The sequence below is a fragment of the Croceibacterium atlanticum genome (genome assembly GCF_001008165.2).
Taxonomy (GTDB): Bacteria; Pseudomonadota; Alphaproteobacteria; order Sphingomonadales; family Sphingomonadaceae; genus Croceibacterium_C; species Croceibacterium_C atlanticum.
Genome location: NZ_CP011452.2, coordinates 166934 through 222863, shown reverse-complemented (window position 1 = coordinate 222863; position 55930 = coordinate 166934). Strand labels below are relative to the sequence as shown.

The 55930-nt window shown below is 62.6% G+C and carries 56 protein-coding genes and 1 tRNA gene (1 of these 57 only partly in view); 26 read left to right on the top strand and 31 right to left on the bottom strand.

What is annotated here, in order from left to right; all coding sequences use genetic code 11:
- From WYH_RS01150 to WYH_RS01130, 5 genes are all read left to right on the top strand, one after another.
- Positions 1-693, top strand: partial view of a glutamate ligase domain-containing protein gene (locus WYH_RS01150; RefSeq protein ID WP_046902365.1) — the 3' end only. The gene continues 726 nt to the left of window position 1, outside the view; only the last 693 of its 1419 coding nucleotides appear in the window; its start codon lies off the left edge, out of view; the stop codon is at positions 691-693.
- A 203-nt stretch (positions 694-896) separates the two neighbouring features.
- On the top strand, positions 897-1253 hold the full coding sequence (gene rpsF / locus WYH_RS01145; RefSeq protein WP_046902364.1) for a 30S ribosomal protein S6: 357 nt from the start codon (positions 897-899) through the stop codon (positions 1251-1253).
- Positions 1253-1477 carry a 30S ribosomal protein S18 gene (rpsR, locus tag WYH_RS01140; protein ID WP_046902363.1) on the top strand — a complete coding sequence of 75 codons (225 nt, stop codon included), beginning with the start codon at positions 1253-1255 and terminating at the stop codon, positions 1475-1477. Before rpsF ends, rpsR begins: the two co-directional genes overlap by 1 nt.
- A 13-nt stretch (positions 1478-1490) precedes the next feature.
- Entirely contained in the window at positions 1491-2114 is a 624-nt protein-coding gene (gene rplI / locus WYH_RS01135) for a 50S ribosomal protein L9 (RefSeq protein WP_046902362.1), read from the top strand.
- A 182-nt stretch (positions 2115-2296) separates the two neighbouring features.
- Positions 2297-3730 (top strand): AMP nucleosidase, encoded by a 1434-nt coding sequence (locus WYH_RS01130; RefSeq protein WP_046902361.1) that lies wholly within the window; start codon positions 2297-2299, stop codon positions 3728-3730.
- A gap of 3 nt (positions 3731-3733) precedes the next feature.
- On the opposite strand, the gene rimK is transcribed toward WYH_RS01130, so the two are convergent.
- The 19 genes from rimK to WYH_RS01035 all read right to left on the bottom strand — a co-directional run bounded on the left by rimK (position 3734) and on the right by WYH_RS01035 (position 20263).
- Positions 3734-4639 (bottom strand): 30S ribosomal protein S6--L-glutamate ligase, encoded by a 906-nt coding sequence (gene rimK, locus WYH_RS01125; RefSeq protein ID WP_046902360.1) that lies wholly within the window; start codon positions 4637-4639, stop codon positions 3734-3736.
- A complete protein-coding gene (locus WYH_RS01120; RefSeq protein WP_082347712.1) occupies positions 4572-5108 on the bottom strand; it encodes an ATP-dependent zinc protease family protein in 537 nt (178 codons plus the stop codon). Before WYH_RS01120 ends, rimK begins: the two co-directional genes overlap by 68 nt.
- Positions 5109-5123: 15 nt before the next feature.
- The gene (locus tag WYH_RS01115) at positions 5124-6971 is read right to left on the bottom strand and encodes a M2 family metallopeptidase (protein ID WP_046902359.1); all 1848 of its coding nucleotides are present in this window, start codon (positions 6969-6971) and stop codon (positions 5124-5126) included.
- Positions 6972-7036: 65 nt separating this feature from the next.
- On the bottom strand, positions 7037-7786 hold the full coding sequence (locus tag WYH_RS01110) for an alpha/beta fold hydrolase (protein ID WP_046902358.1): 750 nt from the start codon (positions 7784-7786) through the stop codon (positions 7037-7039).
- A 95-nt stretch (positions 7787-7881) separates the two neighbouring features.
- Entirely contained in the window at positions 7882-8469 is a 588-nt protein-coding gene (locus WYH_RS01105) for a hypothetical protein (RefSeq protein WP_053833321.1), read from the bottom strand.
- Between the two features lie 8 nt (positions 8470-8477).
- A complete protein-coding gene (locus tag WYH_RS01100; RefSeq protein ID WP_046902357.1) occupies positions 8478-9503 on the bottom strand; it encodes an aspartate-semialdehyde dehydrogenase in 1026 nt (341 codons plus the stop codon).
- A 157-nt stretch (positions 9504-9660) separates the two neighbouring features.
- Positions 9661-10857, bottom strand: coding sequence for an APC family permease (locus WYH_RS01095; protein WP_046904683.1), 1197 nt, complete (start codon positions 10855-10857; stop codon positions 9661-9663).
- Positions 10858-10864: 7 nt separating this feature from the next.
- Entirely contained in the window at positions 10865-13114 is a 2250-nt protein-coding gene (locus WYH_RS01090) for a S9 family peptidase (protein WP_046902356.1), read from the bottom strand.
- Between the two features lie 92 nt (positions 13115-13206).
- Positions 13207-13578, bottom strand: a complete 372-nt coding sequence (gene rplS, locus WYH_RS01085; RefSeq protein ID WP_046902355.1) for a 50S ribosomal protein L19 — start codon at positions 13576-13578, stop codon at positions 13207-13209.
- Between the two features lie 12 nt (positions 13579-13590).
- Entirely contained in the window at positions 13591-14322 is a 732-nt protein-coding gene (gene trmD, locus WYH_RS01080) for a tRNA (guanosine(37)-N1)-methyltransferase TrmD (protein WP_046902354.1), read from the bottom strand.
- Positions 14323-14331: 9 nt separating this feature from the next.
- A complete protein-coding gene (locus WYH_RS01075; RefSeq protein ID WP_156320030.1) occupies positions 14332-14622 on the bottom strand; it encodes a hypothetical protein in 291 nt (96 codons plus the stop codon).
- Positions 14623-14893: 271 nt separating this feature from the next.
- The gene (locus tag WYH_RS01070; protein ID WP_046904682.1) at positions 14894-15718 is read right to left on the bottom strand and encodes a methyltransferase domain-containing protein; all 825 of its coding nucleotides are present in this window, start codon (positions 15716-15718) and stop codon (positions 14894-14896) included.
- Positions 15711-16538, bottom strand: coding sequence for a glycine/sarcosine N-methyltransferase (locus WYH_RS01065; protein WP_046902352.1), 828 nt, complete (start codon positions 16536-16538; stop codon positions 15711-15713). Before WYH_RS01065 ends, WYH_RS01070 begins: the two co-directional genes overlap by 8 nt.
- Before the next feature lie 224 nt (positions 16539-16762).
- Complete coding sequence (locus WYH_RS01060; protein ID WP_046902351.1) at positions 16763-17116, bottom strand: hypothetical protein; 354 nt, start codon at positions 17114-17116, stop codon at positions 16763-16765.
- A 9-nt stretch (positions 17117-17125) separates the two neighbouring features.
- On the bottom strand, positions 17126-17629 hold the full coding sequence (gene rimM, locus WYH_RS01055) for a ribosome maturation factor RimM (RefSeq protein WP_046902350.1): 504 nt from the start codon (positions 17627-17629) through the stop codon (positions 17126-17128).
- Between the two features lie 6 nt (positions 17630-17635).
- Positions 17636-18094 (bottom strand): 30S ribosomal protein S16, encoded by a 459-nt coding sequence (gene rpsP / locus WYH_RS01050; protein WP_046902349.1) that lies wholly within the window; start codon positions 18092-18094, stop codon positions 17636-17638.
- Between the two features lie 32 nt (positions 18095-18126).
- Entirely contained in the window at positions 18127-19587 is a 1461-nt protein-coding gene (gene ffh, locus WYH_RS01045) for a signal recognition particle protein (protein ID WP_046902348.1), read from the bottom strand.
- Between the two features lie 140 nt (positions 19588-19727).
- Positions 19728-19803, bottom strand: a tRNA-Ala gene (locus tag WYH_RS01040).
- A 142-nt stretch (positions 19804-19945) separates the two neighbouring features.
- Positions 19946-20263, bottom strand: a complete 318-nt coding sequence (locus WYH_RS01035; RefSeq protein ID WP_046904681.1) for an FYDLN acid domain-containing protein — start codon at positions 20261-20263, stop codon at positions 19946-19948.
- 208 nt (positions 20264-20471) lie between these two features.
- On the opposite strand from WYH_RS01035, the gene aroA reads away from it, so the two are divergent.
- From aroA to gloB, 6 genes are all read left to right on the top strand, one after another.
- Entirely contained in the window at positions 20472-21788 is a 1317-nt protein-coding gene (aroA, locus tag WYH_RS01030) for a 3-phosphoshikimate 1-carboxyvinyltransferase (protein WP_046904680.1), read from the top strand.
- On the top strand, positions 21785-22054 hold the full coding sequence (locus WYH_RS01025; protein ID WP_413226738.1) for a CBU_0592 family membrane protein: 270 nt from the start codon (positions 21785-21787) through the stop codon (positions 22052-22054). Before aroA ends, WYH_RS01025 begins: the two co-directional genes overlap by 4 nt.
- A 20-nt stretch (positions 22055-22074) precedes the next feature.
- Positions 22075-22704, top strand: coding sequence for a (d)CMP kinase (locus tag WYH_RS01020; protein ID WP_046904678.1), 630 nt, complete (start codon positions 22075-22077; stop codon positions 22702-22704).
- Positions 22705-23085: 381 nt separating this feature from the next.
- Positions 23086-24783 carry a 30S ribosomal protein S1 gene (gene rpsA, locus WYH_RS01015; RefSeq protein ID WP_046902347.1) on the top strand — a complete coding sequence of 566 codons (1698 nt, stop codon included), beginning with the start codon at positions 23086-23088 and terminating at the stop codon, positions 24781-24783.
- 67 nt (positions 24784-24850) lie between these two features.
- Positions 24851-25285 carry a GFA family protein gene (locus WYH_RS01010; RefSeq protein ID WP_218917150.1) on the top strand — a complete coding sequence of 145 codons (435 nt, stop codon included), beginning with the start codon at positions 24851-24853 and terminating at the stop codon, positions 25283-25285.
- Positions 25285-26046 (top strand): hydroxyacylglutathione hydrolase, encoded by a 762-nt coding sequence (gene gloB, locus WYH_RS01005; RefSeq protein WP_046902345.1) that lies wholly within the window; start codon positions 25285-25287, stop codon positions 26044-26046. Before WYH_RS01010 ends, gloB begins: the two co-directional genes overlap by 1 nt.
- Before the next feature lie 85 nt (positions 26047-26131).
- Here the strand turns inward: gloB and WYH_RS01000 are convergent, their stop codons facing one another.
- From WYH_RS01000 to WYH_RS17425, 8 genes are all read right to left on the bottom strand, one after another.
- The gene (locus WYH_RS01000; protein WP_046902344.1) at positions 26132-26707 is read right to left on the bottom strand and encodes a F0F1 ATP synthase subunit B family protein; all 576 of its coding nucleotides are present in this window, start codon (positions 26705-26707) and stop codon (positions 26132-26134) included.
- Positions 26700-27194 (bottom strand): F0F1 ATP synthase subunit B family protein, encoded by a 495-nt coding sequence (locus tag WYH_RS00995; protein WP_046902343.1) that lies wholly within the window; start codon positions 27192-27194, stop codon positions 26700-26702. The genes WYH_RS01000 and WYH_RS00995 overlap by 8 nt, the downstream gene beginning before the upstream one ends.
- A gap of 93 nt (positions 27195-27287) precedes the next feature.
- Positions 27288-27515 (bottom strand): F0F1 ATP synthase subunit C, encoded by a 228-nt coding sequence (locus tag WYH_RS00990; protein ID WP_046902342.1) that lies wholly within the window; start codon positions 27513-27515, stop codon positions 27288-27290.
- Between the two features lie 40 nt (positions 27516-27555).
- Positions 27556-28350, bottom strand: a complete 795-nt coding sequence (locus tag WYH_RS00985) for a F0F1 ATP synthase subunit A (RefSeq protein ID WP_046902341.1) — start codon at positions 28348-28350, stop codon at positions 27556-27558.
- A gap of 57 nt (positions 28351-28407) precedes the next feature.
- Positions 28408-28725, bottom strand: a complete 318-nt coding sequence (locus WYH_RS00980) for an AtpZ/AtpI family protein (RefSeq protein ID WP_046902340.1) — start codon at positions 28723-28725, stop codon at positions 28408-28410.
- A 134-nt stretch (positions 28726-28859) separates the two neighbouring features.
- Positions 28860-29249, bottom strand: coding sequence for a YdbL family probable chaperone protein (locus WYH_RS00975; protein ID WP_413226737.1), 390 nt, complete (start codon positions 29247-29249; stop codon positions 28860-28862).
- 18 nt (positions 29250-29267) lie between these two features.
- Positions 29268-29513 carry a YnbE family lipoprotein gene (locus WYH_RS00970; protein ID WP_244877940.1) on the bottom strand — a complete coding sequence of 82 codons (246 nt, stop codon included), beginning with the start codon at positions 29511-29513 and terminating at the stop codon, positions 29268-29270.
- Positions 29510-32728, bottom strand: a complete 3219-nt coding sequence (locus WYH_RS17425; protein WP_053833320.1) for an intermembrane phospholipid transport protein YdbH family protein — start codon at positions 32726-32728, stop codon at positions 29510-29512. Before WYH_RS17425 ends, WYH_RS00970 begins: the two co-directional genes overlap by 4 nt.
- 64 nt (positions 32729-32792) lie before the next feature.
- On the opposite strand from WYH_RS17425, the gene radC reads away from it, so the two are divergent.
- On the top strand, positions 32793-33497 hold the full coding sequence (gene radC / locus WYH_RS00960; RefSeq protein WP_046904675.1) for a RadC family protein: 705 nt from the start codon (positions 32793-32795) through the stop codon (positions 33495-33497).
- A 12-nt stretch (positions 33498-33509) separates the two neighbouring features.
- Here the strand turns inward: radC and WYH_RS00955 are convergent, their stop codons facing one another.
- Positions 33510-36287 (bottom strand): DUF3857 domain-containing transglutaminase family protein, encoded by a 2778-nt coding sequence (locus tag WYH_RS00955; protein ID WP_046902338.1) that lies wholly within the window; start codon positions 36285-36287, stop codon positions 33510-33512.
- A gap of 150 nt (positions 36288-36437) precedes the next feature.
- On the opposite strand from WYH_RS00955, the gene WYH_RS00950 reads away from it, so the two are divergent.
- The 10 genes from WYH_RS00950 (at position 36438) to WYH_RS00905 (ending at position 46617) form a co-directional block, all read left to right on the top strand.
- Entirely contained in the window at positions 36438-36911 is a 474-nt protein-coding gene (locus WYH_RS00950; protein WP_046902337.1) for a hypothetical protein, read from the top strand.
- A gap of 188 nt (positions 36912-37099) precedes the next feature.
- Positions 37100-39247 carry a TonB-dependent receptor plug domain-containing protein gene (locus WYH_RS00945; RefSeq protein ID WP_046902336.1) on the top strand — a complete coding sequence of 716 codons (2148 nt, stop codon included), beginning with the start codon at positions 37100-37102 and terminating at the stop codon, positions 39245-39247.
- A 116-nt stretch (positions 39248-39363) separates the two neighbouring features.
- Positions 39364-40674, top strand: coding sequence for an adenylosuccinate lyase (gene purB / locus WYH_RS00940; RefSeq protein ID WP_046902335.1), 1311 nt, complete (start codon positions 39364-39366; stop codon positions 40672-40674).
- 63 nt (positions 40675-40737) lie between these two features.
- Positions 40738-41085, top strand: a complete 348-nt coding sequence (locus tag WYH_RS00935) for a LapA family protein (protein WP_046902334.1) — start codon at positions 40738-40740, stop codon at positions 41083-41085.
- A complete protein-coding gene (gene pyrF / locus WYH_RS00930) occupies positions 41082-41756 on the top strand; it encodes an orotidine-5'-phosphate decarboxylase (protein ID WP_046902333.1) in 675 nt (224 codons plus the stop codon). The genes WYH_RS00935 and pyrF overlap by 4 nt, the downstream gene beginning before the upstream one ends.
- Positions 41757-41794: 38 nt before the next feature.
- Entirely contained in the window at positions 41795-42430 is a 636-nt protein-coding gene (locus WYH_RS00925) for a phosphoribosylanthranilate isomerase (RefSeq protein ID WP_082347706.1), read from the top strand.
- Positions 42431-42437: 7 nt separating this feature from the next.
- Positions 42438-43655 (top strand): tryptophan synthase subunit beta, encoded by a 1218-nt coding sequence (gene trpB, locus WYH_RS00920; protein ID WP_046902332.1) that lies wholly within the window; start codon positions 42438-42440, stop codon positions 43653-43655.
- Positions 43652-44443 carry a tryptophan synthase subunit alpha gene (trpA, locus tag WYH_RS00915; protein ID WP_046902331.1) on the top strand — a complete coding sequence of 264 codons (792 nt, stop codon included), beginning with the start codon at positions 43652-43654 and terminating at the stop codon, positions 44441-44443. Before trpB ends, trpA begins: the two co-directional genes overlap by 4 nt.
- On the top strand, positions 44440-45288 hold the full coding sequence (gene accD, locus WYH_RS00910; protein WP_046902330.1) for an acetyl-CoA carboxylase, carboxyltransferase subunit beta: 849 nt from the start codon (positions 44440-44442) through the stop codon (positions 45286-45288). Before trpA ends, accD begins: the two co-directional genes overlap by 4 nt.
- 18 nt (positions 45289-45306) lie before the next feature.
- Complete coding sequence (locus WYH_RS00905) at positions 45307-46617, top strand: bifunctional folylpolyglutamate synthase/dihydrofolate synthase (RefSeq protein WP_046902329.1); 1311 nt, start codon at positions 45307-45309, stop codon at positions 46615-46617.
- A 21-nt stretch (positions 46618-46638) separates the two neighbouring features.
- Here WYH_RS00905 and WYH_RS00900 read toward each other — a convergent pair whose 3' ends face one another.
- Entirely contained in the window at positions 46639-47985 is a 1347-nt protein-coding gene (locus tag WYH_RS00900; protein ID WP_046902328.1) for an AmpG family muropeptide MFS transporter, read from the bottom strand.
- A gap of 184 nt (positions 47986-48169) precedes the next feature.
- Here WYH_RS00900 and WYH_RS00895 point away from each other — a divergent pair, with 184 nt between their 5' ends.
- Together WYH_RS00895 and rsmD are read left to right on the top strand one after the other, a co-directional pair.
- A complete protein-coding gene (locus WYH_RS00895; RefSeq protein WP_046902327.1) occupies positions 48170-48934 on the top strand; it encodes a pseudouridine synthase in 765 nt (254 codons plus the stop codon).
- Positions 48931-49485, top strand: a complete 555-nt coding sequence (gene rsmD / locus WYH_RS00890) for a 16S rRNA (guanine(966)-N(2))-methyltransferase RsmD (RefSeq protein ID WP_046902326.1) — start codon at positions 48931-48933, stop codon at positions 49483-49485. Before WYH_RS00895 ends, rsmD begins: the two co-directional genes overlap by 4 nt.
- A 21-nt stretch (positions 49486-49506) precedes the next feature.
- Here rsmD and WYH_RS00885 read toward each other — a convergent pair whose 3' ends face one another.
- Positions 49507-49995, bottom strand: a complete 489-nt coding sequence (locus WYH_RS00885; RefSeq protein ID WP_046902325.1) for a hypothetical protein — start codon at positions 49993-49995, stop codon at positions 49507-49509.
- A 144-nt stretch (positions 49996-50139) separates the two neighbouring features.
- Here WYH_RS00885 and WYH_RS00880 point away from each other — a divergent pair, with 144 nt between their 5' ends.
- Positions 50140-52419 carry an ATP-dependent helicase gene (locus WYH_RS00880; protein WP_046904673.1) on the top strand — a complete coding sequence of 760 codons (2280 nt, stop codon included), beginning with the start codon at positions 50140-50142 and terminating at the stop codon, positions 52417-52419.
- A 120-nt stretch (positions 52420-52539) separates the two neighbouring features.
- On the top strand, positions 52540-54243 hold the full coding sequence (locus tag WYH_RS00875; RefSeq protein ID WP_046902324.1) for a monovalent cation:proton antiporter-2 (CPA2) family protein: 1704 nt from the start codon (positions 52540-52542) through the stop codon (positions 54241-54243).
- A gap of 256 nt (positions 54244-54499) precedes the next feature.
- On the opposite strand, the gene WYH_RS00870 is transcribed toward WYH_RS00875, so the two are convergent.
- Positions 54500-55894 (bottom strand): DEAD/DEAH box helicase, encoded by a 1395-nt coding sequence (locus WYH_RS00870; protein WP_046902323.1) that lies wholly within the window; start codon positions 55892-55894, stop codon positions 54500-54502.
- Positions 55895-55930: the final 36 nt, after the last annotated feature.

Here is a 55930-nt window from a genome sequence, read left to right as displayed (position 1 = left end):
TATGGCATAGACAATCCGCAGGCGCAGATCGGCGTAGTCTCCGATACGGTGGAATATTCCCCCACCGGCCTGCGTGCCGCAGTGGTGGACCGGCGGGAATCCACCGTGCACCCGCTGGTGCTGAACATGCCGGGAAGGCACAATCTCTCCAATGCGCTCGCAGCCATAGCCTGCGCGGCGGAAGCCGGGGTGCCGGTCGAACATGCCGTCATCGCCCTACGCGGTTTCAAGGGGCTGGCCCGGCGTTTCGATATTATCGGCACCAGCCCTTCCGGCATCGTGGTGATCGATGATTTCGGCCACAATCCGGAAAAATGCCGCGCCACCTTGCGCACACTGAAGGCGCATGAAGGGCGCGTGATCGCCTTCTTCCAGCCTCATGGCTATGGCCCGCTGCGCCAGATGGGGCACGAACTGGCCCGCACATTCGCGAAAGAACTTGGACCGGATGATGTCACGCTGCTGTGCGACCCGGTCTATTTCGGCGGCACGGTGGATCGCAGCGAAGGCAGCGAACGGATCGTGCAGATGATCCGCGAGGCGGGCGGCAATGCCGAACATATCCCCGCGCGGGAGGATTGCGGCAGGCGCATCCTCGAACTGGCCCGCCCGGGCGACCGGATCGTGGTAATGGGCGCGCGTGACGATACGCTGACCGATTTCGCGCAAAACCTGCTGGGCGGGCTGGCCTGACGGCTGAGGCGGCGCGGCGGCTCTGGCCAATGCGATCCTTCCCTTGCATTCCGGCCAGATTGCGGTATGTGCGCGCCTTCCGCGAATATTGGCCCGCGTTTTTGACGGGTCGTTGGGGGCGGAAATCGTCAAGAAAGCCGGAGGGGCCCCGCGCATTCGGTGCGGCAAGCCAGCGATCGGCATGAAGTGAAAGGAAGCGCAGCATGGCTCTTTACGAGCACGTGTTTCTCGCGCGTCAGGACCTGAGCCAGAGCCAGGTTGACGCGCTTGCCGCAGCCGCCACGGAAATCGTGGAAGCGAATGAAGGCAAGGTCACCAAGACCGAGACCTGGGGCCTGAAGAGCCTCGCCTACAAGATTGACCGCAACCGCAAGGCGCATTTCGTCCTCCTCAATATCGAGGGTCCGGGCAGCATCGTCGCCGAGCTGGAGCGCCAGAACCGCATCAACGAAGACATCATCCGCTGGCTCACCATCGCTGTGGAAGAGCATGAGGAAGGTCCGTCCGTGCAGATGCGCAAGAACGATCGTGAACGTAAGCGTCGCGGAGGAGATAGCTAATGGCTCGCCCGTTTTTCCGTCGCCGCAAGTCCTGCCCGTTTTCGGCCAAGGACGCTCCGAAGATCGATTACAAGGATGTGCGCCTGCTGCAGGGCTTCATGTCCGAACGTGGCAAGATCGTCCCCAGCCGCATCACCGCCGTTTCCGCCAAGAAGCAGCGTGAACTGGCCCGGGCCATCAAGCGCGCCCGTCATCTGGGCCTGCTGCCCTACATCGTGAAGTAAGGAGGGCCGCATCATGGATATCATCCTGCTCGAACGTATCGAAAAGCTCGGCACGATTGGCGATGTCGTCAATGTGCGTGACGGATACGCTCGCAATTTCCTGCTCCCGCAGAAAAAGGCCCTGCGCGCCAACGAAGCCAACAAGAAGGTTTTCGAAGCGAATCGCGATCGCCTGGAGAAGGAAAACGCCGAACGCCGCACCGACGCCGAAAAGGCCGGTGAGAAGATCAGCGGAACCGAGATCGTCCTGATCCGCGCTTCGTCGAACTCCGGTCAGCTTTACGGCTCCGTCAATGTCCGCGACATCGTGTCTGGCCTGGCCGCCAAGGGCCACCAGATCGACAAGAAGCAGGTCATCATGGGCAGCCCGATCAAGACGCTCGGCATGTTCGACGTGACCGTTGCCCTGCATCCGGAAGTCCACATCACGGTGAAGGCGAATGTCGCCCGTTCCGATGATGAGGCCGAACTGCAGAGCCAGGGCGTCGACGTGATCGCCGCCATGAACGAGGAAGAGCGTTCGGAGAGCGAAGGCTTCACCGAAGCGCAGGACCCGACCCTTGAGCCCGGCGAAATTCCCGCCGAGCTGATGGGGGATGGCGAGGCAGCCGAAGGTGAGGAAACCACCGAAGGCTGATCCTGCTTCCCGGGAAATCAGAAAAGGCGCGGTCCGGCTTCGGATCGCGCCTTTTTCTTTACGGGCGATCTCCGGGGCAAGAATCGCATGGCATGGCGACGGGAAGACGGTCGCTGGCGGCCTTTCACCGCCAGCCGATCAGGCAAGCTTGAATTAACTCCCCGGACTGGCAAGTGGCAGATATGGAATCGCAAAAGATCATCTCGGAACTGACCGCAATTTACGATGCGGCGGTTGAACGACTGCGCAACGATATCGCGGAATATGCGCGGACGGGCGCGCTCCCTTCTTCCGAACGCCGGCGCGACGGCAGCTATTGCTACCCCGAATTGCGGGTGCATTATTCCGGCGTCGGCGATCGGCAGGACCGCACACGGTCATTCGGGCGGCTGCAGATGCCCGGCACTTATGCCACCACTGTCACGCGGCCTGCGCTGTTTGCGGGATATCTGACCGAGCAGCTGGATCTCCTTTCCGCCGATTACGAAATCGAGATCGAGGTTGCCCGCTCGCGCCAGGAAATCCCCTTTCCCTATGTGCTGGACGGGCAGCAGGGGGCAGCCATGGCCGGCATTCGGCCGACAGAACTCGCCCGCTATTTCCCGACCACGGATCTGGCGCTGATCGGAGACGAGCTGGCCGATAATGTCGAGCTGGACCCGCACCAGCCCATGCCGCTTTCCCTGTTCGATGCCCTGCGCACCGATTTCAGTCTCGCTCGCCTCGCCCATTATACCGGAACAGGGCCAGGTGATTTCCAGCGCTTCATCCTGTTCACGAACTATCACCGCTATATCGATGAATTCGTGGACTGGGCAGGTACGCAAGTCGGCAATGGCTTCTACACCGCCCTGTCCGGCACGGGCGGCCTCCGGATCGAAAGCCCGACGGAAAATGCGAAGGCCCAGCTTTCCGAAACAAGCTGGCGCCGGCACCAGATGCCCGCATATCACCTGATGGCCGGATCGCGGCTTGGCATCACGCTGGTCAATATCGGCGTCGGCCCGTCCAATGCCAAGACCATCACCGATCACCTGGCCGTGTTGCGGCCGGAAGCATGGATGATGATCGGCCATTGCGGCGGCTTGCGGCCCAGCCAGAAGATCGGCGATTTCGTGCTCGCCCACGCCTATCTGCGGGATGACCACGTGCTCGATTCCGTGCTGCCGCCGGAAATCCCCATCCCGGCCATCGCCGAAGTGCAGGTGGCGATGGCATCCGCCGCAGAAGAAGTCAGCGGGGCGCAGGGGCTGGACCTGAAGCAGCGTATGCGCACCGGCACCGTCGTCACCACCGATGACCGGAACTGGGAACTGCGCTACACCCACACGGCCCGCCGCCTGTCACAAAGCCGCGCCGTTGCCATTGAAATGGAAAGCGCCACACTGGCCGCGCAGGGATACCGCTTCCGCGTCCCCTATGGCACGCTGCTATGCGTTTCGGACAAGCCGCTGCATGGCGAGATCAAGCTGCCCGGACAGGCGAATGTCTTTTATGAAGAGGCAATCGCCGCCCATCTGCGGATCGGTATCGTCTCCTGCGACAAGTTGCGCGCGGAAGGCGCCCGCCTGCACAGCCGCAAGCTGCGCGCCTTCAACGAACCGCCTTTCCGCTAAGGCCTAGCCCTTTCCGCGCGTCTTGGTTTTGCCCGCGATGGCCGTTTCCTCGATGAAACGGATCATCAGCGTGGCAATATCCTTGCCGGTCGCGTGCTCGATACCTTCCAGGCCGGGCGAGCTGTTGACTTCCATGATCACCGGCCCGTGATTGGACCGCAGCATGTCGACGCCGGCAACATTGAGGCCCAGCCGCTTGGCTGCGCGGACGGCGGTGGAGCGTTCTTCGGGTGTGATGCGGATGGATTTCGCCTCCCCTCCGCGATGGAGGTTGGACCGGAAATCCCCCTCCCCGCCCTTGCGCATCATGGAGGCGACGACTTTCCCGCCGATCACCAGCGCGCGAATATCGGTGGCATCGGCCTCCTTGATGAATTCCTGCACCAGGATATTCACATTGGCCCCGCGAAAGGCCTCGATCACGGAGCGGGCCGAATTCTCCGTCTCGCCCAGCATCACGCCTATGCCCTGCGTGCCTTCCAGCAGCTTGATCACCACCGGCGCGCCGCCAACCATGCGGATGACTTCGCTCGCCTGTTTCGGATCATGCGCGAAGGCCGTTACCGGCAGGCCAAGGCCCGCGCGGGCAAGGATCTGCATGGAGCGCAGCTTGTCCCGGCTGCGGCCGATGGCCACGCTTTCATTCAGCGGCCAGATGCCCATCATCTCGAACTGGCGCAGCACGGCCAGCCCGTAAAAGGTGATGGATGCGCCGATCCGCGGGATCACCGCGTCATAGCCGGTCAGCTTTTCTCCATTGTAGAAGGCTTCGGGGCGATGCGAGGTGATGTTCATCGTCACCCGCAATGTGTTCAGAATATCAATAGTATGCCCGCGAGCCTCAGCCGCCTCGACGATCCGGCGGTGTGAATAGAGGTTCGGATTGCGGGCGAGCATCGCGATTCTCATCGCATGAGTTCCTTGCGCCGGATTTGTCCGATTGAAGGTAGGAATGCGCCGGATCGACCACGAATCGATTACGGAGAGCAGACCTCCCGATAAGAATGGGAAATACCATGTCCGAACGATCCGCGAGACTGAATTCGGCGCGGAAATTCTGATCGCCGATCTGCAGACGGGTTTTTACGATCAGCCGTTTCTCGCCCAGACCGTTGGAGCTGGTGATGGTGCGCCTGGCGACACTGCGTATCTCGCATGTGGAGGTGGCGTGGCCACCGCCCAGATCGATACGGAAACGGGCCCAATCGGCCCCGTCCCGTTCAAAAAGCTCGATATTGACGGCGTGGAGCGACGATGTCCGCGCTCCAGTGTCGATCTTGGCCTGAATGCCGGAAAGGCCCAGCTCCGGCAGGCCGACATGCTCCCGCCACCCGAGCAGGCGGGGGGAAAGGATCGGCGCTGCCTCTGCTGAACCCATTCGCGGCGGTCCGGTTTACCAGCCTTGCGGCTTGCCCTTGTTCTGTTCGTCCAGCCATGCCTTCAGCGGCGCAAAATATTCGAGCATCGGCTTGGCACTGATCTCGCGCGTGCCGGTGAAGGCTTCCAGCGCTTCCGGCCAGGGCTTGCTGGCGCCCATTTCCAGCATGTCGTTCAGCTTCTGCCCGACTTCCTCATTGCCATAGAAGCTGCAGCGGTGAAGCGGGCCTTCCCATCCCGCCTGATCGCAAGCGGCCTTGAAGAACTGGAACTGCAGGATGCGGGCCAGGAAATAGCGCATATAGGGCGTGTTACCCGGGATATGGTATTTCCCGCCCGGATCGAAGGCATCGGCCGGCCGTTCGACCGGCGGCACGATGCCCTGATAATCCTGCTTCAGCCCGACCCATGCCTGGTTGTATTCCTGCGGCGGGATCGAACCGTCAAAAACGCCCCAGCGCCATTTATCGATCAGCAGGCCGAAAGGCAGGAAGGCCACCTTGTCCATCGCCTGGCGCAGCAACAGGCCGGTATCCTTTTCCGGGCCCGGCACATCGGCGCGGTCGAGCAGGCCGATCTGGACCAGATATTCCGGTGTGATCGACAGGGCGATGAAATCGCCAATGGCTTCGTGGAAGCCGTCATTCGCGCCGTTCAGATAGAGATAGGGCTGTTCGTTATAGGCGCGCTGGTAATAATTGTGGCCCAGCTCGTGGTGGATGGTGACGAAATCATCCGCATTCACCTTGATGCACATCTTGATGCGGATATCGTCCTTGTTATCCACGTCCCAGGCGCTGGCGTGGCAGACGACTTCACGATCCGCCGGCTTGGTGAACTGGCTCCGTTCCCAGAAAGTCTCCGGCAAGGGCTTGAAGCCGAGCGAGGAATAGAACCCCTCGCCAATCTTCACCATGTCGAGCGGGCCCTTGCCCTTCTCTTCCAGCAGGTCCCCAATGTCATAGCCGAGATCGCCCGAACCTTCGGGCGCGACGAGCGGATAGATATTGCCCCATTCCTGCGCCCACATATTGCCGAGCAGGTCGGCGCGGATCGGGCCGGTGGCAGGCTGCACCGCATCGCCATATTTCTGGTTCAGCTTGCTGCGGACATAAGTGTGCAGCGCCAGATAAAGCGGCCTCGTTTCCTGCCACAACCGCTCTGTCATGGCGGTAAATTCGGTCGGGTCCATATCGTAATTGGCGCGCCACATGGCGCCGACATCGGCGAAGCCAAGCTCCTTCGCGCCTTCATTGGCGATTTCCACCATGCGGGCGTAATCGTCCTTCATCGGCGCGCCCACATTGTCATGCCAGCTTGCCCACATTTCCGCATATTCCTGCGGAGTGTGATCCAGATTGCCCATCTCCGCCTCGATATCGGATCCGGCAATCGGTTCGCCATTCAGCGTGCCCTTGCCCTTGCCATATTGGGAATTGAGCGCGGTCGCGATCGTGTTCAGCTCGTCCGCGGCGCCGGGCGTGGTCGGCGCGGGGAGGACGATGCCGGTGCGCAGAATGTCCAGCTTGCGCCGGACGTCGGGATCGAGCCCGTCGATGCGCGCGAATTTCGCGGCTTCAAGCGCATATTTGACGCTCTTTTCCGTGCCCTCTGCACCGACCTTCGCCGCCAGTGCATCCGTATCCGGCGTGATATAGGTGGCGTTCACCCAATAGACGCGGCTGGCATCCACGGAATAATCGAACAGATCCCGCTCCACGGCAGCGACGAATTGCGCCGCGCCTGCCGGTGTCATGGGATAGCTTTCCTCGCTTGCGGAGGTGCTCGTTTCGCCTTGCGCCAATGTAGGGGCGGAAATGCCTGCCGCCAGGGCGAACAGGGCAACCGATGCCAGGATCTTCATGGGGAAATGTCCTTCGGAGAATTCCGTTACAGATGTGACTAGTCTGGACCGGGCGGCCTCTGGAATCAAGCCGACAGGAAGCGAACCAGTTCCTCGCCCATGGCGCGTTCCGCAACCGAACTCATATGCGTTCCGGGCACATAGGCGAGCTGGGCATCGGGCAGGATTTCAGCCAGTTTTTCGGGCGAACCATTATCCCGGTCCTTGTCCCCGCAAAGGACCAGGGTGGGCATGGTCAGGGCGGCGAGATCTTCCGCCGTCGTATCATCCACCGTGCCCAGCAATTGCCGCACGGCCACCCGGTCCACCTTCATCGTCTTCATGAACTGAACGGCGAAGAACGCCGGATCGCCGCGCCTTACCTCGTCGAATCGATCGATTGCATCGATGAAGAAGGCAGCGCGCCTGTCCCATCCGGCCAGGCCTTCCAGCCCCATGCCCGTCAGCACCAGCTTGCGGGGCGACAGGCCCTGCACGACGCAACGCGCCGCCGTCCGGGCACCGAGAGAAAAGCCGACCAGATCATAATCTGCCAGGTCCAGCTTTTCGACCAGCGTCTCCACGTCGCGAACCAGCACGTCTTCGGGATAGAAGGACGCGTCATGCGGCGCATCGCTGGCACCATGGGCGCGCAGATCGGGCATGATCACTTCAAAGCCGGCATCGGCCAGTTGCTGTGCATGGCCAAAACGGATCCAGTTCATTTCCGCGCTGGAGAAGAGGCCGTGCAGCAACAGCACCTTTCGCCCTTCGCCCATGCTGTGAACGGCCAGTTCCACTCCGTCAAAACTGGTAATGCGTCGGGTTTCAGTCATGCCTTGGACCCGCTCGGCGTGTCATTGTGGATGAAGCTGTGCAGCATTGATCCTCCGGGTAATGGTCAGGCAGGCAGAATCGCCGCATTTCCCATCTAGCGGAAAAAACAGTTCGTGCCCGCATAGAGAGCGGTGACGATGGCCCCATCGCCCTCCCCTTCCAGGAAGCCGTCAATCGTCCCGCCATCGGGCGTCATATAGGTGAATTCGCCGCCCAGCGTGCTGTTAGGCAGCAGTTCGACACTGCGCTGTTCACGCAATTCGGCCAGGGTCATGCCGGGGCGAATGCCGTCCGCGGTCTGCATGCCCGGCCCTTTTTCCATGAACCAGCCAACCAGCCGGTCTTCCTGGAAGTTCAGCGTCAGTGGCCCGAACGAAGTGAACTCCATCGGACCGGCCCCGCATTCGGGATTATGATCGATTTCAAAAGTGAGGTCGGGAAAAACCACCCGCGCTTCTTTTTCGATCACGCGCCGCGCGGTGCGAAAGGGCATGCGGCGCGTGCCGAAGGAAACGCCCTTGGCATAGACCACGGCCATGGGCTCGCGCGCCGTGGCGTTGGCTGTTGGCTCCGGGCTTTCGACCGCTTCCGGTTCCTGCCCCGCGGATTGTTCGCCATCCGCCTGCCCGGCGCCCCCGCAGCCTGCCAGCATCGCCAGCCCGGCCAGTGCGAAGGCGCGCATGGCAGCGATCAGCCCTTCTTCAGGTGCCGCCGCCCGAGCAGTTCGGCGATCTGCACGGCGTTGAGCGCGGCCCCCTTGCGGAGATTGTCGGAAACGCACCACAGGACCAGGCCGTTATCCACGGTCGGATCTTCGCGCACGCGGCTGATATAGGTGGCGCTGTCGCCCGCGCTTTCGACCGGGGTGACGTAACCACCATCCTCACGCTTGTCGACGAGCATGCAGCCCGGCGCCTCGCGCAGAATGTCCTGCGCTTCCTTGGCCGAGATTTCCTTCTCGAATTCGATATTCACCGCTTCGGAATGGCCGACAAACACCGGCACGCGCACGCAAGTGGCGCTGAGCTTGATCTTCGGGTCGAGGATCTTCTTGGTTTCGACCACCATCTTCCACTCTTCCTTGGTGGAACCGTCATCCATGAACACGTCGATATGCGGGATGACGTTGAAGGCGATCTGCTTGGTGAACTTTGCCGGTTCGACCGGATCGCCCACAAAGATGGCGCGGCTCTGTTCGAACAGTTCGTCCATGCCTGCCTTGCCGGCGCCGGAGACCGATTGATACGTGCTCACCACCACGCGCTTGATCGTCGCCGCGTCATGCAGCGGCTTCAGCGCCACGACCAGCTGCGCGGTGGAGCAGTTGGGGTTCGCGATGATGTTCTTCTTCGTATAGCCGTCGATCGCGTCCGGGTTCACTTCCGGCACGATCAGCGGCACGTCCGGGTCCATGCGATAGAGCGAACTGTTGTCGATCACCACGCAGCCGGCGGCAGCGGCCTTGGGCGCATATTCCTTGGTCGGGCCGGAGCCTGCGGCAAACAGGGCGATATCCCAGCCGGAAAAATCGAAATGTTCCAGATTCCGGCATTTGAGCATCTTGCCGGTGTCGCCGAGTTCAACTTCCGTGCCCTGCGAGCGCGAGGAAGCAACGGCCGCAACCTCGTCCATCGGGAACTCACGCTCCGCCAGGATCGCCAGCATCTCGCGTCCGACATTGCCCGTCGCGCCGACTACCGCAACCCGATAACCCATCTTACTGCCTTACCTTTCGCATTGCCGGCCCATACGACCGGGTCGCGGGGCGTTACCGCCCGCGCAATTTGCTTTCAACCCTTGGTCTGGAAACCGCAGGTTTCGCAAATGGTGCCCCGCCTCCACGCATACAAGGGGAAAGCCGGTGATGACCGGCTCAGACCCATCCGGCCAGATGCAGGACAAGCATGACAGCACCGGCCCCGGAACCCGTCAGCCCGACCAGCGCAATCGCCCGCGAACCGACCCCGCGATGGATCGCGATCCAGTTCACCAGCGCAAATACGCCCAGGAAAACGAAGCTCGCCCCTTCGACCAGCTGAGCAATTCCGCCAACCAGCACCAGCACTATGGCGACGCCGGAGATCACCACCGTACCGAACCAGGGCACGTTCCGCCTGTCGCGCGCGGCGAACAGGGCCGGCATTTCGCCATCGCTGGCGGCCCGGTCCGCCAGGCGGGCAGTAGCGAAAACGGTGGCGTTGATGGCTGAACCGGCGGAGAAGGTCGCGGCAATGGATACGGCGATGAAACCGGCAAGGCCGATCGCTTCCCGTCCCGCAATCGCAAGCGACACTTCCTCGTTCGCGACGATGGCCGGCGCACCGGCCAGCATTCCCGCCCCCAGCGCCACGACGATATAGGTCGCCGTCGTCACCAATATGGCCAGCGGCATGGCGATACGGATCGTGCGGGAGGGATGGATCATCTCGTCATAATCATAGCTGAGGAGCTGGAAGCCCTCATAAGCCATGAAGACGACACCCATCCCGATCAGCGCCCCGGTCAGGCCCACCGGCTGGCCGGGGTCGAGCACCAGCTTTTCAGGCGCCCAGTGCCACAGGCCCAGCCCGGCCAGGCCGAGCAGGATGATCAGCTTGCCCCATACGGCCAGCTTTTCCAGCATGTTCGCCTGCGCAGCCCCGGCAAGATTGATCCCCGCCAGGAAAATGATTGCGCCGATTGCCGCTGCCAGTTTCACCCATTCCGGCGCGTGAAAAACATTGGCGGCATAGGCCCCGAAAGTGACCGCATAGACCGAAACTGTCAGCGTATAGCCGATCACCAGCACCCAGGCGGTAATCCGGGCGGCCGTATTCCAGCCCATCGCCCGCAGATAGGCATAGGAACCGCCCGGTTCCCCGATCTGGCGGGTCAGCGCGGAATAGGAATGGCCGGAGGCAAGCGCGATAACGCCGCCGATCAGGAAGCTGAGCCAGGCCCATTGGCCGGCGACGGTGATAACCACGCCCAACGTGGAGAATATCCCGCCGCCGATCATTCCCCCCACGGCCATGGCCCAGGCGCCGCTGACGCCAAGGACGGGCCGGGAAGCGCTGGCGCCGCCTTTCATCGCGCCGTTAATCCGCCGGGCCGACACCGTGGCGATCGAGGAAGTCGAAAATCGTGTTCCACAGATGCACGCTGATCTTCGGCCCGCCCACGCTATGCGTATAGCCGGGATAGAACATCATTTCGAACGGCACTGCTTCGCCCTGCAGCTTCGCAGCCAGTTCGGTCGAGTTTTCAAACACGACATTGTCGTCCGCCATGCCGTGCACCAGCAGCAGCGGATCGCTGATCTTCGCCGCGTCCTCGATCGCCTCGCTCCGGGCGTAAGCGTCCGCGTCGTCCTGCGGCGTGCCCATATAGCGTTCCGTATAGGCGGTATCGTAGAGTTCCCACCGCGTAACCGGCGCACCCGATATGCCCGCGGCATAGAGGCCGGGATCGGCTTCCAGCATTTTCAGCGTCATGTAACCGCCATAGGACCAGCCATAGGTGGCGATCCTGTCCGGATCGACGAAGTCCAGCGTCTTCAGATATTCGGCGCCTCGCTTCTGATCCTCGACCTCTACCGTGCCCATGGCGCGATAGATCGCCTTCTCGAAATCGACACCGCGATTATTGCTGCCGCGATTGTCGATCTCGAAGAAGATATAGCCCCGGTCGACGATATATTGTTCCAGCGCGCCGCCCCAACCCTTCGTCACGGTCTGCGCATGGGGGCCGCCATAATGCTGGAAAAACACCGGATAACGCTTGCCCGGTTCCAGTTCCGGCGTGGTCATCCGCCAATAGAGCGGCTGCCCGTCCGCACCGGGGATCGAGCCATAAGTGGCCGGGCGGTGGCTGGGAAGGAAGGGCGCGTAGGGATGGCTGCCATCCAGCTCGTTCTGTTCGATCCAGGTCAGCCGTTCGCCCGAATGGTCGGCGAGATAGATCTGGCTCGGCTGCGTATCGGAAGACCGGCGCATGACGAGCAATTGGCCTGATTTGTCCATGCTGGCGGAGTTGGCGAAAGCCGGATCGCTCAACCTGTCGATTGCGGAAGGATCGGCAAGATCCAGCGCATAGACCTGCGTGGCGAGCGGATCGTCCTTCGTGCCGGTGAAATAGATACGGCCCGCATCCTGATCCACGCCTGTCAGCCCGGTCACCACCCAGTCGCCACTGGTCAGCTGCTGCCAGTCGCCATCGGCGAAGCGATAGAGATGGCCAAAACCGCTGCGTTCCGACCACCAGATCAGGCTGCCATCGCGCAGGAACTTGTAATTGTTCGTCAGGTTGATCCAGTGCCCGTCCGCCGCCTTCTCGGTGAAGAGGACGCTGCTTTCGCCCGTGGCGGGATCGACCCTGAGCATGTCCAGCGTGAACTGCTTGCGATCAAGCCGCTGGACATAGAGCGCGCTCCCATCGGGTGCCCAGTCGACCCGCGCGAGATAGATGTCCTTGTCCGGCCCGAGATCGACCTGCACCCGGCCTGTGCCGTCAGGGTCCATGACAAACAGCGAGACATCCGCATTGGGCGTGCCCGCCGCCGGATAGCGCTGGTCATAAGTGCGCGTGCCCTTGGCGCCGATCGCGGCGCGGGTGACGACGCCGACCGGACTTTCATCCACGCGGGCCACGGCGATCCGGCGGTCATCGGGGGACCACCAGAAGCCGGTGCTGCGATCGAGTTCTTCCTGGGCGACGAATTCCGCCACGCCCCAGCTGATCAGATCGCCTTCCTTCGGCGTGACCGGCGCGGCATCCTCGCCCGGTTTCCCGGTCCAGAGCTGCCCATCGCGCACGAAGGAGACATAGGCCCCCGTCTCGCTTAGCGCGGGATTGAGTTCGCTCTCTTCCGTATCGGTCAGGCGCTGCGTCGTCCCGTCCAGCCGGGCGAGATAAAGATCACCGTCCAGCGGCACCAGGATGGCCTGCCCGTCCGCGGCCCAGTCATAAGTGACGATGCCCTTCAGACTGCCGATACGCTGGCGTTCACGCTGCATCTTTTCCGCTTCGGAAAGCTCGCGCCCGGTGCCCAGCTTTTCACTGTCGACCAGCATGGACCACTCGCCGCTTTCCCGGTCGAAGCCCCACAAATCGTAGCGGTCCTTGTCATCCGGCCGATTGCGCAGCAGCGTGAGGTAACGGCCATCGGGCGACAGCTTCAGCCCGCGCGGGCTGGAACCATTGAGGCTCGGGCTACCGAACACCCGTTCCAGTGTCAGTTCGCCGCTCTGCGTCTCTGTCATGCCCGTTTCCTCCTGCGCCATGCCGATAGACGGTATGGCCGACAGGGCAAGAATGCTGGCGGCGGCGAGCAGACGGAAAGATTGCATGTAAATTCAGCTCCAAACGCGGAAGGGGCGCCCCGGAAAGATCCGGCGCGCCCCTTCGTTACGCATGAAATCGGTTGGACGAAAGCCCGACCTTACTGGCCGACATTCTCGCGGCGCTCGGCAATACGAGCGCGCTTGCCGGTGCGGCCACGCAGATAATACAGCTTGGCACGACGCACGACGCCGCGGCGGACCACGGTGATCTGGTCGATATTCGGGGAATAGAGCGGGAACACACGTTCCACACCTTCGCCGAAGCTGATCTTGCGGACGGTGAAGTTGCTGCCCAGGCCGCGATTGGAGCGGGCGATGCAGACGCCTTCGTAATTCTGGACACGGGTGCGGGTGCCTTCAACAACGCGCACACCCACGCGCACGGTATCACCGGCGCGGAATTCGGGGATGTCCTTCCCCTCGCTGAGCTGACCGATCTGTTCGGCCTCGAGTTCCTGGATCAGACCCATAGCCTGAGCTCCTCAATCGTCATGCCGCGCGCCAGAGGCAGACTGGTCCCGAACGCCCCAGTGGCGTTCCCAAAGGTCCGGTCTGCGTAACCGTGTGTCTTCTTCCGCGCGGTGTTTCCGCCACGCGGCAATCTTCGCATGATCCCCCGATCGCAGCACTTCAGGGATCGTGCGCCCTTCCCATTCCTGAGGTCGGGTATATTGCGGATATTCGAGCAGCCCTTCCTCGAAGGATTCCTCGGCCCCGCTTGAAGCCGCGCCCATTACGCCGGGAAGCAGGCGAATGCAAGCATCCAATATGGCCAGCGCAGCCGGTTCTCCGCCGGACAGGACGATATCGGCCAGGCTCACCTGTTCCACCTGCCGGCCTTCGAAAATTCGTTCATCGAAGCCTTCGAACCGGCCGCACAACATGGTGACGCCCGGCCCCGCCGCCAGTTCGCGAATCCGCGCCTGGGTGATCGGCGCGCCGCGGGGTGTCATGGCCAGTATCGGGCAGTCCGGCGCGCGTTCCAGCGCGTGGTCTATGGCGGAAGCCAGAACATCGGGTTTCAGCACCATGCCTGCCCCGCCCCCGGCAGGCGTATCGTCCACTGTCCGGTGCTTGTCCGTCGCGAAATCGCGGATCTGCACCGTTTCCAGCGACCAGTCGCCGCGTTCCAGGGCCCGCCCAGCCAGCGAAAGCCCAAGCGAGCCGGGGAACATCTCCGGATAAAGGGTCAAGATCGTGGCGTTAAAACTCATCGGGGGAGATCAGCGCAGGAGGGCGGATTTGCGCGGCTTTTTCACCACGCCGCCGGCCAGGAAGGCCGCGCCCGTGCCGAGAGCGAGCATCGCCCCGGCCAAAAGCAGGTCCGCCCCGTGCAGGACCACGGAATTCTCCCGCGCAATCTCACTGCCATAGACAACGACCATGGGCCCGAACCCGGCAAAGAATGTGCGCAATTTCGTGCCGATCGTAGGCGAAAAACGCGCCATGGTGACCGACAGGAACATGGAACCGGCCGTGTAGGCTGCCATGACTGCAACTGGATTTTCGAGCATGCCGGTTTCTCCTCCTGTCCCCGGCACGCCGTTACGCGCAGGCGTGGCCGCGCGCAACTTTCCCGCGGGACCCGCACTGCCTAGCCGGCACAGCGCAGGAATACCACGCCGTCACCCCCAATTGCATGGCCGGCGGCGGCTCGTCCCGGTGCATCGCCACAGGCCCGGCATCGACCGCCTCTCACACGGAAAAAACCATGCGTGGCGGGCGATGCTGCCGGGATCAACCCCTCACAGCGATGCCCGCCACGCGACGTTCCGGAAAAGGCGGTCAACCCTTCTTGCGGAACAGCATGATACCCCAGGTGAGCTTGCCGGCGGCGCAACCGCGCACCCAGTGGCCCAGCCCTTCGATCATGCGGTCGACAAAGGCATCGCTCGCCGAAAGCTCGCCACGACGTGCGTCGAGTTCTTCGGCCACGCGGCCATAATGATTGCCGATTTCCTCGCTCCGATCCTCGATCAGGACTTCTTCGAAGCCTCTCTTGCCGAGCTCTTCGCGATAGAAGCCGAAGGAGGCCAGATCCGGCAGATGGATCCGGTCGTAGATCGGCCGCAAGGCGGCTGCGTCCTGCAGGTCGGTAGCCTGCATCGGATCGGTGAAGATGAATTCACCGCCCGGCTTCAGCACGCGCGCCACCTCGTCCAGCACGGCCTTCCGATCCGGCGCGTGAAGGATTGCATCCTGGCTCCACACCGCATCGAAAGACGCATCCTCGAAAGGCAGATCATCAAAGGATCCATCAATCACGTCGATCCGGTCCGACAGGCCGGCCTTTTCGGTGAAGGCCCGGTTCCGCTCGTTCTCGACCTCGGAAATGTTCAGGCAGGTGACGTGCCGGGCGCCGAAATCACCCACCAGCTTGCGCGCTCCACCGCCATAACCGGCGCCGATATCGAGAATGTGCCTGGAGGGAAGATCGCCCAGCAATTCGGCCATCCGCTCCACCGTGGTCCGGCTGGCCTCGCGAATATCACGGGTCTTCTCGTAAATGCCGACGTGAATATCCTCTCCACCCCAGATGGTGGAATAGAATTCGTCAGCCTCCTCGCTGTCGTAATAATCGCGTGCAGTATCGACCGTCGCCTCACTCATCAGCATACTCCTTTTCGGCGACATGAATGAAGAAGTCGGGAGATTTCTCCTCGCCCTCTTCCTGGAAGTCACCATAGGAATGGATCTGCTGAAAACCGACATCGCGCAGAAGGCCGCGCGTATAGTCCTTACGGATCGGGAACATGTTCAGGTGATATTCTGACCCGTCCGGGAATGAATATTTGAACCGCGCCAGAGTATCATCGACATATTCCGGCTCAGCACTGATTTGCTCGCCGCAATAGTAATATTTGTGCTTCGTGGCAAAGCCGTCGTCGAGGATGGCGTCATAATTGCGCTGATCCAGGATCAATATCCCGTCATGCTTCAGCGCGGCGTAGAATTCGGCCAGCGCGCGGCGGCGATCATTCTCTTCGTGAAGATGGGTGAAGCTGTTGCCCAGGCAGATGATGGCATCGAACTTGCCATGAACATCCTTGTTGAGCCAGCGCCAGTCGGCGTGAACCGTTTTGAGAACCTGTCCGCGATCGGCGGCGTTCTGGAACGCCATGGACAGCATTTCCGCAGATCCATCGGCGGAAGTCACATCGAAACCGGCCTTGAGCAGCTGGATCGAGTGAAAGCCTGTTCCGGTAGCGACATCGAGCACCGAGTGCTTGCCGCGCGCTTTCAGCACGTCGATGAAAAAGCGGCCTTCGCTCTTCGCGCGTGCTTCCCAGTCGATAAGCTCATCCCATTTACTGACGAAGCCACGAACATACTCGTTCGTGTAATGGTCAGTGCTGCGGACGGCGACTGGATCATCTCCATAATCTTGTTTTTCATCGGGGGCGAATACGGTTGGTTCCGTTTCGGTCATTGGTCTCCCTGTTCCGCGCCGGACGCATTGCGGCAAACCCGCAATACTATCGGGCGCAATTGCTGAAATTCGGATTGACGGCGCCTCTATAAACAGATGACTGGCTTGCCGTGAACCGGCAGTCCGATCTTTTTTCCCGCGCCGCCCGTGCCAGGCACGCAGATTCCGGGCGGGAACTCGCCTTTTAGACGAGTGGATGACGCCGTTGTTCCCGCAGCCTGCTGCTATTCAAAGACAGCTGAACGGTCCTGCCCGCCTGCCAATCGGCGGGTAACGATGATTGCCATCAGCAGAGCGAGGAGACCGCCGACAACCATGGCAAGCGCCATGATGATCACGACACCGAAGAAGACCGTGACGCCATCCGGCCCCATGAAAGCCTCCGCCGCGGCCACGAACAGCACACCGCTAAGCGGAAAAAGGGCGGCGATAAGGGCGGACAGGGTGATCCGGCTGTGCTGGCGCATTTCGCCGCGCCAGATATGGAGAATGGCCGCCATGCCGGCGGACAGGACATTCAGCGCCAGCGTTCCGGCGATCAGCATCCATGCGAATATGAAATAGATCTGGGCGTCCATGCGGACACGCTAGGGCACGAAATCCCGTGCGACCACCAGTCTTTCCGCATTCCAGTCAGGCACTGCCTGCCTGGTCATCGGCACCATGAAACGGGGCCGCTTGCCGTCTTCACCCGGCGGACCTTCGATCTCGACAATATCGCCGGCGCCGAAATTTTCGACCGCGACCACAGTGCCCAGTTGCTGCCCGTCATCGCAAATGGCGGCAAGCCCCAGAAGATCGGCGTGATAATATTCGCCCTCGTCCAAGGCAGGCAGGGCAGATCGCGCGACATCCAGCGTGGTCCCGCGCAATTGCTCGGCCGCGCTTCTGTCGGTGATTTCGGCGAAGCGGGCGATAGCTCCGCCCTTGTTGTCGTCGCGCAGCTTCTTCAGCGTCAGCGCGCCGTCATTGAAGCTCTTGTGGCGTTTGAGTGCCTCAAGCCCTTCACCGAAGAGCTTGAGTCGCACTTCCCCCGTCACGCCATGCGCGCCGGTAATGGCGGCAAGCGTGACGGACCTGTCTTTAACCAAGGCGAATCAGCCCTCGGCCTTTTCCTCGGTAGCTCCCGGGGCCGGAGCTTCCTCTGCGGCAGCCTCTTCAGTCGCAGCTTCGGCGCCGGCGGCTTCCTGCTCGGCAGCCTTGGCAGCTTCTTCTGCTTCAGCCAGCTTCGCAGCGCGTTCCTCGGCGCGTTCCTTGGCCTTGTCGCCCGGCTCCGCCTTGTTCGGGTTGTTGCGGGCCGCACGCTCGCGGATGCCGGCGGCATCCAGGAAACGGGCCACGCGGTCGCTCGGCTGCGCGCCAACGCCCAGCCAGTAACGAGCGCGGTCTTCATTCAGCTGGACGCGCTTTTCATCGTCCTTGGCCAGCAGCGGATTGTAGGTGCCGATCTGTTCCAGATAGCGGCCATCGCGCGGCTTGCGGCTGTCCGCGGCCACGATCCGGTAATAAGGGCGCTTCTTGGCGCCACCACGCGACAGACGAAGTGCAATTGCCATTGTTTCAACCTTTCCGATTCAATTCGTTGTAATCACTTCTTGTTCAGTAAATTCTGCAGGTCAGGCGGAACCTGGCCGCCGGCGCCACCAGGAAGGCCCGGTATGCCGCCGCCCTTCCCGCCGCCGGGCATTCCGCCCCCGCCGCCAAACAGCGCGCCGAGGCCCTTGAGCCCGCCCATCTTCCTGATCTGTTTCATCGCCCGGCCCATTTCCTGGTGCATCTTCAGGAGCTTGTTCACCTCCTGCACCGAAGTTCCGGAACCGGCGGCCACGCGCTTCTTGCGCTTGGCATTCATCAAGGCGGGATTGGCGCGTTCCTTGCGCGTCATGGACCCGATGATCGCGTCCATATGGACCAGCACCTTGTCGTCCATGCCGCTGGCGGCCATTGCCTGCTTGGCCTTCTTCATGCCCGGCATCATGCCGGCCAGCATTCCGAGACCGCCCATTTTCTGCATCTGGCCAAGCTGGGTGCGCAGGTCGTTCATGTCGAACTGACCCTTCATCATCCGCTCGGCGAGCTTGTCCGCCTCTTCCTTGTCGACGACCGAAGCGGCCTTTTCGACCAGGCTGACGACATCGCCCATGCCCAGGATACGATCGGCAACGCGCCGCGGGTGGAACGGCTCGATCGCGTCGAGCTTTTCGCCCGTACCCGCGAACTTGATCGGCTTGCCGGTCACGGCCCGCATGGACAAGGCCGCACCGCCGCGGGCATCGCCATCCATCCGGGTCAGCACCACCCCGGTCAGCGGGACTTCGTCGGAGAAGCTCTGCGCGACATTCACCGCGTCCTGGCCAGTCAGCGAATCGACCACCAGCAGCACTTCGGTGGGCGCGGAAACGCTGGCCACGGCCTTCATTTCGGCCATGAGCGCTTCATCGACATGCAGACGGCCGGCCGTATCCAGCAGCAGCACGTCCACTGCCTGCAGCTTCGCCGATTCCAGCGCGCGGCGGGCAATATCCACCGGCTGCTGCCCCGGCACGATCGGCAGGGTGGCGACACCGGCCTGTTCGCCCAGGACCTTGAGCTGTTCCTGCGCGGCCGGACGATTGACGTCGAGCGACGCCATCATCGGCTTCTTGCCCTGCTTGTCCTTCAGCAGCCGGGCGATCTTGGCGGTGCTGGTCGTCTTGCCCGAGCCCTGCAGGCCGACCATCATGATCACGACAGGCGGCCTGGCGTCGAGATGAAGCGGTTCGGCCTCGCCCGCGCCTTCGGCATCGCCGCCCAGCATCGCCACCAGTTCGTCATTGACGATCTTGACGACCTGCTGCCCCGGCGTGACCGATTTGAGCACTTGCTGGCCAACGGCCTTTTCGGTGACGCGATTGATGAAATCGCGCGCCACCGGCAACGCCACATCGGCTTCCAGCAGGGCAATGCGCACTTCGCGCATCGCCTCGCGCACATCCTGTTCGTTCAGCGAACCGCGGCCGCGCAGGCGGTCGAACACACCAGTCAGGCGATCGGACAGGTTGTCGAACATAGCCTCGCTTCACTCCCGCGGCGCAAAACGCCAAAAGCGCCGGCGGACGAAACCTCGTCGGCCAGCGTGCAAATCAGCACTCGGTACCATGTCCGGAAACATGGTCTATTTCAAACTCTTGCCGGCGAAATGCCGGAGAATGGTGGAGCCTAGCGGGATCGAACCGCTGACCTCTACAATGCCATTGTAGCGCTCTCCCAGCTGAGCTAAGGCCCCGTTCCATTCTTTTCAGCGCCCCCTGGGAGGTGCGCTGACCCAAGCTCAATCGCTCGGGAGGCAGCCCTTTATTGGCAGCTTGCCGATTCCGCAAGCCCCAAATTTGCCATCCCGTCACTAAAGTTCCGGGATGGCCAAGGGATCAGCTGTCGTCCTCGTCCCCGTCCGACGTCTTGGTCACGCCAAGATCGTCGTCACCGCCGAGATCGACATCATTGTCGGGCGAATCCTCGTCCTCGTCGATATCCAGATCATCGTCACCGAGATCGGAATCCTCTTCCTTCTTCTTATCCTTTTCCACTTCCTCGTAAGGAATCGGCTGTTTCGACTTCAGCACCGGTTCGGGATACCATTCGTTCCCGCATTCGATGCAGGACACGGGTTCTTCCTTGCCCAGGTCGTAGAAGCGTTCACCGCATTTGGGGCAGGTACGCTTGGTGCCCCACTCAGGCTTGACCATGTAAATATCCTCATCTGCCCGCCCGCCGGGCGCGCCCTGAAATTCGCAAGACTTGATGGAGATGCCCCCGATCACAATCAAGGGGCGGAATCAAGAGCGGGGGCGCCTTGCCACAGCCCCCCGGCACTGTCAAAAGCCGCCACCCATACCGGGCGCATCCGCCATTTTCCAAAGAGTCTGCCGCTTGTCTGCCAATAATACCAGCATGATGAAACCACGACGTTTTTTGCCATCCGGGCCGTTGCAGGGGCGGATCCGCGTTCCCGGCGACAAGTCGATCAGCCATCGCTCGCTCATGTTCGGCGCGCTGGCAGTGGGAGAAACGCGCATAACCGGCCTGCTGGAGGGGGAGGATGTGCTGGCAACCGCCGCCGCCCTGCGCGCGATGGGCGCAACGATTCACCGCGAAGGCGAAGGTCGCTGGTCGGTCAAGGGTGTCGGCGTGGGCGGGTTGCTGCAGCCCGAAGGGGCGCTGGACATGGGCAATAGCGGCACTTCCACCCGCCTTTTCCTGGGCATATTGGCCAGCCACCCGCTGACCGCGACCTTCATCGGCGATGCCAGCCTGTCCGCCCGCCCGATGGGCCGCGTGATCGAACCGCTCTCGCAGATGGGTGCGCAATTCACGCCCAGCCCCGGCGGCACATTGCCGCTGATGCTGAAAGGCGCGAATCCCGCCGTGCCGATCAGCTATCGCCTGCCCGTGGCCAGCGCCCAGGTAAAAAGCGCGATATTGCTGGCCGGGCTCAACACTGCCGGGATCACCACCGTGATCGAACCCGTGCCGACTCGCGACCATACGGAACGCATGCTCAAGGGCTTCGGCGCAGACCTCTGGGTCGAGGAAGAAAATGGCGAACGCGTGATCCGCCTGCGCGGAGAAGCGGAACTGCGCCCGCAGATGATCGACGTGCCGGGCGATCCGTCATCCGCCGCCTTCTTCGCGGTTGCCGCCCTGCTCATCCCCGGCAGCGATCTGGTGATCGAAAATGTCGGCCTGAACCCGACCCGCGCGGGACTGTTCGACGTGCTGCGCCAGATGGGCGGCGATATCGAGGAAATGGACCAGCGCATCATTGGCGGCGAACCCGTGGCCGATCTGCGCGTGCGCCATTCGGTCCTGCGCGGGGTCGAGGTGGATCCAGCCATCGCGCCAAGCATGATCGATGAATTCCCGGTCCTGTTCGTCGCCGCATCGCTCGCCAACGGCCGGACGGTGACCACGGGTCTGGAAGAATTGCGGGTCAAGGAATCGGATCGCCTGGCGGTTATGGCCGAAGCATTGAGAAATGCCGGCGCCCGGATCGAGGAGCGCGCTGACGGGCTGGTCATCGAAGGCACCGGCGGCGATCCGTTGCCGGGCGGCGAAGGCGCCATCGCCACCCATCTCGACCATCGCATCGCCATGAGCATGGCCGTGGCCGGTCTGGCGAGCAAGGCAGGCGTGGAGGTTGACGATACCCGCCCCATCGCCACCAGTTTCCCCAGCTTCGAGGCATTGCTGGACGGAGCGGCACGGCCGTGATCGATCCGCAACTGGCCAATTATATCGGCTTTGCGGGCATGGCCTGCATCATCGGTGCCTATGGTTATCAGACCGCAAAGGGCCGGCCCAACCCCTTCGTCCAGCACGGTGTGAACCTGGCAGGGGCCATCCTGCTCACCATCTCGCTGATAGTGCACACGAATCTCGCCTCTCTCGTGCTGGAAGGCTTCTGGGCTGCCATTGCCCTGTTCGGCCTGGGCAAGGCATTTGCCGAACGAAGCGCGGCGCGAAAGAAACTGCCATGACCATTCCCGGCAAGCAGGCGATGATCATCGCGGTCGATGGCCCCACAGCTTCCGGCAAGGGCACGATCGCCAAGGCGCTGGCCGAACGCTTCGGCCTTCCGCATCTCGATACGGGCCTGCTCTATCGGGCAGTCGGGCGGCAGGTTTTCCTGACCGGCGGCGATCCGGACGATGCAGAAGATGCGCTCGCCGCAACGGATTTTCCGGAATCATTGCTGCAGGATCCCGAATTGCGAAACGAGGAGACGGGCGGGCTGGCGAGCCGGGTTTCCGTGCACCGCCCGGTCCGCCAGGCGCTTTACGAACGCCAGCGCAAATTCGCGACGCAACCCGGCGGCGCGGTGCTGGACGGGCGCGATATCGGCACGGTCATCGCACCGAAAGCGGATGTGAAACTGTTCGTCACCGCCACTGTCGAAGCGCGCGCCATGCGCCGCTGGAAGGAAATGGCCCTGCGCGGCGAAAGCCACAGCCTGCCCGAGATCGAGGCGGATCTGCGCCAGCGCGATGCGCGCGACATCGCCCGCGTGGAAGCGCCGCTCAAACCGGCCGAAGGCGCAGTGATGCTCGATACCTCGGAGCTGGATCGCGACGCGGCAATCCAGGCGGCAATCGAAGCGGTGGAGCGGATTCGCGCCGGACGAGGCTAGGCGCCTTTCCTACTTGGCGAAGCCGGGTCAGAAGGCCCCGTGCCGCGCCCGCCTCACCTCCGGATCCATCGCCTGAATGGGCGTTTTGCCCGCCGCGCCGGCAGTTCCGGTCAGGACAGTGTTCCAACTGTTCCAGCCCCCGGGGCAAACCACGCTACACACTTGCTTTTCTTGCCCCGTGCGACTATGAGCGCGCCCGTCCGAAGGACCATTTCCGGATATCGGGAAATTGCGATGCGCGCTCGCCGCGCTCCTTTCTCCATTGCAGGGATGATCATGAGGACGCTCGTGCCGGTATTCGGCCGCGCGGGCAGTTCGGCCACAAAGACCGGCGGATACAACCGCCTGGCCGGAAAAATGTGAATCAGGAACCAAACCTATATGGCAAGTGCAGCCAATCCCTCTCGCGCCGATTTCGAGGCGCTTCTCAATGAACAGCTCGGTGGCGCCGAAGATGGCGGTTTCGAAGGCCGCGTCGTCAAGGGCACCGTCACCAATATCGAAAACGGCATGGCCGTTATCGACGTCGGCCTGAAGAGCGAAGGCCGCGTCGCCCTCAAGGAATTCATGCGCAACGATGACGAGCATGGTCTCGAAATCGGCTCCGAGGTCGAAGTTTATGTCGACCGCGTCGAAAATGCCGATGGTGAAGCGATGCTCAGCCGTGACCGCGCCCGCCGCGAAGCAGCCTGGGACAAGCTTGAAGACGAATTCGGCGAAGGCAAGCGCGTCGAAGGCCGTATCTTCGGCCGCGTGAAGGGTGGCTTCACCGTCGATCTCGATGGTGCCGTGGCCTTCCTGCCCGGTTCGCAGGTCGATATCCGCCCGGTTCGCGACGTGACCCCGCTGATGGACATGCCGCAGCCGTTCCAGATCCTGAAGATGGACCGTCGCCGCGGCAATATCGTCGTCTCGCGCCGCGCCGTCCTGGAAGAAACCCGCGCCGAACAGCGCAGCGAGCTGATCGACAAGCTCTCCGAAGGCCAGGTGATCGACGGTGTCGTGAAGAACATCACCGATTACGGCGCCTTCGTGGATCTGGGCGGCATCGACGGCCTGCTGCATGTCACCGACATGAGCTACAAGCGCGTCAACCACCCGAGCGAAGTGATCAATATCGGTGACACCGTCACCGTGCAGATCATCCGCATCAATGCCGATACGCAGCGCATCTCGCTGGGCATGAAGCAGCTCGAAAGCGATCCGTGGGAAGGCGTTGGCGCCAAGTATCCGGTTGGCATCAAGGTCACCGGCACCGTCACCAACATCACCGAATACGGCGCCTTCGTGGAACTGGAACCGGGCATCGAAGGCCTGGTCCACGTTTCCGAAATGAGCTGGACGAAGAAGAACGTCCATCCGGGCAAGATCGTCTCCACCTCGCAGGAAGTGGAAGTGATGGTCCTGGAAGTCGATTCCGAGAAGCGTCGCATCTCGCTTGGCCTCAAGCAGGCCCAGCGCAATCCGTGGGAAGAATTCGCGGAAAAGCATCCGATCGGTTCGACCGTCGAAGGCGAAGTCAAGAACGCCACCGAATTCGGCCTGTTCATCGGCCTGCCGGGCGACGTGGACGGCATGGTCCACATGTCCGACATCGCCTGGGGCATTTCGGGCGAAGACGCGCTGGCGCTGCACCGCAAGGGTGAAATGGTCAACGCCGTCGTGCTCGATGTGGATGTCGAGAAGGAACGTATCTCGCTCGGCATGAAGCAGCTTGAAAAGGGTGCGCCTGCCGCAGCCGGCTCGGGCGGCCTGAAGCGTGGCGACGTTGTCACCGTGACCGTGCTCGAAGTCCGCGATGGCGGCCTCGAAGTGCAGGCTGGCGACGATGGCGCGACCGGCTTCATCAAGCGTTCGGATCTCGGCCGTGACCGTGACGAACAGCGTCCGGACCGTTTCGCCACCGGCCAGAAGGTCGACGCGATGGTTACCGGCTTCGACCGTTCGAAGAAGCCCAACTTCTCGATCAAGGCCCGCCAGATCTCGGAAGAGAAGCAGGCTGTCGAACAGTATGGTTCGTCGGATTCGGGCGCATCGCTCGGCGACATCCTTGGCGAGGCGCTGAAGAAGGGCGAATAACCCTCTTCCGCCTGCCACAGGCAACAGGAAAGGCCCGTCCGCTCACCCGAGCAGGCGGGCCTTTCCTATGGCGGCCACAGCCCTTACATCACTGCCCATGCATGCCTCTTGCCAATGCGGGAAACTGAACGCCGAAATCGCTGACGGCGCCAATGCGATGACCGTCCTGTGCCATTGCCGCGATTGCCAGAAGCGCAGCGGCTCCCCCTTCGGCATCATGGCCTATTTCCCGGAAGAATCATTCAGCATCGCGGGTGAGGCGCGCGAATTCACCCGGCTGACCGATCAGGGAAACCAATTCACCAACGGCTTCTGTCCGGACTGCGGCAGCACGCTCTATGGAAGGGCGAGCAAATATCCCGGAATAATCGGCATTACGGTCGGCACGATCTGCGACCCCGCTTTCCCCCGGCCGCACCGCTCCGTCTATGAACAGAGCCGCCACCACTGGATCGCACTGCCGGAGGACATGCCCCGGCATATGCGTGGAAGGGATAGTTGATGACGTTGCAAATACACCAATTCCCCTGCCTGTCGGACAATTACGGCTATTTGCTGCATGATCCGGCGAGCGGCGAAACCGCCTGCATCGATACGCCCGATGCCGATGCCTATCTGCGCGAGGCGGAGGCCAAGGGCTGGCGCATCACCCAGATATGGAACACGCACTGGCATCCCGACCATGCCGGCGGGAATGAGGCGATCAAGGAAGCCACCGGCTGCACCATTACTGCCCCGGCCACCGATGCCGCGAAGATTGCCGGGATCGACCGCGAAGTCTCAGGCGGCGACACGCTTCGCCTGGGCGAATGGCAGGTACGAGTGATCGATGTCGGTGGGCATACAATGGGGCATGTCGCCTATTACCTGCCCGAAGCAGGGATCGCCTTTGTCGGGGATGCTCTGTTCGCCCTGGGATGTGGGCGAATGTTTGAAGGCACGGCGCCCCAATTCTGGGCCAGCCTCACAAGGCTGAAGGATCTGCCGGCCGAGACGACGCTCTATTGCGCGCATGAATATACACAGGCCAACGCCCGCTTTGCGCTTCATGCCGACCCGGACAATGCCGAATTGCAGGATTATGCCGCAGAGGTGGCTCAGAAGCGCGCTAAAGGCGTGCCGACGGTGCCCATGACATTGGCGCGGGAACTGGTGACGAACCCATTCCTGCGTGCTGACGATCCGGCAATACAGGCCCGCTGGGGCGGCATGACACCCGTGGAAACCTTCGCAGCACTAAGAGCAGCCAAGGACAATTTCTAACGCTACCCGGCGCCCGGACTGGCAAACAGAAAGGCCCCGGGATCGAAACCCCGGGGCCCTTCGTAATTCCGAAATAAGAACTGGATCAGAGAGCGGAGATCGTTTCTTCGACCAGCTTGCGATCGGCCGACGCGTCATGCTTCTCTGCGATCAGGCCCCTGGCCGCTGCAGTCGCCGCACTTGCAACCGTCGCACGCAATTCCTCGATCGCGCCACGCTCGGCAGCAGCGATCTTGTCCTCGGCCATCTGCTTGCGCCGGGCGATCACCGCCTCGGTATCAGCTTCGGCCTTGGCCACAATCTGTTCTGCCTCGGTCCTGGCGTGATCGAGCATGGCTGCTGCGTCTTTTTCCGCATTGGCGATCTTGGCCGCATATTCGGCCCGCAGAGCCTCCGCTTCCTCGCGCAGCTTCTTTGCTTCGTCGAGTTGTTCGCGAATGGCCGCAATCTTGCCGTCCAGGCCGCCGGCAATCGCCTTGTGCACGCCCTTCCAGACAAGGATCAGCAGGAAGACGAGCATGGACAGGCCGACCCAGCCGCCCGGCGTCAGACCGAAGGCGCTCGGCTCGACATGCTCGGTATGCCCGGCATCATGGCCTTCCATGGCGGTCGCCAGTTCCGGATCTTCGGTGGTGAACAGTTCGGGAGCGTGCTCAGCCATGGATCATTGCTTTCTTCACGGCCGCCTGGGCTTCCGGTTCGGCCACTTCCACGCCGGCAAGCCGCTGCACGATTTCACGGGCAGCTTCGCTGGCGACGGATTCGATTTCGGCTGCGGCTTCGGCACTTGCTGCGGAAATACGGGCTTCCGCTTCGGCAAGCTTCTTGTCGACACGACCCTGCGCGGCAGAGAGTTTCTTCTCCGTCCGGGCAGCCGCATCCTCCTTGGCCGCATTGACCACCGCCTGCGCTTCGGCGCGATTTTCATTCTCGCGCCTGCGCCAGGCCTCTTCCTGCTCGTTTGCCTGATCGCGCGCAGCCTGCGCGGCGGCCAGGTCGTTCGAGATCTGCTTGTCGCGCAGCGACACGGTGTCCATCACCTTGGGCACCATGCCTCGGCCAATGACGAAGAACACCAGGCCGAAGATCACCAGCAACCAGAATATCTGGCTGGAATAGGTTTCGGCCAATTGGGCTATCTGAGGCATCGTCCGGGTCCGGCTTTCAGCAGGTTTATTAGGAGCAGGTCATTGCAGCGCAGGCCAGGCACGGTGACCCGGCCTGCGCTCGTTCCGTATTCGTCAGGCGACGAAGATCAGGATAACCGCAACGAGGAAGGCCAGAAGGCCGAGAAGTTCCGCGGCGGCGAAGCCGATGAACAGGCGGCCCTGCTGGCCGTCTGCGGCGCCGGGATTGCGCAGGGCGCTTTCGAGGAACGAACCGAAGACGTTACCCACACCGATCGAGGCAAGGCCCGCACCGATCGCCGCGAGACCGGCGCCGATCAGCTTGGCTGCTTCCATGTCCATGACTAAACTCCTTTGTGAAAACTTGTTTGGTGAAACTAACTCAGTGAAGGTTTTCGGCGTCGTTGATATACAGCGAACTCAACAACGCGAAGACATAGGCCTGGATACCGGCAACCAGGATTTCCAGCGCACAGATCGCCAGCATCAGGAGGAAGCTCGGCGTTCCGATCAGGACACCCCAGCCCGCACCGGCATTCGCACTGTCGATGATGAAGCTCGCCAGGATTTCCAGCAGCACGTGCCCGGCCATCATGGCCACGAACAGTCGCAGGCCGAGGCTGAAGGGACGCACGAGGAAGGAGAACAGCTCCACCACGAAGATCAGCGGGATCATCACCAGCGGCGTGCCATGCGGCACGAACAGCGAGAAGAAGTGCAGGCCATGCTTCCAGAAGCCTACCAGCAGCACGATCGCAAAGGACAGGATCGCAAGGACGCCCGTGATCGTGAAATGGCTGGTGAAGGTGAACGCATGGACACCCACCATGGCCAGCGGCAGCGGGATCAGGCCCAGCAGATTGGCGAACAGGATGAACATGAACAGCGAGAAGATGTAGGGAACGTATTTCTTCCCTTCCTTGCCGACATTGGCCGCCAGCATATCATCGATGAAACCCGTGAAGGTTTCCACCGCCATCTGCCAGCGACCGGGCACGAGATCGCGCTTCATCCCGCCAGCGACGAAGATCCACAGCGCCACGGCGGCGATGAGCATCCACAACGCACTGTTGGTGAAAGCGATGTTGTAACCGGCCAGCTCCCAGTTCGCCGAGCCGAACATCGGCTCGATCGCAAACTGGTGCATCGGATCGACTCTGCCTGCTTCGGCTGCCACGTCTTTTCGAGTCCCCAAAGAATTGCAACGCGGCGCCCTGCCGTACCCAATCGCGGGTCAGTCCGGGCGCCGGTTCGAAATCCGAATAATATTCCTGAAGGCAACGACCGTTCCGAGGAACAGCATTCCCAACAGACCCCAGGGCGACGTATCCGCAAACCGGTCGATCACCCAACCGATCAGCGCGCCACCACCGATACCCCCCAGCAAATCCGCTAGCACCCGGTTGCCTAGCCTGTAATTGGCATCAGCACCCTGGTTCCGCGGCCGGTTGCGCTGTTCTTCCCGCTCGCGTGCAGCTTTCAGCCGCGCCTCGAGCGCGTCGATCCGCGCATCCTCACCAATGGGGTCCCGTTCAGGCTTTTCTTCGCTCATGCCAGCCCCTTTGTAGAAGGAGATTGCGGCACAGGCAAAGAGCTGCCCGCCGAGGGCGCCGACCCCCTAGACGGGGGGCATATGCGAGTCAACCTGTCGGAAGCCCCTTCCCGTCCCCGTAATAGAACAAATGATCAGGGACAGCGCGCGTCACGCTCCGGCGGGGCGGAAGTGCGTGTCTGCCAGCTGCCATCGGGCGCCTGATATTTCTCCCCAGGTTCGGTACGGGCAATCGCCAGGCAACCCGCGGTAAAGGCGTATTCCTGCAACGTGGCATTGGCCGCCCGCGCCTTCTCCGCATAGACGGCCTTGCGCTTGATATTGATGTCATCGACCATCTTGCGCAATTCGGACGTGGCCGAACCGACAATCCCCAGATAGCCATCCACCTGTTCGCCAACCTTCCCTGCTTCGCGCGCGGCGGCATAGGCGGGATCCCTCTGGGCAAAGGCGGGCGTGGCGATTCCGCCCAGGGCCACTGCCGCGGCGGTGGCGGCAAGCGTGATGCGGGTCAGGCGGTTCATCATGTCTCTTCGGCTCCGTCAGAAGATGTCGGCATTCTCGTCAATCGTATTCCCGGCGTCATTCGCCAGGCGGTAAACGACCTCGCTCTTGATATTGATGTTGAGCTCGATCACGATCGGCTTGTCAGGCGCATTCACGGTAATGCACCCGCCGACCAGCGCCGATCCCAGCACCAGCATCGATCCCGAAATTACCCTGCGCACGCCTGACATGCGGCCCTTATGCGCCGGTAGCGCGGGATAGGTCAATTTGACGGCTTTCATGGCTCTGTCTCGCTTTCGGAGGGCTGAATAACGGATTCATCGGGCGTATCCAGTGTCGGTGCCGAGGATCGCCGGACGGCCTCATCTTCCCCCACAATCGGATTTCCCAAGGCATCTATCAGGTTGAGTTCACGCGGATCAGTCGCTGCCGGGTCATAGAGCGAACGCAGATCGTTCATCAGCGTATGGAATGACGCGCGAATATTGATGTCGAAGCGGAATGGCAGGCGGGATATGCGGCGCGTGATGAAATTGCTCTGCGCGCCCTCCCCCTGGGAAACGCCATCGAAAACAAGCCGCGTGATGATCTCGCCCGACAGCTCGCCATTCATTTCGACCTGCATCTGCCGGTAATCGAGCGACTTCAGCGCATCGAAGGCGAAATTCGCCATGGCTGAAAGATCCTCGTAGCTCAGCTCTCCGACATAGGAAACATTGCCGCCGGGCGGGCGGGAGATCAGCAGGCCGTTTTCCAGGCTGCCATTGCCCGATTTGTCGAAAACGATCGGCACCGCACCGTCGAAAATGCCGGTGGCGGAGAGGTTTTCCAGTTCCATCCTCTCGATGAACAGAGAGGCATCGAGCCCGACAATCTCGAATACATATCGGCGTTCTTCCTCCGCGCCGAATGTAAGGGATACGGGCCGCATGGTCAGCGTGCCGCCGAAGAAGGGCCAGGTACCGTTCCGGATATCGAGCAGCCGCCCCCCCGTCAGCTGGAAGGTCACGTTCCCGTCACGGACTTCGGTACCCGGATCGATCGCTTCGACATGCAATGTCTGGTCGGGCGCGGTGGTAAGGCCGAGCAGATCGGTAAATTCCACCGTGCCGGACAAGCCGCGAACCGGGCCGAATGCGGCCGCGAGATCCAGCGAATCGGTGGAGAATCTGCCGCTGCTGGTGACATTCTGCGCGTCCCAGTCGATCCGGCCGGCGCCAGTCACCGTTCCGGCGGTATTCGCAACCATGCCGAGTGCGAGATAGCTGAGATTTTCCGGCTGCAGGCGATCGTCGAACAACAATCCGTCGACTGTCAGATTGGCGTGGCCTGCGGCACTGCCGAGATCGTGGCGAATATCCACGCGCACCACTTGCCGGTCCGAATCCGGTTCGCGCAGCAAGGCTTCGGCGACGATCCGGTTGTTCTCCAGCGCCAGCGTCGCATCGCGGGCAATCATCGGCTCGAAACGGTCACTGGCCTCGCGGTCCTCGAGCCGGAATGTGCCGCCTGACAGGACCAGCCTGCCATCGGCGAACCGCCAGTTTCCGCTCGCATCCAGCAGGTCCAGCGGCACGGCGAACAGTTTCACGTCGGCGCCGCTGAACGTGCCTGCAATATCCTCGCCTATCCGGGCATCCAGTTCGCTGATGGCAAAGCTGGTGGCGCTGCCGCCCGGGCCGAGAGTGACCTGCAATTGCTGCGCCGAAAGATTGCCCGGCCATGCGAAACCGATAGCCCCGCTCTGCAGCCGTATCGGCGTATCCGCCAGCGTGCCGCCGAGATCGAGCGAGGGCGCGCCGGCAGCCAGACGCAGCCCGGCATCGCCATATTCCAATATGGCCGAACGGCGCGGCGGGCAGAGGGTCAGTTCCTTCCGGTCGAGCGAGAGATTGGCGATCGAGAATTTGTCGAATCGCAGGTCGGTGCATTCGCGCCACATGGATAGGCCGGCACTGGCGGACCAGTTACCGGAAATCGGCAGAACCAGCCCTTCGACCCGGCCACCGGGCAAGGCTCCGCTGGCTTCGGCCCTGCCATTGAAGGCCAGCACGCCGTCGGATCGGCGAAGGAGGGATAGCTCCGGCAGGGCGAAACGCGCATCGCCCGCCTCATAAGGGGCCATGTTGGCGCGCAGCATGACGCCGCCGCCAGGGCCCTGTTCCATCCGGCCGGCCATGCGCGGCAAGCCTTCACCGCCAGTCGCGAAATTGCCCGCGAAACGCGGCACTCCGCCCTCGCCCGTTTCCCCGCCAATTGCCAGTTGGAAACGGGAGAGCGAAAAGAGGACGGACCCGCTGCTGCCGCGCAGATTCGCATTCGGCACGATAATGCTGACCCGGTCATCGGAACTGCGCAATGTCCAGTCGGCGGCGAGACGGCTGTCGCGCGCTTCACGCGCCAGCTGGGTTCGGACACGGCCGATCAGCGGTGCCAGAAGACTGTCCGCCCCCGCTGCCTCCATATCCGCGAGAGTAGCGTCGACGGCATCGCCTGCGCTGATGCCATTGCCCTCCACACTGCCGTCCAGCTCGATACTGGCAAAATCGCGCCGCGTGCGCAGCGAACCATCCAGTTCGAGATTCGCGATCCGGGCCTGCGCCGTGTCCAGATTGTCGCCGGACAGGTGATAACGGGCCGTCAGCCCGCCATCGCGCCAGGTCAGGTCGCTGCTGCCCGTCAACCGCTCCATCCCGTTGCCGGCATAGGAAAGCGCGGCAAGATCCAGATTCGCCGTGGCATCGAAACCGGCGAGAGTGCGGTCGGCGGTCAGATCGATCTGTGCCGCGCCCTTGCCCAGCGCCAGGTCCATGTCGGCACATTGCAGCCTGCTGAAACGCAGAGGCCCGGAAAATTCCGGCATTTCCGCCTCAATGCCGATTCTGCCATAAAGCGACGCGCCGGAAAGATCGCAGCCGCCCGCCGCCAGCTGCGGCGCAACCGCGGCCAGTTCCCCGGCGAAGCCACCGCGCAAATGGCCCGAGCCGGACAATTTCATCCCGACCGGCCCATAATCGCTTTCCAGCAAGGCCCGCCCGTCTTCAATCGCCAGTTCCATGTCCGGCAATTCGAACGGGCCGCCCTCCCCGGTGAAGAGGACGGGATCGAGCGAACCGAAACTGAGCGTCCCGTCCACGTAACGGCCATAGAGGCGCGGCCCGATCAGCCGTACTCCACCGATGGCGGGAATGCCCAGCCGCGGCTCGATCGTGATGATGGCACGATCGATCGTGAGATCCGGATTTTCCGGATCGCCGATCACGATATCGGTCAACACCTGCTGCTGGGTGCCGATGCTCTCAATCTCATAGCTCCCCCGAAGGCCGTAATCCTCCAGCGCGCCGCCAATTACATTATCGGCGATTCTCTCCCGGCTGAACCAGGCCAGCAGCAATGCCGCGAGGACAAGCGCCAGCACGCCCGCCAGGACCCAGCAACCGGCCCGGCGACGCCCCTTTTCCTCCAGGCCCGTATCCACTTCGCTGTCATGCGCCATTTGCGCGACACTTGCGCGAGGCGCAGCGCAAAGGCAATGCAACATGCGTTCGGAGGGGGTTCTCTTGTCCAGCGAAAGTTCTGATCCGCCGCGGCCCGCACATGGGGGCGCCGGCCACCGTGCCCGCCTGCGCCAGCGCCTGATTGAAGGCGGTGCGGAAGCATTGGCCGATTACGAAGTGCTGGAATATCTGCTCTTCGGCGCCAGCGCGCGCGGAGATACCAAGCCGCTGGCCAAGGCGCTGCTGCAACGGTTCGGCTCTCTTTCCGCAGTACTCAATGCCGATGCCGGTGCGCTCAAACAAGTGAAGGGCATGGGTGATGCCGGTGTCGGCGCGCTGAAAATCGCCGCCCTTGCCGCCCGCCGCATGGCGCGCAGCGAAGTGCGGGAAAAGCCGGTCCTGGGAAGCTGGCAGGCCCTGCTCGATTATCTCGCCATCGACATGGCGCATCTGACGGTGGAGCGGGTGCGCGTGCTGTTCCTCGATACGCGCAACCGGCTGATCCTGGACCATCATGTCGGCGATGGCACGATTGACGAAGCGGCCATCCATCCGCGTGAAGTGATCCGGCGCGGCCTGGATATCGGCGCCAGCGCGCTGATCCTGGTCCACAACCACCCCAGCGGCCACGCGGAGCCGAGCCGGGCCGATATCCAGATCACCCACCGCATCGCCGAGGCCGGGCGGCTGCTGGGCATTACCGTCCACGATCACGTGATCGTCGGGCGCGAAGGGCATGTATCCCTTCGCGCCAAGGGCCTGATCTAGCTTCGGGTCGGCTTAGTCCGCCTCGATACCGAAGCGGGCGAAGAAACGTTCGAGCGAAGGCTGACGGGCCAGCGCGGCGCGGATATCGGCCTCGCCAGCTTTCCGGTCGCCCATTTCCCGCCGCACGATGCCGCGCATGAACAGGCTGGGGGACTGGTCCGGGCTGGCCGACAATGCCGCATCCAGATCGCGCAGGGCGTCCTGGTAGCGGCCGAGCCGGTAATAGCCCATCGCCCGGCTATCCAGTACCGGCGGCGACCAGTCAGCCTTCTCCACCGCTTCGGTGCAGATTTCGGCAAGCCCGTCCGGCTGGACGTTCCATGTCGCCTGATACCAGCATTTCGCATTCAGCATTTCCGGATCGCCGGGCCGCGTAGCCAGGATCTCGTCGATCCGCTCCAGCCCCTGCTGCTTGTTGCCGGCCCATGCTTCCAGTTCGCTGATCGTGGTGGCGATGGTGCGGCGTTCCTGCGCGTCACCCCCCTGTTCTTCCAGCAGCGCGATCGCTTCATCCACGCGGCCCAGATAGGGCAGGATATTGGCCTGCGCGAAAGCCGCATCGATCGAGGGATAGAGCTCCCACGCCGCCTGGGCATCGGCCAGCGCCGCCTCCAGCTCGCCGACCTCGCTCAGCAATTGGGCGCGCTGGAGATAGACGCTGGCGCCCGGTTCCATCTCGATCACCGTATCGAGATCGTCGATCGCCCCTTCGCGGTCGAGCGTCGCCGCGCGAAAGCGGGCGCGCATGCGGTAATTCTCGATCTCGTCCGGATCGTCCTCGATCAGCGTGGTATAGGCGGCCTCCAGCGGGGCGAAGCGTTCGCGATTATCCGCCGAATCATACCGCCGCAGCGTATCGCGCGGGGCCCGCAGGCGCAGTTCCGCCGATCCGAAGCGGACCGCGCGGGACCGTTCCTGCCTGGCCGCTTCCGGGGACAATTCCCCGCCCGGATAAGCAGCGCTGTCGATGATCGTCAGCTCGCCATCTGCCAGTCCGGCTTCGCGCTTCAGCCGGACGGTGGCGATTTCCTCGTCGATGCTTTCCGCCCCTTCCAGTTCGTAAGCCCCGGCATCTTCAGGCAATAGCACGGTCACTTCGGTCCGTTCGGAATATGGGCCGGGGATCGCCACCGGAATATCGCGCCAGATCGCCCGCGAACGGTCGGGACTGAATTTGAAGCCGGCGGTCGGCAGGGAGAATAGACGGCTGGCCCGCCCCCGTTCCCACTGCCAGGGCGAATCCATCACCCCGCTGACCTTCACCGTGGCGGTGTTGGAATCCTCGTTGAAGCGCAGTTCGCTGCTCAAGACCCTGTTTTCACCCAGCCGGTTGGCGGCGAAGCCGGTGATATACTTGTTGAGCTGTTCTTCGGATGCCTGACCGATCAGGCCGCGAATCGGGCCGGCAGCCGGTCCGCTGAGCGTCCATTCCGCGTCATAGAGTAGCGGCAGGTCCACTCCTGCCCGATTGTCGAAGGTGACGCGGTTGACGCTGTCGAACGCCTGTTGCGGGCGCTGCGCCATTTCCACCAGCGCGGCACCGCCTTCGCGCAGAGGCAGGGCGACATGGAAGGCGGGCACTTCCTCCACCACTGCCATGCTGGCACCGCTACTGGTACCGTCCAGCCAGTAATCCGTGCCGTCTATCACCGCATGGACTATCACATGGTCAAATGCTGCCGGCATGGGCAGCATTTCGGGCACCACGTCCCCGGTCTGCGTGGCGACCACCACCGGTTCTGCCTCTATGCCCATCTCGCGCAGCATGGCGAGCAACAGCATCGTCTTGGCCTTGCAGTCACCGAAACGCTTGGCCCATGTTTCCGCCGGGCTTTGCGGGATGTAATTGCCGCCATCCATGCCATTGAGCAGATAGGCGATTTCGTCCTGAACCAGCCGCAGGGCCGCCACGGCGCGTTCCAGCTTGCCATCATGCGCGGCCTCTATCGCGGAAACCTGCTGCGAAATCGCCCCGCCCGGTTTCACCGTGCCTTCCGTCGAATAGAGGGGCGCCATGATCGAGCTGACTTCTTCCCAGCTATCGAACGTGCCGGCCATCAGCATCGGCGCCATGCGATAACGGACCGGGGCATCCACCGGCATTTCGTCCCGCTCATCCAGCGGCAGGCCGATTTCGACAGAGGTAAGCCCATCGTGCCGCGTCACTTCCGGCTGCACGTCTCCTCCGGTCAGGCGCCATTCGACCGGAGCGCCATCGGGCCAGGACATGCGCACGCGCGCCTGCTGCGCCTCAAACGGTTTGGAGGGCAATGGTGCCACGGCCTGCACTTCTTCATCCAGCGCCTGGTCGGACAGGGTGACCGTATAACTCAGGCGCAGAATGTCGCCCACGCGCAGGCCCGGAACCGCCAGCGTGGCGGTATAGGACCCATCGAGCATGCGCTGTTCCAGCTGCCTTTCCCGGCGGAGTATTTCGAACTTCGTACCGTCCGCCAGCACATCGATTTCTTCCCCGTCGCGGATGATCGCGATGCGGTGGATGATCAGATCGCCCTTGTCGGGCAGCCATGCCGCCTGAAGCGTGCCCACGGCGGAAAGCATTTGCGGATTGTCGATCCGGATGGCGCGATCGATATAGGAAGAAAGCTGCCCCACTTCGATCAGCCGCTGATCGTCGAACAGCAGGATCGGCGGGCCGGAAGTTTCCGCCGGCAGCGTTGCCTTGTCCACCCAACCGCCGGCAGGCGCGTAAATCGGTTCCTCTCCGGCAAGAGCAGGCGCGCTGCAGACAAGCGCGCTACCGACCAGAAAACTGGCAATCCTTTTCATTCATTCCCCTTCCCGTCGCGAACGGTTGCCGACGGAAGAACGAATAAGACCACGCAGTAATTGCGAAAGCAATGATTTAGCCGGATGCGGCCGGAAATCGAAACGCGGGTGGATGACAATCACTGCCGCGCGTCGTAAACGCTCCATTCCATGCAGTTCATCCGCCAGCCTTTTCTGCGGCATTACCGCATGTTCGCCCTGCTGGTGGCCATTGCGCTGTTCGTGAAATTGCTGGTCCCGATGGGTTACATGATCGTGCCTCTGGCGGGCGGAGGGATCACCCTGCAGATCTGCGCCGGGCAGACCTTCGGTGCATTGCAGGCTGAACCGGCTGCAATGGCTCATGCCGGTCATGGCGGGCACGATGCCCACTCCGCCCATGCAGTTAAGGCCGATACGCATGGGAACCATGCCATCGGCAGCCAGGAGGATGGCGGCCATGGCAATGATCATTGCGCCTTCTCCGCCATCGGGCTGAGCAGCATGGCCAGCGGAGATCCATTCCTGCTGGCTCTGGCGCTCGCCTTCATTCTCGCGCTGGGCTTCGCCCCGCTGATTGCCCCCGTCCTGCAAAGGCGGCGCTATTCCCTGCCTCCGCTGAGAGGGCCGCCGCACGCTGCCTGACAGGGGGATCGCGGCGGCGAAGGCCGATTGCATATCCGAACCCGATCACGCGCGGCATTTGCGGCCGTGCGATCCTCTTGTCCCGCAGCCCGGAGGCGCGCCGTCGCGGCGCGCACCCACGCATTCGCCGGATCCGCGAACGGACCGGCCGCGCCGCTCTGCCAAGGGTGGCCAGCAGGACAATTTACATGACCAGAAGACATATTTCCCTTCGCGCCGCCCTTGTCGCCACTTGCTGCTCCGCACCTTTGGCGGTGGCCGCGCAGGAAACGCCGGAAAGCAGCACGGAAGACGGCACGCTTTCCATTGGCTCCGACGCCATCATCAATGCGCCCATCGTCGGGACCCGGATCGACCGGATCACATTGAGCGAAAAGCAGGCGGGCACCAGCGATACGGCCAGCATCGTGGCGGATCTGCCCGGTGTCAGCGCCGCGACCGGCGGCGGCTTCTCCTCCATGCCGGCGATCCGCGGCCTGTCCGAACAGCGGGTCAACATCATGGTTGACGGTGTCACGATCGACATCGCCTGCCCGAACGACATGAATTCGCCGCTATCCTACACCGACCCGCAAAGCATCGGTTCGATCAGCGTTCTGACCGGCGTCGCCCCGGTCAGCCATGGCGGTGACAATATCGGCGGTGTCATTTCGGTGGAATCGGCCCCGCCCCTGTTCGGCAGTAGCGACAGCCTGCTGGTGACCGGAGAAGTGTCGAGCTTCTACCGTTCCAACGGGGACGGTTTCGGCGGGGCGCTCAAACTGACCGTGGCGGGGAAGAAACTGAGCGCGACCTATACCGGGTCCTACACCCAGTCCGACCAGTATGATGGCGGCGGAAGCAAGGGGCTCGTCCGCTCCACCGAATATGCCAAGACCGATCACGCACTGGCTCTCGCCTACCAGACCGGCGCGGGACTGCTGAAGCTGAAGGGCGGATATCACTTCGCGCCGTATGAAGGTTTCCCCAACCAGTATATGGACATGGTGTCCAACAAGTCCTGGTATATCAACGGCGCCTATGAAGGGCGTTACGACTGGGGCGAGATCGACCTGACAGCGTCATATCGCGACACGGATCACGTGATGAACTTCCTGGAAGACAAGCTTCCCGGATCCATGCCGATGAACAGCGAGGTTCACAGTTTCGACAGTGCGGCCAAACTGTCCCTGCCCCTCTCCTCTCGCGATACGCTGAAGCTGGGCGCTGAATATCATCATCAATGGCTGGACGATTACTGGCCGCCAGTGCCGGGCAACATGATGATGGGGCCCGACACTTTCGTGAACATCAATGAAGGCACGCGCGACAGGATCGGTGCCTATGTCGAATGGGAAGCGCAGTGGTCCGGCAGGCTTTCCAGCGTGGCCGGCATCCGCATTGACCGGGTGGAAATGGATACGGGCGATGTGCAGCCCTATGGCACCGGCATGATGCAGATGGCGGATGTGATGGCCGCCAACGCCTTCAACGCCGCGGATCGCGAACGGACCGACAATAATTGGAGCGGGTCCATCCTGCTCAATTACGTCCTGTCGGATCTCGCCTCGATCGAACTCGGCTATGCCCACAAGGCCCGCTCGCCCAATCTTTACGAGCGTTACAGCTGGGGCCGCGGATCGATGGCGAGCCGGATGATCGGCTGGTATGGCGACGGCAATGGTTATGTCGGCAATCCGGATCTGGATCCGGAACGGGCCGACACGATCAGCGCCGCACTCTCCCTCGGCGGGTCGGCCCAGGGCTGGCAGCTGCGGATCGCGCCCTATTACACCCATGTCGATGATTATATCGATGCGGCCTTCCTGCAGGATCTGACCGACATGATGGGAATGCCCACGGGCTTCGTGCAGCTGCAATTCGCCAATCAGAAGGCGGAATTCTACGGCGTGGACGTTTCTGGCGCAGCCGAATTGTGGCGCGACAGCGATGGCAATGCCACCAGCCTGTCTGCCACCCTGGCCTGGCTGGAAGGCAATAATCTGACCGATGGCGGCCCCGTCTATCGCCAGATGCCCTTCAACGCGACCATTGCCCTCGCCCATCGCCAGGGAGATCTGGAACTGGGCGCCGAATTCGAATGGGTGGATGAAAAGACGCGGGTGGATACGACCCGTAACGAACCGGCAACCGATTCCTACGCCCTGTTCAATCTCAGCGCTGCCTATACGCTGTCCGGCGTAAGGTTCAGCATCGAGGCGGAAAACCTGTTCGACAAGGGTTACGACCTCCCGCTCGGCGGGGTTTCGCTCGGCGACTTCAAGGCCACTGGCGCGCTGCGGCCGGTGCCGGGGCGTGGCCGTTCGATCAATATCGGGCTCAGCACCAGCTTCTGAAACCGATCGGGGCCGGTCGGGCATAATCTCGCCCGGCCCCGTTCTACGGCATTGCAGGATCGGGATGAAGGGCCTAGCGACGCCGGCAAATATCAGCCTGCCGTTCGGAGTTTGAAATGGTCCCCCGTTACGCCCGCCCCGCCATGACCGCGATCTGGGAGCCGGAATCGAAATATCGCATCTGGTTCGAGATCGAAGCCCATGCGACGCAGAAGCTCGGTGAACTCGGCGTAGTGCCCGAAAGCGGGCCGAAGGCGCTGTGGGACTGGTGGAAGACCGATCCGAAGATCGATGTCGCCGCGATCGACGCGAAGGAAGCCGTGCTCAAGCACGATGTGATCGCATTTCTCGACTGGGTGGCGGAACAGGTCGGCCCCGAAGCGCGCTTCATGCATCAGGGCATGACCAGCTCCGACGTGCTGGATACAACCCTGGCCGTCCAGCTCGCCCGCGCGACGGACATCCTTCTGGAAGACATGGACGAATTGCTTGCCGCGCTCAAACGCCGCGCGGAAGAGCACAAATATACTCCCACGATCGGCCGCAGCCACGGCATTCATGCCGAACCGACCACCTTCGGCGTCAAGCTGGCGCAGGCCTATGCCGAATTCGCCCGCTGCCGCAAAAGGCTGGTTGCCGCGCGGGAAGAAATCGCCACCTGCGCGATCTCTGGCGCTGTCGGCACTTTCGCCAATATCGACCCTGCGGTGGAAGAATATGTGGCGGAACAGATGGGCCTGTCCGCTGAAACAGTGTCCACGCAGGTGATCCCGCGCGATCGCCATGCGATGTATTTTTCCGTGCTGGCCGTCATCGCCAGTTCGATCGAACGGCTGGCGGTGGAAGTGCGCCATCTGCAGCGGACCGAAGTGCTGGAGGCGGAAGAATATTTCTCCCCCGGCCAGAAGGGTTCCAGCGCCATGCCGCACAAGCGCAACCCGGTGCTGACGGAAAACCTGACCGGGCAGGCGCGGATGATCCGGTCCTATGCCATCCCCGCGCTGGAAAATGTGGCGCTGTGGCACGAACGGGACATTTCACATTCCTCGGTTGAACGCTTCATCGGCCCGGACGCCACGATCACGCTCGATTTCGCGCTCGCCCGGCTGACCAGCGTGGTGGACAAGCTGATTGTCTATCCCGAACGGATGCAGAAAAATCTCGACCGGATGGGCGGCCTCGTACATTCGCAGCGCGTGCTGCTGGCGCTTACCCAGGCCGGCCTGCCGCGCGACACCGCCTATCGCCTGGTGCAACGCAACGCGATGAAGGTGTGGGAATCGGATGGCGCATTGTCGCTGCTGGAACTGCTGAAGCAGGATCCGGAAGTGACCGCCGCGATGAGCGAGGCCGAACTGGAAGACAAGTTCAACCTCGATTACCACTTCAAGCAGGTGGATCACATCTTCGAACGGGTTTTCGGCTGAAGCCTTCCAATATGCGCCCTATCGCCCTAGCATCCGATACCGACGCGTAGGAGGAGCAAGACCATGCAAATCATCCGCACGATAGTCTGGGTGGTGCTTCTGATCGCGCTGCTGATTTTCTCGATCTTCAACTGGACCCCGGTCGAAGTGAAGATCTGGGAAGGACTGGTTCTGGAAACCAAGATTCCGGCGCTGGTGGCAGTCGCATTCCTGATCGGCCTTGTCCCCATGTGGCTGCTCCATCGCGGCACAAAATGGCATTTGGGCCGGCGTATCACCTCGCTGGAGAATGCGGCCCGCACGCAGGCCCTCACCCCGGTTGCCCCGGCCCACACGCCGGAAATCGAAGAGGCTCCTGTCACGGCAACGCCCCATGCGGGCGAAGAAGAAGCGGACAAGCTGCGCCCATGAGCAATCCGGTCTATCTCGCGCTCGACCTTCCCCGGCTCGATGCTGCCAGGGCGCTGGCCGAAAAGGTCAAGGCGCATATCGGGGGGATCAAGCTGGGGCTGGAATTCTTCTGCGCCCACGGCCATCACGGCGTGTATGAACTGGCCCATACCGGCCTGCCGATCTTCCTCGACCTGAAACTGCATGACATCCCCAATACGGTGGCGGGCGCGATGCAGGCGATCCATGTCCTGGAACCCGCCATCGTCACGATCCATGCCAGTGGCGGACGTGCAATGATGGAAGATGCCAAGGCCGCCGCGGCCGCAGGAACCAAGGTGGTGGCCGTGACCATGCTGACCAGCCTGGATGAGCGGGATCTCGGCAGGGCAGGCGTTTCCGGCACGCCGCGCGATCAGGTGATGCGCCTTGCCGGGCTGGCGGAAGAGGCCGGGCTGGATGGTATCGTGTGTTCGGGCCATGAAGTCGCCGAAGTTCGCCGCCAGTGGAAGGACGGGTTCTTCGTCGTGCCCGGCCTGCGCCCGGCAGGCGGCGCGGCAGGCGATCAGAAACGTGTCGTCACCCCTCGCCAGGCGCGTGACGATGGCGCCAGCGTATTGGTGATCGGCCGCCCGATCAGCCGCGCCGACGATCCCGTGGAAGCCGCCCGCGCGATCGAGGCGACGCTTTAGGACTTTCTCCGGCCGGGCGAGTTGCCTAGAGCGCCCACATGTCTGAAATGATGATCAAGATCTGCGGCCTTTCCACGCCCGAAACGGTGGATGCGGCGGTCGATGCAGGGGCGACTCATATCGGCCTCGTGCATTACGAACCCAGCCCGCGCCATGTCTCGCTGGAACAGGCCGCACAGCTGCGCCGCCGCATTCCCGAACGGGTGAAGGCCGTGCTGCTGCTGGTCAGCATGGAGGCGCAGCCCACGGTGGAGGCATTGCAGGCCGTGCAGCCCGACGTGGTGCAGTTTCACGGCAAGGAAACCGCCGAATGGCTGGCCGTGCTCAAACAGCATACATCGCTGGAAATCTGGAAGGCGATCGGCGTCAAGGATGAAGGTTCGCTGGAACGGGCGCTGAAATTCAGGGGCGCGGCGGATCGGCTGCTTTATGACGCGGCGGCGGGCAAGCTGCCGGGCGGAAACGGCCTGGCGCTCGACTGGTCGCTGCTCGCCCATCACCGGCACGAAATGCCGTGGGGGCTTGCGGGCGGCCTCACGCCTGACAATGTAGCAGAGGCAATCCGCCAGACCGGCGCCTCTCTGGTGGACACCTCTTCCGGTGTCGAAAGCGAACCCGGCGTGAAGGACGTGGACAGGATCAGGGCCTTCTGCCAAGCGGCCCGCGAAAGCTGATAGCGATATGACTGAACAGAAACCCAACTCTTTCATGAACCAGCCCGACGATCGCGGGCATTTCGGCCAGTTCGGCGGACGTTATGTCGCCGAAACGCTGATGCCGCTGATACTGGAGCTGGAGAAGGAATTTCGGGCGGCCAAGGCCGATCCCGCCTTCAAGGCCCAGTTTGACGATCTGCTGGAACATTATGTCGGCCGGCCCAGCCCGCTCTATTTCGCGGAACGGCTGACCGAACATCTGGGCGGCGCGCAAATCTGGTTCAAGCGGGAAGAGCTGAACCACACCGGCGCGCACAAGATCAATAATTGCATCGGCCAGATCCTGCTCGCCATCCGCATGGGCAAGACGCGGATCATCGCGGAAACCGGCGCGGGCCAGCACGGCGTGGCCACGGCCACGGTTTGCGCACGCTTCGGCCTGCCCTGCGTGATCTATATGGGCGCCACCGATGTGGAACGGCAGCGGCCCAATGTCTTCCGCATGAAGCTGCTCGGCGCGGAAGTCGTGCCAGTGGAATCGGGTGCGAAGACGCTGAAGGATGCGATGAACGAGGCGCTGCGCGACTGGGTCGCGAATGTGCATGATACGTTCTACATCATCGGCACTGCCGCAGGCCCGCATCCCTATCCGGAACTGGTACGCGAATTCCAGAGCGTGATCGGCCGCGAAGCGCGTGAACAATTGCTCGCCCGCACGGGCAAGCTGCCGGACCTGCTGCTGGCGGCCGTGGGCGGCGGATCGAATGCGATCGGCCTGTTCCATCCCTTCCTTGACGATCCTGACGTGGAAATGATCGGCACCGAAGCGGCCGGGCTCGGCATTGAAAGCGGCAAGCATGCCGCCAGCCTGACCGGCGGCGCACCCGGAATCCTGCACGGCAACAAGACCTATCTGCTTCAGGACGAAGACGGCCAGATCACCGAAGCGCATTCGATCAGCGCCGGGCTGGATTATCCGGGCATCGGCCCCGAACATAGCTGGCTGCATGAAAGCGGCCGCGTGAAATACATGCCCGTCACCGATGACGAGGCGCTGGAGGCGTTCCAGCTATGCTGCAAGCTGGAAGGCATCATCCCGGCACTGGAAAGCGCCCATGCGCTGGCCGTGCTGCCCAAGATTGCCAAGCAATATGGCAAGGACCAGATCATCCTCGTCAATGTTTCCGGCCGGGGAGACAAGGACATCTTCACCGTGGCCGAAGCGCTGGGGTTCGATCTGTGAGCCGCCTTTCCAACGCCTTCGCCAAAGGCCATCCCGCACTTCTCTGCTTCCTCACCGCCGGTGACGGCGACACGGCGGCCAATCTCGACGCTCTCGTGGAAGGCGGCGCCGATGTGATCGAACTGGGCATGCCCTTTACCGATCCGATGGCCGATGGCCCGGCGATCCAGGCGGCCAATCTGCGCAGCCTTGGCAAGGGCACGACCACGCGCGACGTGCTGATGATCGCCAATGAATTCCGTGAACGGCATCCGGATGTGCCGCTGGTGCTGATGGGCTATGCCAATCCCATGGTCCGCCGCGGGCCGGAATGGTTCGCGGGCGAGGCAAAGGGATGCGGCGTGGACGGCGTGATCTGCGTCGATCTGGCACCGGAAGAAGACCCCGATCTTGGCCCTGCCCTGCGCGCCGCCGGGGTGGATTTCATCCGCCTCGCCACGCCGACCACGGACGATGCGCGGCTTCCGGCCGTTCTCGATGGATCGGGCGGGTTCCTCTATTATGTCTCCGTCGCGGGCATCACCGGCCAGCAGCAGGCAGCGCTTGATTCGATCGAACAGGCCGTTGCCCGGCTGAAGAAGGCAACCGACCTGCCCGTGGCTGTAGGCTTCGGCGTGCGCACGCCCGAACAGGCCGCCGCGATCGCGCGGGTTGCCGAAGGCGTAGTGGTCGGGTCCGCGCTTGTGGAACTGGTCGGCGAACATGGGGAAGATGCGCCCGCCAGATTGCGCGAACTCACTGCCTCTCTTGCCAAGGCGGTGCATTCCGCGCGAGAGGGCGCGCTATGAGCTGGCTTACACGTGTTCGCAATTCGCTGCCCTTCGCCTCCAAGCGCGAAACCCCGGATAATCTCTGGGTCAAATGCCCGCGCTGTCATGAAATGCTGTTCGCGCGGGAATATGAAGCGAATCTCTCCGTCTGCACGCGCTGCGACTATCACGGCCGCATCGGCGCCGATGCGCGGCTGGGGCAATTGCTGGACGAAGGGTTTGAATTGCTGCCCGAACCCGTGGTGCAGGAAGACCCGCTGAAATTTCGCGACTCCAAGCGTTATACGGATCGCCTGAAACAGGCCCGTGCCAGCAATCCGCACCGCGATGCCTTCACCGCCGCGCTCGGCCGGATCCAAGGGCAGAAGGCCGTGGTCGGCGTGCAGGATTTCACCTTCATGGCCGGATCCATGGGCATGGCCGTGGGCACCGCCTTTTGCGATGCGGCGCAAACCGCGATTGACGAGAATTGCGGCTTCGTGGTCGTGACCGCCGCGGGCGGCGCGCGGATGCAGGAAGGCATATTGTCGCTGATGCAGATGCCGCGCACCACGGTGATGACACGCCGGCTGAAGGAAGCGGGCCTGCCCTATATCGTGGTGCTGGCCGATCCGACCACGGGCGGCGTTACGGCCAGCTACGCCATGCTGGGCGATATCCATCTGGCGGAACCCGGTGCATTGATCGGCTTTGCCGGACAGCGCGTGATCCAGGAAACCATCCGCGAACAATTGCCGGAAGGGTTCCAGCGCGCCGAATATCTGCACAAGCACGGCATGGTGGACATGGTGGTGCATCGCAAGGAGCTGAAGCACGAGCTGGCCCGCCTGCTCGGCTATCTCGCCCCCGCGGAAGCCGCCTGAACGAAGGCCCCCGAAAAAATGAAGGATTTCGCAGCCTCCGAGGATCCGGCGGTTCAGGCCCAGCTTGACCGTCTGGCCCAGCTTTCGCTGCCGCAGGGCCGCATCGGGCTGGAAGTCGTCCATGAATTGCTGCGCCTGCTGGGCGATCCGCAGAACCGCCTGCCGCCCGTTTTCCATGTGGCCGGGACCAATGGCAAGGGTTCAACCTGCGCTTATCTGCGCGCCATTCTGGAGGCGGATGGCAAGGTGGTCCACACCGCCACCAAGCCCCATCTGGTCCGCTATAACGAACGCATAAGGCTGGCCGGCGAACTGGTTTCGGATGCGGAACTGGCCTCACTGCTCAAGGAAGTTCTCGATATCGGGGAAAGCCTGGGGCCGAGCTTCTTTGAAGTCACCACTGCGGCGACTTTCCTCGCTTTTTCGCGCCATCCGGCCGATGCCTGCGTGATCGAGGTGGGCCTTGGCGGCCGCCTGGATGCGACCAATGTCATGGAACGGCCCGCCGCCTGCGGCATCGCCACGCTGGGCATTGACCACGAAGCCTTCCTGCTGGTGCCGGAACCCGGCGCGCCGGAAGAGCCAATGGTGCGAATCGCCTTTGAAAAGGCAGGTATCGCACGGCCCGGATCGCCGCTGATCACGCAATCCTATCGCGAAGACATGGCGCTGGAGATTGAACGGATCGCCGGTCTGGCTGGCGCCCCGCTGCATATGCGCGGCCGCGACTGGTGGGCCGAAGTGGGCCAGGGCAAAAACGGGACGATCGAATATCGGGACCGTTTCGGGGAGCTGACGCTGCCCCTGCCCGCTCTGCCCGGCCGCCACCAGGGCGATAATGCCGCACTGGCCGTGGCCCTGCTGCGCCATCAGGACGAGGTGAACGTCTCCCCCGCTTCCATGGCGGAAGGTATCCGCACCGCGCGCTGGCCCGCACGAATGCAATTGCTCGGCCAGGGGCCGCTGTCCGCGCTGGTCCCGGGCCGCGAAGTATGGCTGGATGGCGGCCATAATGTCGATGCCGGCCTCGCCCTTGGCCGCCATTTCGCGGAAACGGATGGCCTGCACCTGATCATCGGCATGCTCTCCAACCGCTATCCTGACGCGATTCTCGATCCGTTGAAGGGCAAGCTCAAGACGATCACCGCCGTCCCCATTGACGGCAGCGATGCCCATGGCGCGGAATCCTATGCCGACAAGGCAGTGTGGGCGCCCGATATCATGACGGCGTTGAAGAACATCCCCGATGACGGCCTGCCGGTCCTGATCGCAGGATCGCTCTATCTGGCGGGCAAGGTCCTGCAGAAGAACGAGGAAGTGCCGGACTGATTGCCGGTTCCGATCCGTAAATTACGGATCGGACCGCGCATCCCCTTCGCCCACTTCGCCTGCCGTTCCCATGGCCGCATCGACCAGCCCGGTGCGCATCATCCACCAGAACAGCACGATGCCGGGCACGGCCAGAAACGTCGTCAGGACGTAGAAATTCACATAGCCCATCGCTTCTATCAGGCTGCCGGCAGTCCCGGCGGTCAGCAATCGGCCGACCGCGCTCGCAGCGGCTGAAATCAGCGCATATTGGGCGGCGGTGAACCGCAGATCGCATAAGGCGGAGAAATAGGCGACCACCACGATGCCGCCATATCCGCTGGCGAAATTCTCGAACCCGATGGCCGCCGCCATGCCGATATTGGAATGGCCGGCCATCGCCAGCAGGGCAAAGCTGGCATTGGAAATGCACATCAGCACCAAAGCGATCAGCACCGCCTTTTTCAGGCCCAGCCTGGAATAGAGAATGCCGCCAACAAACACGCCGATGATCAGCGCCCAGAACCCGACGCCGATATCGTAGATCGCGATCTCGTCATTGGAGAAACCCAGATCGTCGAACAGCAGGCGGAAAGTCAGATTGGCCAGCGTATCGCCGATCTTGTGGACAAGGATGAACAGCAGGACGAGCCAGGCCCCTGAACGGCGGAAGAATTCGACGAAGGGACCGGAGATCGAGTTCCAGATCTCTCCGAATCCCTTTTTCTTCGCCACGAATTGCCGACGCGGAGGCTCTCCCAGGACCAATGCGGTAATCATGGCCGGCAGAGCGAATATCGCGCAGGCCATATAGGCGATCGACCAGCCATATCGCGCGGCCAGCACCAGCGCGAGAGCACCCGCCGCCGCAGCCCCCACTCGCCAGCCATACTGGCTCATCCCCGATCCGGTGCCGAGCTGATAGGGTTTCAGCGTTTCGATACGATAGGCATCGATCACGATGTCGAATGTGGCGCCCGCCAGGCCCACCAGCACCGCCGATGTGGCGGTCCAGGCAATATCCGCCCCCGGATCCACCAGCGCCAGATTGAAAGTGGCAGCGATCACCAGCAGGCCGGCCACGACCATCCAGGAAACGCGCTGTCCCAATGCGCCGATAATCGGCAGCCTGACACCATCGACCACCCACGCCCATAAGGGTTTGAGATTGTAGACAAAAAAAGCCAGCGCAAAGGCCGTGATCGTCGATTTGTCGATCTCGTTCTGGGCAAGGCGCGTGGTCAGCGTTGCGCCGATCATGGCGAAGGGGAAGCCGGAAGACACGCCGAGGAAGAAGGAGGCGAGCGATTCCTTCTCCAGATAGGGGTGCACCGATTCCCAGAGGCTGCGCCGTTCGGCTGGGATCGACTGTTCGCTCGGCTGGTCCATGCGGCCCTTTCATTATTCGGGATCGTCCGTCCGGTTGGCCCGGCGGAACCCGATTTGAACCCGCATCCTAGCGGCAGGAGATTCCGCGGGAAAGCCTGCCGCGCAATCCTTTCCGCCATTGGTCTCGGTTGGCAAAACGTCACGCCCGCTATGAAACCTCGCCGCGCACCGCTATGGCGCGGGCATGTCAGAAACCGAGCCCGGCAAGGGCGACCGAATAGCGAAATTGCTCGCCCGTGCGGGCGTGGCCAGTCGCCGCGAAGTGGAACGCATGATTGCCGACGGGCGTATCGCGCTCGACGGGAAGGTGCTGGATACGCCGGCAACCATACTCACCGGCCTTCGGGGCGTGACAGTGGATGGCAATCCCGTGGCCAAGCCGGAACGAACGCGCCTGTTCGCGTTCCACAAACCGGCGGGGCTGATCACGGCAGAGCGTGACCCGCGCGGAAGGCCGACGATCTATTCGGCTTTGCGCAATTCGCTGCCGCCCGGCACTCCGCGGCTGATGCCGGTGGGCCGGCTCGATCTCAATACCGAAGGCCTGCTGCTGCTCACCAATGATGGAGAGCTGAAACGCGCGATGGAACTGCCTTCATCCGAAGTGCCGCGCACTTATCGCGTGCGCGCATTCGGCGAAGTCACGCAGCCGCAGCTGGAAGACCTGTTTGACGGCATCGAGGTGGACGGCGTGAAATATGGCCGGATCGAAGCCAATCTGGAACGCCGCAGCGGCCGCCAGCACTGGATCGAAATGAGCCTGACCGAAGGCAAGAACCGCGAAATCCGCCGCGTGCTCGAACATCTCGGTCTCAAGGTCTCGCGCCTTATACGCACTGCCTATGGTCCTTTCGAATTGCTCGACCTGCCCAAGGGCGCCGCGGTGGAAATCCGCAAGGAAGATCTCGAACGTTTCCGCTCCTCCCTGAAGAAGGGGAAGCGCGGATGAGGATCATTGCCGGCGAATGGCGCCGCCGTCCGCTGAAATCGCCCCCAGGCGATGCCACGCGGCCCACGGCAGACCGCACGCGCGAAACGCTGTTTTCCATGCTCGCCAGCCGCCTGGGCACATTCGAAGGGCTGACGGTCGCGGATTTGTTCGCCGGATCGGGCGCGCTCGGGCTGGAGGCGCTTTCACGCGGGGCCGCGCATTGCCTGTTTGCGGAAAACGATGCTGCCGCTCTCCGTTCGCTGCGCGCCAATATCGCCGCCTTGCGAGCCCAGCCGCAATGCGATGTGCGCGCAATATCGGTGATGCAGCTTGGCAAGGCGCCCAAGCCGGTGGACCTGATCCTGCTCGATCCGCCCTATGGCAGCGGGGCCGGCGCAGTGGCGCTCGACAAGCTGAATCGCCTCGGCTGGATCGGCCCGGCCAGCTGGATCGCACTGGAAACGGCCCGGGGGGAGGATGCGAATGTGCGTTCCCTGCAAGTTGAGGCAGAACGCGAAAGCGGCGCAGCGCGAATCACGCTTCTGCGCGCGCCCGAACCGGAAGGCTGATCGTTACCCCGGACTGCTGCGTCAGCTGCCCGGTTCGCCTGCATCTTCGGCCTCACCCGGAGAAATGCACTCGTCCTGGATATCGCCGCCGCACACCGGATAATCCCTGTTCAGCGCAGAAGCGGGCGGCGGCCCGTAATTGTTGGGGATAGTATAGGTGATCGTCGGCCGTCCTTCGAACTCGCTCGGGTCGAGCGTGGCCAGCTTGTATTCGATCTCTCGCCACACCTGTTCCTGCTCTTCAGGCCGCAATCGCATGATCCCGCGGACCTGTTCCTGGGACAAGATCCAGAAAGCCTCCCACTGCATGGCGGGCAAGGTCCAGAAATATTCGCGGAGATCGGACGGGAGCCTCTCGTAAGAGGCTTGTTGGGGGGCTGGCCAGCTCTCCACGATCGCCTGCCGCTCTGCCAGGACTTCGGTGGATGGAATATCCGCCTGCGCTGCAAGCGGCGCACCACCCGCCCCCAATGCCACGGCGACGGCGCCGATGAAGATCGTATTTCGCATGAATAGTCCTCCTTGGCAGAACCCTCTTTCCAGACAGACGGCCTGTTCTCCGGCTGGTTCCGATCCCTGGCATGGCTCATGCTTGCGCGCATTGCGTATGTTCCCTAGCTGTTCGCTGTGAACGATACGCCTCTGCCCTCGCCCATGACTCCCCCGGAAGCTGCCCCCGCCTGGCTCGACGGCCTGAATCCGCCGCAAAAGGAAGCCGTGCTGACCACGGATGGCCCCGTGCTCATGCTGGCCGGTGCGGGCACGGGGAAAACCGCGGCGCTGACTGCGCGGCTGGCCTATCTGATCCGATCCCGCCAGGCATGGCCGAGCGAGATCCTGTGCGTCACCTTCACCAACAAGGCCGCGCGCGAAATGCGCCACCGTGTCGGTCAACTGATCGGGGAAGCGGTGGAAGGGATGCCCTGGCTCGGCACTTTCCATTCGATTTGCGCCAAGATGCTGCGCCGACATGCAGAACTGGTCGGGCTGGAAAGCAATTACACGATCATCGACCCGGACGATCAGCAGCGCCTGCTGAAACAATTGATCGCGGATCAGAAACTGGATGAAAAGCGCTGGCCCGCCAGGCAGTTGGCCGGATTGATCGACCGCTGGAAGAATCGCGGTCTAAATCCGGAAGACCTCGACCGGCTGGAAAATGAAAGTTACGCCAATGGCCGCGGGCAGGAGATGTACAGGCTCTATCAGGATCGGCTGAAGAGCCTGAATGCCTGCGATTTCGGCGATCTGCTGTTGCACATGCTGAATATCTTCCGCCGCGATAGGAGCGTGCTGGCGCAATATCAGCAGCGCTTCAAATATGTGATGGTGGACGAATATCAGGACACCAATGCCGTCCAGTATCTGTGGCTCCGGCTGCTGGCGCAGGAACGGAAGAATATCTGTGTCGTCGGGGATGATGACCAGTCGATCTATTCGTGGCGCGGGGCCGAAGTGGCCAATATATTGCGCTTCGAGAAGGATTTTCCCGGCGCGAAAGTGATCCGGCTGGAACAGAATTATCGCTCCACCCCCCAGATTCTCGCCGCCGCCTCCGGGCTGATCGCCGCCAATAGCGAGCGGCTGGGCAAGACCTTGTGGACCGAACTGCCGGAAGGGCAGAAACTGCGCATCGTCGGCGTGTGGGACGCGCCGGAGGAAGCGCGCCGCGTGGGTGAGGAGATCGAGCGGCTGGAACGCGAAGGCGCACCGCTGGAACAAGTGGCGATCCTTGTCCGGGCCCAATACCAGACCCGCGAATTCGAAGACCGTTTCATCCAGATCGGCCTCAATTACCGCATCGTCGGCGGCTTCCGTTTCTACGAACGGGCCGAAATCCGCGATGCCCTGGCCTATCTGCGTGTAATCGCCCAGCCGCAGGACGATCTCGCATTTGAAAGGATCTACAACCAGCCAAAGCGCGGGCTCGGGGCCAAGACGCTGGAAAAGATGCATGCCCATGCAAGGCGGCAGGGCCTGCCGCTGGCAGCCGCGGCGCTGGATCTGGCGGATACGGACGAACTGCCCGCCCGCGCGCGCGGGACGATTGGCGCGCTGATGGGCGATTTCCTGCGCTGGCGTGAAATGGCCGAAAAAGTCACTCCGTCAGAACTGCTGCGCACCGTGCTGGAGGAAACCGGCTATGACGCGATGCTGAAAGCGGACCGTTCCACCGAAAGCGCGGGACGTGCGGAAAACCTCGTCGAACTGGCCCGGGCGATGGAGGAATATGAAACGCTGGGCGATTTCCTCGAACATGTCAGCCTGGTCATGGATAATGACGCGGCCGATGATGAGGAAAAGATCACCATCATGACCATGCATGCGGCCAAGGGGCTGGAATTCGATCATGTCTTCCTGCCCGGCTGGGAAGAAGGCGTGTTTCCCAGCCAGCGTTCGCTGGATGAAGGCGGGCTGGCCAGCCTGGAGGAAGAACGCCGCCTTGCCTATGTGGCGATCACCCGCGCGCGCCGCCGCTGCACCATCTTCCACGCGGCCAACAGGCGGATTTACGGCCAGTGGACCAGTTCCATCCCGTCTCGCTTCATAGAGGAACTGCCCGACGAGCACGTGGAAGTGGAAAGCACGATGAGCGGGGGTGCATCCCTGTGGCGCGCGAACTGGAGCGAGCAGGAAGATCCCTTTGCCCACGTTTCCCGCGACCGGCCCGAACGCGCCCGGTCGCGCGGCCCCGGCTGGCAGCGCGCACTCAGCACGGGATATGATTCCACGCCCAAAAGGCTGAAGGAGCCGGGCCGCAGCGCCGCCAGTTTCGCCGCCAAGCCACGCGGCGACATCGCCATCGGCGCCCGCGTGTTCCACGACAAGTTCGGCTATGGCACAGTGACCGATCAGGAAGGGAACAAGCTGGAAATCGAATTCGAAAACAGCGGCACCAAGCGGGTGATCGACAGTTTCGTAAAACTCGCCTGAAGCTCTTTCTGCCGGGAGAAAGAGCCATGGAAGCTTGATCCTCTGACGGGTCCCGTGTTTCCTGCGGTGCAGCCCCACGCCAGCTGATGTCCCGCCCGGAAAACCGCACAGGAGAGGCCCTTGCACGCCGGAATACCCTATCTGCGCGAAGTTCTGATCTTCCTCGCCGCAGCCGGGCTGATCGTCCCGCTGGTGCGGCGGCTGCGGATCAGCCCGGTGCTGGGTTTCCTGTGCATCGGTTTGCTGATCGGCCCCTATGGGCTCGGCCGCCTTACCTCTCTCATTCCCAGCCTCGAACTCGTCGTCATCACCGAGACGGAAGGGATCGAGGCAATCGGCGAACTGGGCGTCATCTTCCTTCTGTTCAGCATCGGGCTGGAAATGTCGTTCCGCCAGATCTGGAACATGCGGCGCGATGTCTTCGGGCTCGGTTCCGCCCAGATTGTGGTCAGCGCAGTGGCCATTGGCGGCACTGCCTATTGGCTGGGTGTGGACATACCGGCCGCCATTCTGCTCGGGCTTTGCCTGGCCCTGTCTTCCACCGCCATTGTCATGCAATTGCTGTCCGAACAGCTCCGCCTGAGTTCCACAGCAGGACGAGCGACATTCAGCATATTGTTGATGCAGGATCTCGCCGTGGTGCCGATATTGTTCCTGGTGGGCATATTCGCGAGCCAGGGCGGCACGGGTGCCGTTGCCGGGCTGATTGCGCTGGTGGAAGCAATCGCCGTAATCGGGGCAATCTTCCTTGCCGGACGTTTCCTGGTCCGCCCCCTGCTGCGCTATGCAGGCGGCAGCGGCAGCCAGGAATTGTTCATGGCCTGCGTCCTGCTGCTGATCATCGGAACCTCGGCCGTTACTGCCGTGGCTGGCCTTTCCATGGCGCTGGGTGCCTTTCTTGCCGGCCTGCTCTTTGCGGCGACCGAATACCGGCACCAGATCCATAACGATATCGAACCGTTCAAGGGCCTTCTGCTCGGCCTGTTCTTCATTTCGGTGGGCATGCAGCTCGATGTTACAGCCGTCTGGGACCAGGCCGAATATGTGCTGCTTGCCGCATTGGGGCTGATCGCACTGAAGGCAGCCATATTGTTCCTGCTCGCACGCATCTTCCGCCATTCCACGGCGATTGCAGCGGAGATTTCCATACTTCTTGGCGAAGGCGGGGAATTCGCGCTGGTTGCCGTGGCTGCCGGGACGGCGGCCGGGGTGATATCGGTGGGCGTGGCGCAATTCGTCGTGCTTGTCGTCGTCGTCACCATGTTCACCGCCCCGCTGCTTGCCGCGCTGGGGCGCCGGGTGGGGCAGAAACTTTCCGCAGCACATGCCATGGATATTGCCGGTCCGGATGCGGAGAATGCTGACCGGCGCGTGGTTATCGGCGGGTTTGGCCGCGTCGGCCGGGCCATCGGCAAGATACTGGAAGATCAACGCATTCCCTATCTGGCGATAGATAGCGATGCCGATCTCGTGGCGCGGGAACGCAATGCCGGCCTGCCGATCCATTACGGCGATGCCAGCAATGACCGCTTCCTGCGCGAAATAGGGATCGACACGGCGATCGCCTTCATTTCAACCATGGATCGCCGCGCCGGGGCCGAAGCAGTGGTAAGCGCGCTGCACAAAGCCCATCCGCATCTGCCGATCTATGCCCGCGCGAAAGACCCGGCCCACGCGCGGGCCCTGAAAAATTGCGGGGCGGAAATGGCGATTCCGGAAACGACCGAGGCCGGTCTGCAGCTTTCCGAAGCCGTGCTGATTGCCACCGGCATTCCGGATGAGACGGCGAACGCAATCATCGAACAGGAACGATCGAATATCTGAAGATCGCGCAAGTGGCAGGTTTCCGCCAAGCGCACTTTCCTGCTCCCGCGCCGCCAGCTGATTCCGGCAGCCAGCTCTTTGCGAGGTCGGGTCTGGGCCGCCCTCTGGCAGAGGTCTGCCCATATTAGTGGGAGGGGCGCAATCTGTCCGGTCCGGCCAGGTCAGCCCAACCGTCCAACGCGCCGTCTGAATCAGACACACGAAATCAGCGAACGCCCTGCGGCGCCCGCTTCATTCACGCGACAATCGGAGGCGGTCAGCCCGCTGAAATATTGAGGAAATCGGGGATCGGGCCGTTCCATTCGCCCGGCTTGCCCGGTTGCGCGGCTTCCTGAGCCGGCTCCGTGCGGCGCGGCTTGCGCGCTTCACGCCTGGGCTTCGCTTCGGCCTTGGCTTTCGGCTCGGCCCTCTCTCCGGCCCGGGGTGTGTCGTCAGACTTGCTTTCGGACTTGCGGCTGCGGCTCCGCTTGGGTTTGTCCGCAACAGGCTTGCTCTCGGCGGGCGCCTTGTCGCTTTCCTGTTCCTTGCCGTCGCCATCGGCGAACTCGAAGACGGGAATTTCGATGCCGGTCAGTTTTTCGACATTGGCAATGGCTTCGGCGTCTTCGGGGGTCACGAAGGTAAAGGCACGTCCCTTCGCCCCTGCCCGGCCAGTGCGGCCGATCCGGTGAACGTAATCGTCCGGATGCCAGGGCGTGTCGAAATTGAAGACATGGCTCACGCCTTTCACGTCGAGACCGCGCGCGGCCACATCTGACGCGACGAGGATGTTGATCTCCCCGCTCTTGAACAGGGCGAGTTCCGCCATGCGGCTCGACTGATCCATGTCGCCATGGATTTCACCTGTCGCGAAACCGTGGCGCTTCAGGCTCTTGTTCAGATCGCGCACTGTCGTCTTGCGATTGGCGAAAACGATCGCCGTATGCACATCGTCCGTCCGCAACAACTGGCGCAACGCCTCGCGCTTCTTGCGCGGCGTCACCTTCACCTTGAACTGGGCGATATTGATATTCGCCGTCGCCGGGCGGGCAACCTCGATATATTTCGGATTGGTCAGGAAGCGGTCGGCCAGCTTCTTGATCGGTCCCGGCATCGTCGCCGAAAAAAGCAGCGTCTGCCGGTTGGTCGGCAATTTTTCGCAGATGGATTCGATATCCGGGATGAAGCCCATGTCGAGCATGCGATCCGCTTCGTCGATCACCAGCAATTCGCAGCCGGTCAGGAGGATCTTGCCCCTCTCGAACAGATCCATCAGCCGGCCCGGAGTCGCGATCAGCACGTCCACGCCTTCGTCCAGCGCCTTGACCTGATCGCCCATCTGCACGCCGCCGATCAGCAACGCCATCTTGAGATCGTGATTGACGCCGTATTTCTCGAAATTTTCCGCGACCTGCATGGCCAGTTCGCGGGTGGGCGCCAGGATCAGGGATCGCGGCATCCGCGCGCGGCGGCGGCCGGCGGCCAGAATGTCGATCATCGGCAGCACGAAGCTCGCCGTCTTGCCCGTGCCCGTCTGCGCGATTGCGATCAGATCCTTCATCATGTGGACCTGCGGGATCGCCTGCGCCTGGATCGGCGTAGGCTCGGTATAGCCAGCGGCTTCAACCGCTTGCAGCAATTCGTCAGAGAGGCCGAGATCGGCAAAATTCATATGGTGTGCAATGTCCGGGTCGGGAGCGGGCGAACC

What these genes read in the sequence shown, in the direction of transcription:
- WYH_RS00880 (WP_046904673.1), top strand. Translation starts at nt 50,140, where the DNA reads ATGACTCCCCCGGAAGCTGCCCCCGCCTGGCTCGACGGCCTGAATCCG.
- rpsP (WP_046902349.1), bottom strand. Translation starts at nt 18,094, where the DNA reads ATGGCAATTGCACTTCGTCTGTCGCGTGGTGGCGCCAAGAAGCGCCCT.
- WYH_RS01060 (WP_046902351.1), bottom strand. Translation starts at nt 17,116, where the DNA reads ATGGACGCCCAGATCTATTTCATATTCGCATGGATGCTGATCGCCGGA.
- WYH_RS00935 (WP_046902334.1), top strand. Translation starts at nt 40,738, where the DNA reads ATGCAAATCATCCGCACGATAGTCTGGGTGGTGCTTCTGATCGCGCTG.
- WYH_RS00975 (WP_413226737.1), bottom strand. Translation starts at nt 29,249, where the DNA reads ATGAACCGCCTGACCCGCATCACGCTTGCCGCCACCGCCGCGGCAGTG.
- trmD (WP_046902354.1), bottom strand. Translation starts at nt 14,322, where the DNA reads ATGAGTTTTAACGCCACGATCTTGACCCTTTATCCGGAGATGTTCCCC.
- rimK (WP_046902360.1), bottom strand. Translation starts at nt 4,639, where the DNA reads ATGAGAATCGCGATGCTCGCCCGCAATCCGAACCTCTATTCACACCGC.
- WYH_RS01065 (WP_046902352.1), bottom strand. Translation starts at nt 16,538, where the DNA reads ATGACCGAAACGGAACCAACCGTATTCGCCCCCGATGAAAAACAAGAT.
- rplI (WP_046902362.1), top strand. Translation starts at nt 1,491, where the DNA reads ATGGATATCATCCTGCTCGAACGTATCGAAAAGCTCGGCACGATTGGC.
- WYH_RS01075 (WP_156320030.1), bottom strand. Translation starts at nt 14,622, where the DNA reads ATGCTCGAAAATCCAGTTGCAGTCATGGCAGCCTACACGGCCGGTTCC.
- WYH_RS01090 (WP_046902356.1), bottom strand. Translation starts at nt 13,114, where the DNA reads ATGCAATCTTTCCGTCTGCTCGCCGCCGCCAGCATTCTTGCCCTGTCG.
- WYH_RS01035 (WP_046904681.1), bottom strand. Translation starts at nt 20,263, where the DNA reads ATGGTCAAGCCTGAGTGGGGCACCAAGCGTACCTGCCCCAAATGCGGT.
- WYH_RS00995 (WP_046902343.1), bottom strand. Translation starts at nt 27,194, where the DNA reads ATGCCTCAGATAGCCCAATTGGCCGAAACCTATTCCAGCCAGATATTC.
- WYH_RS01100 (WP_046902357.1), bottom strand. Translation starts at nt 9,503, where the DNA reads ATGGGTTATCGGGTTGCGGTAGTCGGCGCGACGGGCAATGTCGGACGC.
- WYH_RS01115 (WP_046902359.1), bottom strand. Translation starts at nt 6,971, where the DNA reads ATGAAGATCCTGGCATCGGTTGCCCTGTTCGCCCTGGCGGCAGGCATT.
- aroA (WP_046904680.1), top strand. Translation starts at nt 20,472, where the DNA reads ATGAAACCACGACGTTTTTTGCCATCCGGGCCGTTGCAGGGGCGGATC.
- WYH_RS00900 (WP_046902328.1), bottom strand. Translation starts at nt 47,985, where the DNA reads ATGGACCAGCCGAGCGAACAGTCGATCCCAGCCGAACGGCGCAGCCTC.
- WYH_RS01105 (WP_053833321.1), bottom strand. Translation starts at nt 8,469, where the DNA reads ATGCGCGCCTTCGCACTGGCCGGGCTGGCGATGCTGGCAGGCTGCGGG.
- WYH_RS01010 (WP_218917150.1), top strand. Translation starts at nt 24,851, where the DNA reads ATGGCGGCCACAGCCCTTACATCACTGCCCATGCATGCCTCTTGCCAA.
- purB (WP_046902335.1), top strand. Translation starts at nt 39,364, where the DNA reads ATGGTCCCCCGTTACGCCCGCCCCGCCATGACCGCGATCTGGGAGCCG.
- rpsA (WP_046902347.1), top strand. Translation starts at nt 23,086, where the DNA reads ATGGCAAGTGCAGCCAATCCCTCTCGCGCCGATTTCGAGGCGCTTCTC.
- WYH_RS01020 (WP_046904678.1), top strand. Translation starts at nt 22,075, where the DNA reads ATGATCATCGCGGTCGATGGCCCCACAGCTTCCGGCAAGGGCACGATC.
- trpB (WP_046902332.1), top strand. Translation starts at nt 42,438, where the DNA reads ATGACTGAACAGAAACCCAACTCTTTCATGAACCAGCCCGACGATCGC.
- WYH_RS01000 (WP_046902344.1), bottom strand. Translation starts at nt 26,707, where the DNA reads ATGGCTGAGCACGCTCCCGAACTGTTCACCACCGAAGATCCGGAACTG.
- WYH_RS00945 (WP_046902336.1), top strand. Translation starts at nt 37,100, where the DNA reads ATGACCAGAAGACATATTTCCCTTCGCGCCGCCCTTGTCGCCACTTGC.
- WYH_RS00950 (WP_046902337.1), top strand. Translation starts at nt 36,438, where the DNA reads ATGCAGTTCATCCGCCAGCCTTTTCTGCGGCATTACCGCATGTTCGCC.
- WYH_RS00990 (WP_046902342.1), bottom strand. Translation starts at nt 27,515, where the DNA reads ATGGACATGGAAGCAGCCAAGCTGATCGGCGCCGGTCTCGCGGCGATC.
- WYH_RS00970 (WP_244877940.1), bottom strand. Translation starts at nt 29,513, where the DNA reads ATGAAAGCCGTCAAATTGACCTATCCCGCGCTACCGGCGCATAAGGGC.
- WYH_RS00980 (WP_046902340.1), bottom strand. Translation starts at nt 28,725, where the DNA reads ATGAGCGAAGAAAAGCCTGAACGGGACCCCATTGGTGAGGATGCGCGG.
- WYH_RS00885 (WP_046902325.1), bottom strand. Translation starts at nt 49,995, where the DNA reads ATGCGAAATACGATCTTCATCGGCGCCGTCGCCGTGGCATTGGGGGCG.
- WYH_RS00895 (WP_046902327.1), top strand. Translation starts at nt 48,170, where the DNA reads ATGTCAGAAACCGAGCCCGGCAAGGGCGACCGAATAGCGAAATTGCTC.
- ffh (WP_046902348.1), bottom strand. Translation starts at nt 19,587, where the DNA reads ATGTTCGACAACCTGTCCGATCGCCTGACTGGTGTGTTCGACCGCCTG.
- WYH_RS01070 (WP_046904682.1), bottom strand. Translation starts at nt 15,718, where the DNA reads ATGAGTGAGGCGACGGTCGATACTGCACGCGATTATTACGACAGCGAG.
- WYH_RS00870 (WP_046902323.1), bottom strand. Translation starts at nt 55,894, where the DNA reads ATGAATTTTGCCGATCTCGGCCTCTCTGACGAATTGCTGCAAGCGGTT.
- accD (WP_046902330.1), top strand. Translation starts at nt 44,440, where the DNA reads ATGAGCTGGCTTACACGTGTTCGCAATTCGCTGCCCTTCGCCTCCAAG.
- WYH_RS01130 (WP_046902361.1), top strand. Translation starts at nt 2,297, where the DNA reads ATGGAATCGCAAAAGATCATCTCGGAACTGACCGCAATTTACGATGCG.
- WYH_RS01120 (WP_082347712.1), bottom strand. Translation starts at nt 5,108, where the DNA reads ATGGGTTCAGCAGAGGCAGCGCCGATCCTTTCCCCCCGCCTGCTCGGG.
- rsmD (WP_046902326.1), top strand. Translation starts at nt 48,931, where the DNA reads ATGAGGATCATTGCCGGCGAATGGCGCCGCCGTCCGCTGAAATCGCCC.
- WYH_RS01110 (WP_046902358.1), bottom strand. Translation starts at nt 7,786, where the DNA reads ATGACTGAAACCCGACGCATTACCAGTTTTGACGGAGTGGAACTGGCC.
- WYH_RS00905 (WP_046902329.1), top strand. Translation starts at nt 45,307, where the DNA reads ATGAAGGATTTCGCAGCCTCCGAGGATCCGGCGGTTCAGGCCCAGCTT.
- rpsF (WP_046902364.1), top strand. Translation starts at nt 897, where the DNA reads ATGGCTCTTTACGAGCACGTGTTTCTCGCGCGTCAGGACCTGAGCCAG.
- pyrF (WP_046902333.1), top strand. Translation starts at nt 41,082, where the DNA reads ATGAGCAATCCGGTCTATCTCGCGCTCGACCTTCCCCGGCTCGATGCT.
- WYH_RS00955 (WP_046902338.1), bottom strand. Translation starts at nt 36,287, where the DNA reads ATGAAAAGGATTGCCAGTTTTCTGGTCGGTAGCGCGCTTGTCTGCAGC.
- WYH_RS01095 (WP_046904683.1), bottom strand. Translation starts at nt 10,857, where the DNA reads ATGAAAGGCGGCGCCAGCGCTTCCCGGCCCGTCCTTGGCGTCAGCGGC.
- WYH_RS00925 (WP_082347706.1), top strand. Translation starts at nt 41,795, where the DNA reads ATGTCTGAAATGATGATCAAGATCTGCGGCCTTTCCACGCCCGAAACG.
- WYH_RS17425 (WP_053833320.1), bottom strand. Translation starts at nt 32,728, where the DNA reads ATGGCGCATGACAGCGAAGTGGATACGGGCCTGGAGGAAAAGGGGCGT.
- gloB (WP_046902345.1), top strand. Translation starts at nt 25,285, where the DNA reads ATGACGTTGCAAATACACCAATTCCCCTGCCTGTCGGACAATTACGGC.
- rplS (WP_046902355.1), bottom strand. Translation starts at nt 13,578, where the DNA reads ATGGGTCTGATCCAGGAACTCGAGGCCGAACAGATCGGTCAGCTCAGC.
- rpsR (WP_046902363.1), top strand. Translation starts at nt 1,253, where the DNA reads ATGGCTCGCCCGTTTTTCCGTCGCCGCAAGTCCTGCCCGTTTTCGGCC.